At 71.2% G+C, this 57,671-nt stretch carries 40 protein-coding genes and 3 pseudogenes (2 of these 43 cut by a window edge); 27 read left to right on the plus strand and 16 right to left on the minus strand.

Annotated elements, in window-relative coordinates; genetic code table 11:
- Positions 1-109 carry the final stretch of a hypothetical protein gene (locus tag WME97_RS40345; protein WP_437545690.1) on the plus strand. It extends 1,184 nt beyond the left edge of the window, so the window shows 109 of its 1,293 coding nt (coding positions 1,185-1,293); its start codon lies beyond the left edge, outside the window; it ends in the stop codon at positions 107-109.
- A gap of 121 nt (positions 110-230) precedes the next feature.
- Positions 231-800, plus strand: coding sequence for a hypothetical protein (locus WME97_RS40350; protein ID WP_437545692.1), 570 nt, complete (start codon positions 231-233; stop codon positions 798-800).
- A gap of 15 nt (positions 801-815) precedes the next feature.
- Here the strand turns inward: WME97_RS40350 and WME97_RS40355 are convergent, their stop codons facing one another.
- Entirely contained in the window at positions 816-2,642 is a 1,827-nt protein-coding gene (locus WME97_RS40355) for a cytochrome-c peroxidase (RefSeq protein ID WP_437545693.1), read from the minus strand.
- Between the two features lie 372 nt (positions 2,643-3,014).
- Between WME97_RS40355 and WME97_RS40360 the strand changes: the two genes are divergently transcribed.
- The 6 genes from WME97_RS40360 to WME97_RS40385 all read left to right on the plus strand — a co-directional run bounded on the left by WME97_RS40360 (position 3,015) and on the right by WME97_RS40385 (position 7,025).
- On the plus strand, positions 3,015-3,857 hold the full coding sequence (locus WME97_RS40360; protein WP_437545695.1) for a hypothetical protein: 843 nt from the start codon (positions 3,015-3,017) through the stop codon (positions 3,855-3,857).
- A gap of 23 nt (positions 3,858-3,880) precedes the next feature.
- Positions 3,881-4,336, plus strand: a complete 456-nt coding sequence (locus WME97_RS40365) for a hypothetical protein (protein ID WP_437545697.1) — start codon at positions 3,881-3,883, stop codon at positions 4,334-4,336.
- A 260-nt stretch (positions 4,337-4,596) separates the two neighbouring features.
- Positions 4,597-4,833 (plus strand): hypothetical protein, encoded by a 237-nt coding sequence (locus WME97_RS40370; RefSeq protein ID WP_437545698.1) that lies wholly within the window; start codon positions 4,597-4,599, stop codon positions 4,831-4,833.
- Entirely contained in the window at positions 4,823-5,689 is an 867-nt protein-coding gene (locus WME97_RS40375; RefSeq protein ID WP_437545700.1) for an alpha/beta fold hydrolase, read from the plus strand. The genes WME97_RS40370 and WME97_RS40375 overlap by 11 nt, the downstream gene beginning before the upstream one ends.
- A 215-nt stretch (positions 5,690-5,904) precedes the next feature.
- Positions 5,905-6,513, plus strand: a complete 609-nt coding sequence (locus tag WME97_RS40380; RefSeq protein ID WP_437545702.1) for a GyrI-like domain-containing protein — start codon at positions 5,905-5,907, stop codon at positions 6,511-6,513.
- 53 nt (positions 6,514-6,566) lie between these two features.
- Positions 6,567-7,025: an N-acetyltransferase family protein gene (locus WME97_RS40385; protein WP_437545705.1), complete on the plus strand. Its 459-nt coding sequence runs from the start codon at positions 6,567-6,569 to the stop codon at positions 7,023-7,025.
- 79 nt (positions 7,026-7,104) lie between these two features.
- Here WME97_RS40385 and WME97_RS40390 read toward each other — a convergent pair whose 3' ends face one another.
- Complete coding sequence (locus tag WME97_RS40390; protein ID WP_437545707.1) at positions 7,105-7,617, minus strand: NADPH-dependent F420 reductase; 513 nt, start codon at positions 7,615-7,617, stop codon at positions 7,105-7,107.
- Between WME97_RS40390 and WME97_RS40395 the strand changes: the two genes are divergently transcribed.
- Positions 7,594-7,791: a hypothetical protein gene (locus WME97_RS40395; RefSeq protein ID WP_437545708.1), complete on the plus strand. Its 198-nt coding sequence runs from the start codon at positions 7,594-7,596 to the stop codon at positions 7,789-7,791. The genes WME97_RS40390 and WME97_RS40395 overlap by 24 nt on opposite strands.
- A 6-nt stretch (positions 7,792-7,797) precedes the next feature.
- Here WME97_RS40395 and WME97_RS40400 read toward each other — a convergent pair whose 3' ends face one another.
- Positions 7,798-8,106: a hypothetical protein gene (locus WME97_RS40400; protein ID WP_437545710.1), complete on the minus strand. Its 309-nt coding sequence runs from the start codon at positions 8,104-8,106 to the stop codon at positions 7,798-7,800.
- 289 nt (positions 8,107-8,395) lie between these two features.
- Between WME97_RS40400 and WME97_RS40405 the strand changes: the two genes are divergently transcribed.
- The 3 genes from WME97_RS40405 to WME97_RS40415 all read left to right on the plus strand — a co-directional run bounded on the left by WME97_RS40405 (position 8,396) and on the right by WME97_RS40415 (position 12,320).
- A complete protein-coding gene (locus WME97_RS40405; protein WP_437545712.1) occupies positions 8,396-10,360 on the plus strand; it encodes a S9 family peptidase in 1,965 nt (654 codons plus the stop codon).
- Between the two features lie 75 nt (positions 10,361-10,435).
- Complete coding sequence (locus tag WME97_RS40410) at positions 10,436-10,831, plus strand: hypothetical protein (protein ID WP_437545714.1); 396 nt, start codon at positions 10,436-10,438, stop codon at positions 10,829-10,831.
- Positions 10,832-11,087: 256 nt separating this feature from the next.
- Positions 11,088-12,320 carry a flavin-dependent oxidoreductase gene (locus WME97_RS40415; protein ID WP_437545716.1) on the plus strand — a complete coding sequence of 411 codons (1,233 nt, stop codon included), beginning with the start codon at positions 11,088-11,090 and terminating at the stop codon, positions 12,318-12,320.
- 16 nt (positions 12,321-12,336) lie between these two features.
- Here WME97_RS40415 and WME97_RS40420 read toward each other — a convergent pair.
- Positions 12,337-12,438, minus strand: a pseudogene (locus WME97_RS40420) (SDR family oxidoreductase); the annotation flags it as partial.
- 5 nt (positions 12,439-12,443) lie between these two features.
- Here WME97_RS40420 and WME97_RS40425 point away from each other — a divergent pair.
- The 7 genes and pseudogenes from WME97_RS40425 to WME97_RS40455 form a co-directional block, all read left to right on the plus strand.
- A pseudogene (locus WME97_RS40425) lies at positions 12,444-12,737 on the plus strand (LysR substrate-binding domain-containing protein); the annotation flags it as partial.
- A gap of 118 nt (positions 12,738-12,855) precedes the next feature.
- A complete protein-coding gene (locus WME97_RS40430; protein WP_437545718.1) occupies positions 12,856-13,134 on the plus strand; it encodes a MoaD/ThiS family protein in 279 nt (92 codons plus the stop codon).
- 1 nt (position 13,135) lies between these two features.
- Entirely contained in the window at positions 13,136-14,311 is a 1,176-nt protein-coding gene (locus WME97_RS40435; RefSeq protein ID WP_437545720.1) for a WD40/YVTN/BNR-like repeat-containing protein, read from the plus strand.
- A 208-nt stretch (positions 14,312-14,519) separates the two neighbouring features.
- Positions 14,520-15,161, plus strand: coding sequence for a glutathione S-transferase family protein (locus WME97_RS40440; RefSeq protein ID WP_437545722.1), 642 nt, complete (start codon positions 14,520-14,522; stop codon positions 15,159-15,161).
- On the plus strand, positions 15,151-16,140 hold the full coding sequence (locus WME97_RS40445) for an RNA polymerase subunit sigma-70 (RefSeq protein ID WP_437545724.1): 990 nt from the start codon (positions 15,151-15,153) through the stop codon (positions 16,138-16,140). Before WME97_RS40440 ends, WME97_RS40445 begins: the two co-directional genes overlap by 11 nt.
- A 190-nt stretch (positions 16,141-16,330) precedes the next feature.
- On the plus strand, positions 16,331-18,241 hold the full coding sequence (locus WME97_RS40450; protein WP_437545726.1) for an aldo/keto reductase: 1,911 nt from the start codon (positions 16,331-16,333) through the stop codon (positions 18,239-18,241).
- A 178-nt stretch (positions 18,242-18,419) separates the two neighbouring features.
- Positions 18,420-18,872: a nuclear transport factor 2 family protein gene (locus WME97_RS40455; protein ID WP_437545728.1), complete on the plus strand. Its 453-nt coding sequence runs from the start codon at positions 18,420-18,422 to the stop codon at positions 18,870-18,872.
- Between the two features lie 8 nt (positions 18,873-18,880).
- Here the strand turns inward: WME97_RS40455 and WME97_RS40460 are convergent, their stop codons facing one another.
- The gene (locus WME97_RS40460; RefSeq protein WP_437545729.1) at positions 18,881-19,051 is read right to left on the minus strand and encodes a hypothetical protein; all 171 of its coding nucleotides are present in this window, start codon (positions 19,049-19,051) and stop codon (positions 18,881-18,883) included.
- Positions 19,052-19,351: 300 nt separating this feature from the next.
- On the minus strand, positions 19,352-24,763 hold the full coding sequence (locus tag WME97_RS40465; RefSeq protein ID WP_437545731.1) for a hypothetical protein: 5,412 nt from the start codon (positions 24,761-24,763) through the stop codon (positions 19,352-19,354).
- A gap of 369 nt (positions 24,764-25,132) precedes the next feature.
- Between WME97_RS40465 and WME97_RS40470 the strand changes: the two genes are divergently transcribed.
- Positions 25,133-26,374: an AAA family ATPase gene (locus tag WME97_RS40470; RefSeq protein ID WP_437545733.1), complete on the plus strand. Its 1,242-nt coding sequence runs from the start codon at positions 25,133-25,135 to the stop codon at positions 26,372-26,374.
- Positions 26,371-27,027 carry an HNH endonuclease gene (locus tag WME97_RS40475; RefSeq protein WP_437545735.1) on the plus strand — a complete coding sequence of 219 codons (657 nt, stop codon included), beginning with the start codon at positions 26,371-26,373 and terminating at the stop codon, positions 27,025-27,027. The genes WME97_RS40470 and WME97_RS40475 overlap by 4 nt, the downstream gene beginning before the upstream one ends.
- A 120-nt stretch (positions 27,028-27,147) precedes the next feature.
- Here WME97_RS40475 and WME97_RS40480 read toward each other — a convergent pair whose 3' ends face one another.
- Together WME97_RS40480 and WME97_RS40485 are read right to left on the minus strand one after the other, a co-directional pair.
- Entirely contained in the window at positions 27,148-27,996 is an 849-nt protein-coding gene (locus tag WME97_RS40480; protein WP_437545737.1) for a formylglycine-generating enzyme family protein, read from the minus strand.
- Positions 27,997-28,022: 26 nt separating this feature from the next.
- A complete protein-coding gene (locus WME97_RS40485) occupies positions 28,023-29,111 on the minus strand; it encodes a PEGA domain-containing protein (protein ID WP_437545738.1) in 1,089 nt (362 codons plus the stop codon).
- Positions 29,112-29,788: 677 nt separating this feature from the next.
- Between WME97_RS40485 and WME97_RS40490 the strand changes: the two genes are divergently transcribed.
- From WME97_RS40490 to WME97_RS40500, 3 genes are read left to right on the plus strand one after another with little or no spacing between them, the layout of a single operon-like run.
- Positions 29,789-31,036, plus strand: coding sequence for a hypothetical protein (locus WME97_RS40490; protein ID WP_437545740.1), 1,248 nt, complete (start codon positions 29,789-29,791; stop codon positions 31,034-31,036).
- Entirely contained in the window at positions 31,033-31,752 is a 720-nt protein-coding gene (locus WME97_RS40495) for a hypothetical protein (RefSeq protein ID WP_437545742.1), read from the plus strand. The genes WME97_RS40490 and WME97_RS40495 overlap by 4 nt, the downstream gene beginning before the upstream one ends.
- A 2-nt stretch (positions 31,753-31,754) precedes the next feature.
- On the plus strand, positions 31,755-32,282 hold the full coding sequence (locus WME97_RS40500) for a hypothetical protein (protein ID WP_437545744.1): 528 nt from the start codon (positions 31,755-31,757) through the stop codon (positions 32,280-32,282).
- Positions 32,283-32,328: 46 nt separating this feature from the next.
- Here the strand turns inward: WME97_RS40500 and WME97_RS40505 are convergent, their stop codons facing one another.
- The 3 genes from WME97_RS40505 to WME97_RS40515 all read right to left on the minus strand — a co-directional run bounded on the left by WME97_RS40505 (position 32,329) and on the right by WME97_RS40515 (position 40,335).
- On the minus strand, positions 32,329-35,079 hold the full coding sequence (locus WME97_RS40505; RefSeq protein WP_437545745.1) for a hypothetical protein: 2,751 nt from the start codon (positions 35,077-35,079) through the stop codon (positions 32,329-32,331).
- Positions 35,076-38,522, minus strand: coding sequence for a poly-gamma-glutamate biosynthesis protein PgsC/CapC (locus WME97_RS40510; protein WP_437545747.1), 3,447 nt, complete (start codon positions 38,520-38,522; stop codon positions 35,076-35,078). The genes WME97_RS40505 and WME97_RS40510 overlap by 4 nt, the downstream gene beginning before the upstream one ends.
- Positions 38,523-38,592: 70 nt before the next feature.
- Positions 38,593-40,335, minus strand: a complete 1,743-nt coding sequence (locus WME97_RS40515; RefSeq protein ID WP_437545749.1) for a S53 family peptidase — start codon at positions 40,333-40,335, stop codon at positions 38,593-38,595.
- Positions 40,336-40,858: 523 nt separating this feature from the next.
- Here WME97_RS40515 and WME97_RS40520 point away from each other — a divergent pair.
- The 3 genes from WME97_RS40520 to WME97_RS40530 all read left to right on the plus strand — a co-directional run bounded on the left by WME97_RS40520 (position 40,859) and on the right by WME97_RS40530 (position 52,063).
- On the plus strand, positions 40,859-43,354 hold the full coding sequence (locus WME97_RS40520) for a hypothetical protein (protein WP_437545751.1): 2,496 nt from the start codon (positions 40,859-40,861) through the stop codon (positions 43,352-43,354).
- Between the two features lie 406 nt (positions 43,355-43,760).
- A complete protein-coding gene (locus tag WME97_RS40525) occupies positions 43,761-50,045 on the plus strand; it encodes an AAA family ATPase (protein ID WP_437545753.1) in 6,285 nt (2,094 codons plus the stop codon).
- Complete coding sequence (locus WME97_RS40530) at positions 50,042-52,063, plus strand: ATP-binding protein (RefSeq protein ID WP_437545755.1); 2,022 nt, start codon at positions 50,042-50,044, stop codon at positions 52,061-52,063. Before WME97_RS40525 ends, WME97_RS40530 begins: the two co-directional genes overlap by 4 nt.
- An 85-nt stretch (positions 52,064-52,148) precedes the next feature.
- On the opposite strand, the pseudogene WME97_RS40535 reads toward WME97_RS40530, so the two are convergent.
- The 5 genes and pseudogenes from WME97_RS40535 to WME97_RS40555 form a co-directional block, all read right to left on the minus strand.
- A pseudogene (locus WME97_RS40535) lies at positions 52,149-52,322 on the minus strand (PAS domain-containing protein); the annotation flags it as partial.
- A 77-nt stretch (positions 52,323-52,399) separates the two neighbouring features.
- Positions 52,400-55,057: a DEAD/DEAH box helicase gene (locus WME97_RS40540; RefSeq protein ID WP_437545757.1), complete on the minus strand. Its 2,658-nt coding sequence runs from the start codon at positions 55,055-55,057 to the stop codon at positions 52,400-52,402.
- On the minus strand, positions 55,054-55,551 hold the full coding sequence (locus WME97_RS40545; RefSeq protein ID WP_437555588.1) for a HipA domain-containing protein: 498 nt from the start codon (positions 55,549-55,551) through the stop codon (positions 55,054-55,056). The genes WME97_RS40540 and WME97_RS40545 overlap by 4 nt, the downstream gene beginning before the upstream one ends.
- 702 nt (positions 55,552-56,253) lie before the next feature.
- The gene (locus WME97_RS40550) at positions 56,254-56,955 is read right to left on the minus strand and encodes a hypothetical protein (RefSeq protein ID WP_437545759.1); all 702 of its coding nucleotides are present in this window, start codon (positions 56,953-56,955) and stop codon (positions 56,254-56,256) included.
- A gap of 299 nt (positions 56,956-57,254) precedes the next feature.
- Positions 57,255-57,671: the 3' portion of a PspA/IM30 family protein gene (locus WME97_RS40555; RefSeq protein ID WP_437545761.1), read on the minus strand. The gene runs 315 nt beyond the window's last position; 417 of the gene's 732 nt are visible here — the last part of the coding sequence; its start codon lies off the right edge, out of view; the stop codon is at positions 57,255-57,257.

Raw genomic sequence — 57,671 nt, forward strand, 5'->3', positions numbered from 1 at the left:
GCTCAAGGAGGCGAACATGATCTCGACGATCGACGTGGCCTACGGCGAGGGGAATACGTTCGACGAGATGTGCGTCGCCGGGCTCTCGCTCGTGTACCGGATGCCCTAGCCCGCAGCCCCGGCGGGCTTGGGACGGCGCACAAGAAGACTCACTCTGGCACAGGCACATCCGCATCCCGCAGAAATCCTCGCGATTGACGCTGGCCCGCCACGTGCTTCAGGGGCGCGGCATGAAGACCTCGATTCGATGGCTCATCCCCGTTGCGCTGCTCCAGGTGCTCGCCTGCTCCGATTCCGTCGAGCAGCCCGCTGAAACCGGCTCGGGGGGCAACTCGTCCGGAGAAGCCACGTCGTCGAGCGCGTCGAACGGCACCGGCGGCCCCCCCGAGGCGACCGGCGGCACCCCCGAGGCGTCGTCGAGCGCGTCGACCGGCGGCGGCCCCGAGACGTCGTCGAGCGCGTCGGGCGATACCGGCGGCGGCCCCGTGGAGTGCGACGTCGAGGGAATCGGCGCTCCGCCCGGAACGGCCTGCACGAACGAGGGCGAGATATGCGACAACCCCTGCTCGGGGTGCTGGAGCAGATGCATCGATGGCGTGTGGGTCGAGGAGTGCAATCCGTGCCCCGATGCGCTGCCCGAGAACGGGACGAGCTGCGAGGGCCATTACGGCGCGACGCGGTGCAGCTACCGCGCCGACTGCGGCACAGCGAGCGCCGACTGCGACGGAGCGACCGGGTTGTGGGTCGTCGAGGGGGACGGCGACTGCGACGACGAGGAGTACTGGCTCAGCTGCGGCTGAGCGTCTTCCGTGGCGTCAGAGCGACTCGAGGTACGCCACGAGATCGTCGAGCTGCGCCGGCGCGAGCGCGGAGACGTCGCCGTGGCGGTCGCCGCCGCAGGCCGGGTCGAACCGGTCGCGGAGCGTCTTCGCGCAGCCGTCGTGCATGAACGGCGCTCGCGCGGAGAGGCCGATCAGCGAGGGCACCTGGAATGCCTCGCCGAACCCGACATCCTCGTTGAGGTTGTTCGTGAGCATCGGCCCAGCGTGGCATTTCGCGCAGCCTACCTGCGGGTCATGGAACAGGGTCTCTCCTCGCCGGACGGCGGCCAGATCGTCGGGGGGCGAGGCAGGGAACGCCGGCACGCTGTCGAGGAAGCGCCCGAGGAGCTCGATATCCCGAGCTCCGGGCAGTACTAAGCCGCGCATGCGCGAGACGAAGACCTCCTGCATGAGGTGGGTGAGGTCGATCTGGTCGCCGCTCCAGTGGAAGGGAGCTGTCTTGAGCACGCCGCCCGCGACCGTCTGGGTGCGCCGGAGGCCGAGCTCGTCGAAGCGCCACGTGTGACCGTCCTCGTGCGCTTCCGGATGGCAGGAGGCGCACGCGACGCCGCGGGCGCCGTTCGGCGGCTCGTGGAACAGCGCGTGTCCCGGGTCCGCCACGCTGTCGCCGGGGAGGTCGATGCTCACGCCATGAAACGAGTCGATGCGATCGAGCGCGTCGATATGGACCACCTCGATCCGCGCCGGCTCGCGGAACTGGACGACCGCAGCGCCCCGCGCCGTGAAGGCGACTGCGATCGGCTGGCTCGAGCGCTGCACCTGCTTGTTGATACGGCACGTGCCCGAGGCCTCCTCGCTCGTGATGGTGTCGAGGTCGATGAACTCGATGATGTAGGTGCCAGCGCTCACGACCGCGGCGCGCTTTCCGTCCGGCGCGACCGCGATGTCGACCGGGAGCGGCATCTTCCAGAGGGCCGGCGTCGGGAGCTCGGCTCCGTCCCCTGGAGCGGCCGAGGCCGGGGGCAGGACGCTGACGGCGCCGTGCAGGATGTCGCTATCGCAGTAGTCGCCCCCGTAGTAGCCCGTGGGGGCGAGCACGAGGGGCGAGGTCAACGCGCGCTGGTGGACCATCGCCGCGCCGCCGCCGGGGAGGGCGACCATGCGCCAGGCGACCGAGGAGCGGTACTCGGGGGCGACGCCGGCCTTCGCGGTGAACGACGGGAGCGACCGCCGCGAGAGCACCTCTCCGTCCGGGCCGACGACGAGCGTCTCCGCGGATCTGAACCGGCTGACGAGCAGGCGATCGCCCTCGACGATCACGTCGCGCAGGTCGGCGTCGAGCCGTAGCTTCCGGAGCGCGGCGCCGCCCTGGGCCGGGAGCGTCACGAGCTCGCCGCCGGCGCAGGCCACATGGATCGCGTCGAGCGACGCGTCGTAGGCGAGGCCACGTGGCGCGGGGCAGACGGCGCGCCGGTCGAGCACCTTCGCCGTCCCGACATCGATCGTCGCGAGCTCGCCTGCGCGGCGCAGGGCGACGTGGACGCGGCCGGCCCCGTCTTCGACGACGCGCCCGGGCTCGTCGCCGCGCGCGAGGGGGATCGCTCGGGGCTCGCCGCCGTCGGTGTCGACCACCCAGACGCCGTCGCGATCGGGGTCGGCCGCCACGGCGGTGTGCCCGTCGCGGGCGATCAGCAGCGTGCCGCCGCTGATGGGCGGCGGGGGCGCGTCGATCGCGGGGCCCGACGGCAACCGATTTCCGGAGTCGTCGGGGTGAGAGGAGCAGGCCGCGACGCCGGCGGCGATCGCGCTCAAGGCCGCGAGGGCCAGGTGGGTTGTCGTGCAGGAGAGGTTGCGATGCATGAGGCCTCCGGAGGTGGCGGGCTGCTCGGCGAGCGCGAGCAACAGCAAACCCAGAACGCTGTCGGGGAGTCGACGGCGCGCGGCCGAGCAAGAGCAAGGCGCGTGCGCGGGGGCGCGGGGGCGCGAGGGCGCGCGGCGCGCCCGGGAGGAGCCGTGTTCGGAGGTGCGGGGAGCGATGGGCGGCGGCAAGGTGGGTGTGGTCGCCTGGCATCAGTGTTCTGGCATCAGTGTTACGGACAGCCACACGGGGGCAGCGCGGAGCGGGAGGGAGCTCCGGCGCGAGGGCGTGAGGCGGTGCCTCGCGCGCCGTAGATCCCGTAGTTAAATCGCGCGCATGAACGCACGCGTGCAGATCTCGGGTATACCTCCCCCATGAGCAACCTGTCCGCGATCGGCTTCGCTGTTTCCTCCGAGGACGATTTGCGGCGTACGGTCGGCGCCGCGCTCGAGCGCGCCGCTCCGCCGCCGGACCTCGGCGCGTCCGCGGCGCACTACCTCTGGTTCCGCGACGCGAGCGGCGCCGCGCTCGCTGTCCGGCTTGACGACCAAAAGGCGATCGATTGCATCACCCCCTTCTTCGCCGCGCCCGACGGCGGCACGCGCTGGCGAGTGCACACGAGCGCGCCGCACCTCGATCGCGAGTGCCTGCATTGTAGCGGCGCGGACTGCGACGTGCTCGACCCTTCTTCCGGCGTGACGTGCACGCGGACCGCGCTGCAATTCCTGTTCTTCGAGCCCTATCAGGCCTGGCTCGCGGACGAGCGGACGTTCGAGGTCGTCATCGTCGGCTTCGCCTCGTCCCTTTCACTCTGCACCACGCCCGACGACCTCGAGCGCGCGCAGGCGGCGCTCTTCGGCGAGGCAGAGCCCGGTGTCCCGCGCGAGCTTGGCAAGCCCATGCGCCTCGCGGACCAGGCATTCCTGCCGCACGGCATGTTCGGCGCCGAGGGCGAGCTCGGCGCGCGCGCCCGCGCCCTCCTCACGGGGAACGTCGAGTCGGTCACCCTTGCACGCAACGAGATCACCGGGAGCAGGTTCGTACACACGCGCGTCCGTACGCTCGGCGGTCCCATCGACATCGTCGCGCCGGCGGACGCCGTGGAGGTCCCGGAGCGCGCGACGCTCGCGGTCGCCGACTGCTGGCTGGTCGGGCGACCCGTCGAGGCGCCGCCCCCGAAGACCGGTTTCTTCCGCCGCATCCTCGGCAGCGCCTGAGGACGGCGGGCGGAGACGAATGCATGACGACCCGATGGGACATCGAAGGCACTCTGGCGCGCTGGTTCGCCGTCGATGCGGACTCCCAGCTTGGTGTCTTCACAGGACCGTACGCGGCGTGGCCTGCGTCGGTGTTCGATGACTACCAAGCGGTCGAAGCGGCCGACGAGCTCCTCGCGTCCGCTCCCCTCATCACGGAGGCCGTCGTCAGTGCTCGGTTGCGCGCATCAGGGGCGTCTCCAGCACTCCCGTTGCTCGAAGCCTCCTGCGGCCTCTACTCCTTTGATGCAGACATCGGTTACGGGGGACAGACGGTCTACTATCTCGACGCCGCACCCGTACGCCCTCTGCTGGAGCCCGAGGCGCCCCCCATCCTTCGTCGCGCCGCACGCCTTGTCTTCCTCCCAAGCATCCGGTTTGCCACCGTCGAGCAGATCGACCTCTCCGACCTCGTCCCAATCGTCGTCGGCGGTGGTTGAGCGTGTGCCCATCCCGGCGGATTTCTCGCGGCACAGTGCCGCTCAACTCGCCGGCAGAACCGCAGTCGTTGGGCGGATAAAGACCGGGGTACGGTCTTTCAGGCACGGTTTCCGGCACATCCGCCGGGTCGAGCCGGCGCCTGCCGGACGTGTCCGTCGGGGCCGCGCGCCCCCGGCGGCCCGCCTCGGGCATCGCGCGTGACGCCGGGTAACTCTGACGCTAGACTGAGTCCGCCGGTAAGGGAGCAGGAGGAAGCAGCGTGCAAGCCGCCAAGATCCCCATCGTCATCCCCGCAGACCGTCGGGTAGAGCTGCAGGTGCCCGCAGACCTTCCAGAAGGTCCAGCGGAGGTGATCGTCCTCATCACCGCCCCGCAGAAGGCTGCGCCACGCGACAAGCGCGCAGCGCTTGGCATGGATCGGGGTACGGTCCAGATCGCCGATGACTTCGACGCGCCGCTGCCGGAGGACCTACAGCGAGCGTTCAATGGCGAGTAAACCGGAGCTGGTGAGGTTCGAGATCGAAGGTGCCGAAATAGCCGCCCGCCTGGCGGGCGATCGGGAGAAGCCGGTGCTTCTCCTCATCCACGGCTTTCCAAGCTCCTCGGAATCGTTCCGGAACGTAATCGACACCCTCGCGCGGGATTGCTTCGTGATCACCCCGGACCTTCCCGGGTTCGGCGGCTCCGAGCCGGTCGAGCGCCCCTCATTCTCGCGTTTCGCGGACCTGATCGACGCGCTGCTCGCGCGGCTCGGAGCCGGGTCCTTCCACCTCTACCTCCACGATTTTGGAACCGCGGTAGGGCTTCATCTCGCCACGCGCGCGCCGCGCAGGATACGCAGCCTCATCGTCCAGAATGCCAATGCTCATGAGAGCGGGATGGGGCCGCAATGGTCGGCGACCAGGGCGTATTGGGGCGATCCCACGCCGGAGCGGCAAGCCGAGGCGACCGCGCACCTGACCTTCGAGGGGACGCGCGACCAATATCTGGGCGGCGTGCCCCGGGACATCGCCGAGCGCATCGATCCCCGGCTGTGGGAGGAGGACTGGCGGATCATGTCGCTCCCCGGCCGGCTCGAGACGCAGCGTGCGCTGGTGCTCGACTACCGCAGCCATGTCGCGCGATTCGGGGAGATCGCCGATTATCTCGATCGCTGGCAACCGCCGGCGCTGATGCTGTGGGGGCGGCACGATATCTTCTTCGATCTCGAGGAGACCCTCTCCTGGATGAAGGCGCTCCCGCGCATGGAGGCGCACATCCTCGACGGCCCGCATTTCCTGCTGGAGACCCATCCGGCCGAATGCGCCGCGTTGATGAGCGCCTTCGTCAGGCGCGTGGAGGGGCCGCGTTAGGACGCGCGCACCGTGAGCCCGACGCTCGGCAGCTGGGTTCCGGGCGCGTGACGCGGATGCCGTCCCGTGGACGAGCCGGGCGCATCCTGCGTCGACGTACCCCGCTCTGGAGAAGCCTTGCCGGTCAGCAAGAGGCGCCTGACCGCCGCTTGCAGCAGACGGCGCTGACGCTCCCTAGCTGAAGCGCAACACGTTGGCTATCATCAGGTGCATTCATGTCGAAAGTCGATCTCAAGCGGGAACTCAAACATCTCTACCAGGCATCCGCGAAGGAGGTGGTTCAGGTTGACGTGCCGACATTTCAGTACCTCATGGTCGACGGCAAGGGCGATCCCAACACATCGAGGGAGTATGCCGAGGCCGTGGAAGCGCTGTTCTCCGTTGCCTACACGACGAAGTTCATGGTCAAGAAGGGGGCGCGAGGGATCGACTACGCGGTCATGCCTCTCGAAGGCCTTTGGTGGTCGGATGACATGTCCGTCTTCACCTCCAACGACAGGTCAAGGTGGAAATGGACGATGATGATCATGCAGCCTCATTTCGTTGGGGAGGCGGTGATTCAGGCGGCCATGGTGGAAGTGAAGCGAAAGAAGGCGCTCCCCGCGCTGGACGCGCTCAGACTGGAGAGCTTCACCGAAGGGTCGTGCGCCCAGATACTTCACATTGGCCCCTTTACCGAAGAAGGGCCGACCATTCAGCGAGTCCACAATTTTATCGGCGCGCGCTCGGTGCTTGCAGGAAAGCACCACGAGGTGTATCTGAGCGACATCCGCCGCGCCGATCCAGCCAAGTGGAAGACCATCATCCGCCAACCCATGGAGTGATGGCCTCGAACGTTCGGCTCGGGCAGTTCGCCACCAGCACATGAGGGATTCACGTGATCGACTTGCGGGCCTTGACGTCTGAAGATTGGGCCGCATGGCGCGACGTCAGGCTGCGCGCGCTCGCGGACGCTCCCCATGCTTTCGGCTCGACGCTCGAGGAATGGGAAAACGCATCCGAGGCGCGCTGGCGCGCGCGCCTGGAGCTGCCTGGTTCCCGCAACCTCGTGGCCTACATCGACGGCGAGCCGGTCGGCATGGCTACAGGCGCGCCCTTCGAAGGCACCTACGGGCTGATCAGCATGTGGGTAGCGCCGGAGGTGCGCGGCCGCGGCGTCGGAGACGCACTGGTCGAGGAGATCCTGCGGTGGGCACGCGAGCAGGGCGCAAGTGAGCTCCGCCTCGACGTGAAGGAGGACAATCTCAGCGCCATCTCGTTGTACCTCCGCCACGGTTTCATCGACGTTGGTCCGTCTCGCGAATCGGGCGAACGAGCCATGATGAAGCGTGTGTGAGTCGACGTTCGAGCTGGCGGTCGCGTCCAGCGACGGCCGCACAATGCGCAGGTGAACCGCGGATCCGCTGGGCGATCCGCTACTTTGCGAGCTTGCCGATCACCTTGAAGCCGATGTTCGCGCCGTACTTCGTCGCGCCGTAGCCCAGCTGGATGTTGAGAAAGCCCAGCGCTTCCAGGTAACGGGCATTCGCCAGCGGGCCTGCATCGACGCTCTCGAAGCCGAGCGCCTTGCCGAGCTCGAGCACCTGTTTCTTTGCATCGTCGTGGTCACCCGCGACGAGCAGGCTCAAGGGCTCGCCGTCGACCTTCCCGCTGGCCATGTTCTGCGCGAACACGGTGTTGAAGGCCTTGACGACGCGCGCGCCCCGGGCCCACTCCTGGACCTGCTCGGCGCCGCTCTTGTTCAGGTTGCCCGCATAGCTCCAGTCGGCGTTCAGCAGGTTGGTCGGGTCGACGAGGGTCTTGCCCTCGACGTCGCCGAGCTTCTCGATCGCGTCGGCGCGCGCCGGGGCCGGGACGGCCAGGACGATGATGTCGCCCCAGCTGCCGGCGGCCCGGACCTCGCCATGCTGCCCGGCTACCTGGCACACGAGGACGTGCTCGCGGGGCGGCTGGTACGGCTGGTTCCGAGCTGGAAGCAAACCGTCGGAACGCTCTTCTTCGTCTACCCGCCGGCTCAGCACGTGCCGCGCAAAGTGACGGCCCTGCGCGACGACCTCGTCGACGTCATCGCCCAGCGGCCTCTCGCGCTCGCCGATGGATGAGCGCCGTCAGTACCGCTCAGGCGACCACGAGCCCGGCGCCCACCAGCCGACGAGGGCCGCGAGGATCCGGCCCAACGCGGCCCCGAGGCCAGGCGAAGGCTCGTCGCACAGCGTCGGTGCGACCGAGAGTCCCAGCCGGTCCTTGAGGATCTCCTGGGCGCGGCGAATGGATCGTGGATCCCGGCGGTCGAACCAGATGGCTTCGCCAGACGACTCGCTTGCCTCGGGGCCCTCGTCCTCCGCCGGCCCGAGGTACAGGGTCACGGTGTTTCGTCCCAGCGTGGCAGGTGGGTCGATCCGCATGTTCCACAGCATGCTCCGCGCTCGTGACAGATCGGTGGCGCAGGCGAAGACTCTCCGTTGCAGCGCGGCGCTCACCCAGCTGCGGCGGCGCCCCTGGACGAGGCCGAGCGCCTGAAGACGAGCCCGTCACCCTCGCCGTGGACCGCGACGAGCGCATGAGCCTGTCGGCGCTCCTGTCGGGGGAGATGCGCAGTTCCCTGAGTGCCATTCCGTCCACCGTACACGGCGCATGGTCTCGTGAGATCCTCGCCGCTCCGAGGAGGTCTTGACATCGGCCCCCCTCGGCTCGCCTCTCTGTACCATGCGACACCCCCACGCTCGCCGCTTCGAGGCGGACGACCTGCTGTCGTTCAAGCTTGTCGCCGAGATGGTCCTCTCGCCCGACGGCCGCTGGATCGTTTATGTCCTCGAGGAGATCGACGCCGAGGCAGACACCTACGTCTCCAACCTGTGGCTGATCCCCGCGAGCGGAGGCGCTCCCCGGCAGATCACGTTCGGCTCGGACACGAACGAGAGCCCCCGCTTCTCTCCCGACTCCTCGCGGATCGCCTTCCTCTCGGATCGGGACGGCGGCCCGGCGCAGCTCTATGTGATCCGGATCGACGGCGGCGAGGCGAGGCGGCTGACCGACCTCAAGTCGGGCGCCGGTCTCCCCGCCTGGTCGCCTGACGGCGCTGCCCTGGTCCTCTCGGCGAAGGTCGCCTCCGATGCGCCGCCGGGGGCTCCGCGGGTGGTGACGAGGGCCCTGTACAAGAGCGATGGGGTGGGGTTCGTGCTGGACCGCCGGACACACCTCTTCATCGTCCCTGCCGACGGGGGCGAGGCGCGGCAGATCACGCGCGGTGACGCGAACGAGAGCGACCCGGCGTGGTCTCCCGACGGGCGCCTCATCGCGTTCAGCCGGACGCGGTCGGGCCCCCGTGACGCCCACTGCAGCGATCTCTGGGTGATGACGCCGTCGGGCGAAGGGCTCCGGCAGGTGACGCGCAGCTGCCCGCTCGCCACGATGCCCTCCTGGTCGCCGGACGGGCGCACCCTCGCCTTCTACGGCCCGCGCGAGGACGGCGCCTCGCGGCTGCACGTCTGGGTCGCCGACGCGCGCGGCGAGGCGGAGCCGCGCATGATCACCTCGGAGGAAACGGAGGTCGCGAGCTTCCCGCTCGGCAAGCTGATGCCCCCGGCGTGGTCCGCGGACGGGCGCGAGATCGCCGTGGTGCTCGCGACCGAGAGCACCTCGGAGGTCACGCTGGTCTCGGTCGAGCAGGGCGCGCTCCGCAAGGCCATCTCGGATGATCGTCAGATCACCCAGATCAGCGCGGCGCCCGGCGCCGGAGCCATCGCGTTCCTGTGGAGCACCATGCGCCTCTGCGGCCTGCTCGGGAGCGCGCGCTGGGACGGCTCGGACGCGCGGCTCCTCATCGACGTCAACGAGGCGTGGGGCGAGGATCGCGCGTGGCCCGACGTCTCTCTGCGGGAGTTCTCTGGCGCGTCGGGGATGAAGAACGTCGGCCTCCTGATGCTGCCGCCGGGAGGCGGCGGGGGACCCGTACCGCTGCTCGTCCACGTGCACGGGGGCCCGCACGCCTCTGTCGAGTTCGGCTTCACGTACCGGCCGTACTGGTATGTGCTGGTGTCCCGCGGGTGGGCCGTGCTGTCCTTGAACCCGGTCGGCTCGACCGGACAAGGAAAGGAGTTCGCCGATCGCCTGCGGGGGCGCTGGGGCGAGCGCGACCTGCCGGAGCACCTCGCCGCCATCGACGAGCTGGTCGCCGAGGGCACGGTCGACGGCGATCGCGTCGCCATCGCGGGCAAGTCCTACGGCGGCTTCATGGCGGCGTGGGCGATCGGCAAGACGAAGCGCTTCCGCGCCGCCGTCTCGGGCGCGCCGGTGGCGAACCTCGAGTCCCATTTCGGGACGTCCGACACCGGCTACTACGTCGATCCCCACGACATGCGAGGAGAGCCGTTCGACAAGCGAGAGCTCTACCGCAAGCTCTCGCCGGTGTCCTCGGTCGGCGAGGCCACGACGCCCACCCTGATCCTGTGCGGCGAGGAGGACCACCGCTGCCCCATCGGCCAGTCGGAGGAGCTCTTCGCGGCGCTCGCGCGCTCGGGCAAGGCGCCCGTCGAGTTCATCCGCTTTCCGGGCGGCGACCACCACCTCGCCGAGCACGGCAAGCCGAGCCACCGCGTGTTCTATAGCCGCCGCATCGTCGAGTGGATCGAGCGCTACTGCGCGAGAGACCGCGCTCCGGACGCGGCCTGACCGCGACGCGCGCGGCCATCAAGCGGAGGAGGGCGGCTCCTGGACGCAGGTTGGACACCTGGATACGCTCATCGAATGAACGACTTGTTCGACGGTGACTCGAACGATCTGTTCCCGCCCGCCGACCGGGCGAAGATCGAGGCGCTCACGGAGGATCCGGACGCGAGGGTCGGCTACGAGCTGACCAAGGGGATGCTGACCTGGTCGGATGAGAAACCGCGCGACATCGAGCTGTCCACGTTCACGAAGATCATGATGCTCCAGTCCTATCGATCCATGATGTACCGGCCGGAAGCGTTCCGAGATAGCCAGGACGAGTTCATTCGTGAATGGTTCGCGGCATGCCGCGCGACATGGGAGAGGGCGATGGCCAGCGGCCTCCGGTGGATCGGCTTCGCGCCGTCGCGCACCGATCCCGCGAACCTCGCGCTGCTCCTCGAAGCCGAGAGGATCGAGTTCTCGGACATGTAGCCTGCGGGTGATCCCGAAAGCCTCCTGCTCGACGACGTTCAGGACCTGATGGGGAGGAGACTCCCAGCGGCTCGGATCGGGCACGGCGCTGGACGCCAGGTACGTGCTGTGATCGCGCGGCGGCGAGGCCATCGTGGTAAGGAGCTGTGGACCGCTCGGCGCGCCCGTTTCAATGCACGGCGGCCGCCGTGCCGGCTATCGAGAGCGGCGGCTTCAACACGGGGCGGCGTCGAGCCGCATGTCTACGGGAGGACTTATGCAAGTGATCGTCGCGGGCGGTGGGATCGGCGGCCTGGCCGCGGCGCTGGCGCTGCACGCCGCGGGTCATGAGGTGACGGTGTTCGAGGCGGCGCCCACCATCCTGCCGCTCGGGGTCGGCATCAACCTCCTGCCCCACGCCGCCGAGGTGCTGGGCGAGCTGGGTCTTCTCGAGGCCCTGCTGGCCCAGAGCGTGGCGACCCGCGAGCTCATCTATTTCAACCGCTTCGGCCAGCGCATCTGGGCCGAGCCCCGCGGCCGCTTCGCGGGTCATGCCACGCCGCAGCTCTCCCTCCACCGCGGCGCCCTCCAAGGCGTGCTGTTCGACGCCGCCGTCGAGCGGCTGGGCCCCGACCGGGTGCTCTGCGATCGGCGCCTCGCGGGCCACGAAGAGGGCAACGGCCGCATCGTGGCGCGCTTCCTCAACCGCGAGGGCGCGGCCTGGAAGGTTCCAGCCGATCTCCTGATCTGCGCCGACGGCATCCACTCGGCGGCGCGCGCCGGCCTCTATCCGGACGAGGGGCCGCCGATCTACGGCGGTCACATCCTCTGGCGGGGGACCAGCCTGGCGATGCCCTTCCTCACCGGCGCCAGCATGATCATTGCCGGGCATCAGGACCAGAAGTTCGTCGTCTATCCGATTTCCCCACCGGGGCCGGACGGCCGCCAGAGGATCAACTGGGCCGCCGATCTCGCGTTCGCCAGGAGCCTGCGACGGGAGGACTGGAACCGGCGGGGCGACCCCGCCGACTTCCTGCCCAGGTTCGAGGACTGGCGCTTCGGCTGGCTGGATGTGCCCGACCTGATCCAGAGCGCCGAGGCGATCTACGAGTTCCCGCTGGTCGACCGCGATCCGCTGCCGCGCTGGAGCCATGGGCGCATGACGCTGCTGGGCGACGCCGCCCATCCCATGTATCCGAACGGCTCCAACGGGGCGAGCCAGGCCATCCTGGACGCCCGCGCCCTGGTCCGCGCGCTCGCCGCCCACGCCGATCCGGTGGAAGCGCTGGCCGCCTACGAGGCCGAGCGCCTGCCCGCCACCGCCGCCATCGTCGCGGCCAATCGCCGCAGCGGTCCGGAGCAGTGCTTGCAGATCGCCTATGAGCGCGCGCCCGACGGCTTCGACCGCATCGAGGACGTCTTCGCCCCCGGCGAGCTGGAGGCGATCGCCGCCCGCTACAGGGTGCTGACCGGCCTGAAGCGCGCCTCGGAGCCCCTCGCGCCGGCGTGAACCAGGCGCCCAGCGCTCAGACCTGCGCCATGCCGCCGTCGACGAAGAGCTCGGTTCCGTTGATGAAGCTGCTGTCCTCGGAGGCGAGGAAGACGGCGGCCTTGGCCACCTCTTCCGGCAAGCGCCGCCCTGCGAGAGGCGGCGATCGCAGGGCTGGGCGTGGCGTTGTTGCCCGATCACATCGCCGCGGCGGACTTGAGGGCTGGCAAGCTCGTCCGCGTCTTCCCCGAGTGGTACGTGACCGAGGGCATCGTCCACATCGTGTTCACCTCGCGCCGCGGCTTACCGCCCGCGGTCCGGGCGCTGATCGAGCACCTCGCGAGCCACATCCATGACGACGTGATGAAGGACGGTATCGACCGAGGAGGCTGTCGCCCTGAGCTTCAGTCTTCGCTCGACAGAAGCCTCAGAAGGTGAATGTCTGGGCCCTGAGAACATCGGGGCTCTGCGTGTGGCTGCGTGTGGCTGCGTCTCGCCTGCCGGCCTGGCAGAACCAATTGACCCGCGGCAAGCTCGGGAGTAGGATGAGCCCACCATGCCGTCTGTCCACCTGACGCGCCATCTCTTCACCTTCTTCCCGCACCTCGAAGGTCAACACCTCCTCGTCGAGGCGTCGACGGCAGGCGAGGTCGTGGCGGCCCTGGAGAGGCTCGCGCCCGGCATCGGCTTCTACATCTGCGACGAGCGCGGCCGCTTGCGGACGCACGTCAACATCTTCGTCGGCAAGCAGATGATCCGCGACCGCAAGGGACTCACAGACGCGGTCGCTGCCGACGACGAGGTCCACATTCTGCAAGCGTTGAGCGGAGGGTGAAATGGCAAGCCGTATCCTGGTAGGCACGCGAAAAGGCACGTTCATCGTCGAAAAAAAGAACGGCTCGTGGAAGCCGCGCCTCGCGGGCCACGCCGGCGGCGGCGTCAACTATGTCGCGCGCGATCCCTACACGGGCAAGCTCTGGGCGCTGCTCGGCTTCGGCCACTGGGGGGCCAAGCTGTCCGTCTCGACGGATGAAGGCGAGACCTGGAACGACAACCCCGCCCAGATCAAGTATCCCGAGGGCGCCCGCTACATCGGCCAGGACATGTACGAAGACGCCGGCAGCGACTTCGGCGTCGGCATCAAGATCGTCACGCGCCCGGCCACGGTACAGAAGCTCTGGATCATCGGCTTCGGCCCGGGCGGCGCGGTCTACGTGGGCACCATTCCGGGTGGCCTGTTCGTCAGCCGCGACGGCGGCGGCTCCTTCGAGCTCAACCGGCCGCTCTGGAACCACGAGTCACGCGGCGGCGACCTGTTCACAGGCGAGGGCAAAGGCGAGACGAAATGGTTTGGCACGCCGGCCTCCGAAGGTGGCGAGTTCGCCCCCGGCATTCACTCCATCGTGGTGGACCCGCGTGACCCGAAGCGGATGCTCATCGCCGTGTCCACGGCGGGCGTCATCGAAACAGCGGACGGTGGAGAGACCTGGCAACCGCGCAACAGCGGCATGCGGCTCGATCACACGCCCGAACCGGACGCCGAGTGGGGCCACGATACGCATTACATCGAGCAATGCGAGGGCGATCCCGACCATGTCTGGCAGCAGAATCACGTCGGGATCTACTACAGCAGCGACGGCGCAAAGAGCTGGCGCAAGGTGAGCCGCCCGGAGCAAGGCGTGCATTTCGGCTTCCCCATCACGGCGGACGCGAAGGACGGACGCACGGCGTGGGTCGTCCCCGGGAAATCGGACATGCAGCGAATCACCGTCGACGGCGCGCTCTTCGTGGCTCGCACGAAGGACGGCGGTGAGACCTGGGAGCAGCTCCGCAGGGGTTTGCCCCAGGAGCAAGCCTACGACGTCATCTACCGCCACGCGCTCGCCAACAAAGACGGCACGGTGGCGTTCGGCACCACCACGGGCAACCTCTACGTCAGCGATGACGGCGGAGAGGGCTGGACGACCGTCTCCAATAACCTGCCGCCGATCTATTCGGTACGCATGGCGTGATAGGTTGGTTGGCCAGGGAAAGCGGTATACAGATAGCTCCGCGCAGAAGGCGGAGCTGTCCGCACTGCTGGAGCTGACCGGGGCGTCCGACCTGGCCCGACCGGGCGCGGGCGCGGGCGCGCCGGCCGGCCGCGGTTGAAAAAACTTCGCGGCCCCCGAACAGTTTCGGCCCCGGCGGCAGTCTTGGAGGGGAGAGGCCAAGACTGCCATGAAACTTTACGATTTCGCGTTTTCTCCCAACTGCCGCAAGGTCCGTGCCGTCGCCTACGAGCTCGGCGTCTCGTTCGAGCCGGTCCACGTCGACCTGTTTCAACGAGCCTCGCGCGCGCCCCAATTTCTCGAGCTGAACCCGAACGGGCGCGTCCCGGTGCTGGTGGACGACGACCTGGTGCTCTGGGAGTCGACCGCCATCATGCGTTACCTGGCCGCAAAATGCGGCGGCGGCCTGGTGCCGGCCACGGCGCGCGCCCAGGCCGAGCTGGATCGCTGGCTGGCCTGGCAGCTCGCCCACCTCGGACCGGCCATGACCGCGGTCGCGTTCGAGCGCGTCGTGAAGCGCCTGACCGGCCAGGGGGCGCCCAACGAGGTGGTCATCGCCGCCAGCAGCGCCGACTTCGCGCACCTCAGCAAGGTGCTCGATGGGGCGCTGTCCGGGCGCGACTACCTGGCCGGATCGCTCTCGCTCGCCGATTTCGCGCTCGCGTCGCACTACAGCCTGGCGCCCCTGTGCGGGCTGTCGCTGGCCGGGTTTCCGCACCTCGAGTCGTGGCTCACGCGCGTGCTCGGCCGCGATAGCATGCGCCGCGCCCTCGCCGACGCCCAGGCCGCCATGAGGCCCCATGCCGCCTAAAGACGACGCCACGTTCTTGCGATCGGTCGAGCCCCTGCGCGGCGCGATCCGCCTGCATTGCTACCGCATGCTCGGCTCCGCGCACGACGGCGACGACGTGCTGCAGGAGACCTGGCTGCGCGCCTGGCGCGCCAAGGACTCGCTGGAGGACGAGGCGCAGGTCAAGCCGTGGCTCTACCGCATCGCGACCAACGTCTGCCTGGACGAGCTGAAGCGCCGGCCGCGGCGCCTGTTTCCGACGGACGCGTTCCCTGCGACGGAGGACGCCCAGCCCCCGCTGCCGCGCATCGAAGAGCCCGTCTGGCTGGAGCCGATGCCCAGCGCCTGGCTGGAAGGCGTCGAGGAGCGCGACCCCCAGGCGCGCTACGCGCTCAAGGAGAGCGTGGCCTTGGCCTTCGTGGCGGCCCTGCAATGCCTGTCCCCGCTGCAGCGCGCGACGCTGCTGCTCCGCGACGTTGTCGGGCTGTCGGCGGCGGAGACGGCGCAGGCGCTCGCCACGAGCGTGGAGGCCGCGAACAGCGCGTTGTTCCGCGCCCGCAGCGCGATCGGCAGCAAGCTCGGCGGGGCGGAGCCGGTCGACATCGCGACGACCACGCAGGTGGATCCGCGTTTGCTCGAACAGTACGTGCGCGCCTTCGAGGAGGCGAACCTGGACGCCCTGGTCGCGTTGTTCCACGAAGACATGCGCACCACCATGCCGCCGGCGCCGACCTGGGTCTCCGGGCGCGCCGCCAACGAGCGCTTCTACCGGCGGATGTTCGGCAGCATCGTCCCTCGGCAATTCCTGCACTTGCGCATCGCCGCGAACGGACAACCGGCGTTGGCCTTCTATCGTCCCCGAGCCGCCGGCGCGCCACACACCCTGTCGGCGATTCAGCTCGTCACCACGCGCGACGGCGCGATCGCGACCGTCGACCATTTCATGCTGCCCGAGGTGTACCCGCTGTTCGGCGTGCCGTCAGAGCTGCCCCGCTCGTGAGCGAGCCCATGCTGCTACCAGGCGCCGCGCGCTTGCCGGCGAGCACGAGCGCCACGAACTCGGCCATCGCGGCGCGCAGCGCGGGCCCGTCGAGGGCCGCTCGCTGCGCGCGCCGCCGAGCCCTCGCGACATCACGACATCAGCGCTGGCGCTTGCATCGATCCGCGGACCTGGCTACGTCATCGTCTCTGTGACTCCCGCCCCCTCGCCCTACGGTGTCCTAGGCCACCTCGACGTCCCCCTCGGCCTCGGCCTGCTCCGGCTGGCCACGGAGGGGCGCCCCTCCGAAGAGGACGCGACCGCCGTCATCCACGTTGCCCTCGATCGAGGCATACGCCTCCTCGACACCGCCGATTCTTACTGCCTCACCGACCGCGAGGCCCACTATGGAGAGCGCCTCGTCCGCAAGGCGCTCGACGCGTGGTCCGGCCCGCGCGACGACGTGCGCGTCATCACCAAGGCGGGCCTCACCCGACCCAAAGGGCGATGGGCCCCGAACGGCAGCCGCGACCACCTGCGCCGCACGGTCGAGGGCAGCCTGAAGGCGCTCGGCGTCTCGCGGATATTCATGCTCCTCCTCCACGTGACCGACCCCAGGACCCCCCTCGAAGAGAGCCTCGCCGCGCTGGCCGAGCTCCAGAAAGAGGGCCTCATCGAGCACCTCGGCCTCAGCAACACCTCCATCGCAGAGGTCCGCCAGGCCCAGCGGCACTTTCCGGTGCGGGCCCTCCAGGAGGAGCTGAGCGTCCTCGATCGCGGCAGCGCAGCCCGAGGCCTCTTCGAGCTCGCCAGGCAAATGGGTATCCCGTTCCTCGCCCACCGGCCGCTCGGCGGTCACGCCAAGGTCGATGGCCTCCTCAAGAACCGCGCGATCAAGCCCATCGCCGCGCGGCACAGCGTCACGTCCCAGGAGGCGGCCCTCGCGGCCCTGCTCGATCTCGGCCCCCCGGTCCTTCCCCTGTTCGGGGCGACCAAGCGGGAGAGCGTCGAGTCCTGCTTGCGCGCGCTCCGGGTCCCCTTTGGCGCGCGCGATCGAGCCGACCTCTCGAAGACCAGCTTTGCGCCCACGGCCGATGTGCTGGCCTCGGTCGCTCCACCCGTGATCCCCGCCGGCCTGCGCAAGCTCGAGCCCGGAGAGGGCCCCGGCGATGCGCCCGAGGTGGTCGTGGTCATGGGAATTCAAGGGGCAGGCAAATCGTCGGAGGTCGCCCGCTACACGGCCAACGGGTACGCGCGCCTGAACCGCGATGAGCTCGGCGGCACGCTCGACGGCGTGGTCAAGAAGCTCGGAGAGCTGCTCTCCTCGGGGCAGACGCGGGTGGTCCTCGACAATACGTACGGCACGCGCGCGTCGCGCTATGCGGTGCTCCGGATGGCGCACGCGCACGGCGTGCCGGTCCGGTGCCGGTACCTGGCCACGCCCATCAACGAGGCCTACGCGAACGTCGTCCTCCGCGTCCTCGAGCGCTACGGTAAGCTGCTCGGGCCGGAGGACATGAAAGCGCTCGGCAAAGAGGATCCCAACCTGCCGCCGCCGCAGGCGCTCTCGCGGTGGGCTGCGAATTTCGAGGCGCCGCACGTGGATGAGGGCTTCTCGGTGGTCGAGGAGATCCCGTTTGCCCGGCGCGTCGATCCGCTCTTCACGGGCAAGGGCCTGCTCCTCGACGTGGACGGTACGCTGCGAACGACAAAGAGCGGCGAAATCTACCCGCGCGACCCCGACGACGTCGAGCTCCTGCCCGGTCGGCGCGCGGCCCTGGAGCGCTGGGTCAACGACGGATACACGCTCTTCTTCGTGTCGAACCAGAGCGGCATCTCGAAAGGATCGGTGACCGAAGAGGCTGTCCTGGCCGCGTTCTCGCGGACGATCGAGCTCCTCGGCCTGCCGGTGGCCGAGGTCGTGTACTGCCCGCACCCGGCGTTTCCGGTCGGCTGCTTCTGCCGCAAGCCCCTGCCGGGGCTCGGGATATCGCTGATCCAGCGCCACAAGCTCGCGCGCGAGCACCTGGTCATGGTCGGCGATATGGAAAGCGACCGGGAGTTCGCGCAAGCGCTCGGGGCGAAGTACATGACGGCCGAGGAGCTCTTCCCAGGCGAGTGAGCGCCCGCGATGGCGTCCTGCTGCGGGCGCCCCGCGGAGGAAGACCAGCCGGTACGCATGGCGTGATAGGTTCCCTGGAGGTCACGGGGCGCAAGCGAGCGGCGCCCCGGCCCGCGCCCGCACCGCCTTCCCCCCGTGAACGGCCGCCGGGAATATCTATTGATACCAGCTCTCGACGATGGCAATGTCGACGGCATCCATGAAAGCAGCGTTCATTCCCCTGGCGCTCGCCGGAACGTTGTCCGCTTGTCAGCCGAATCGACCCGATGGTCCCGAAAAGCTGAAGGCAGTCGTCGTGTCGTATTTCGACTGCGTCACCCGGAGGGACTTCGCACGAATGAAGGCCTTGACGACGCCCGACTTTGTCATCTACGAAAACGGAAAGATCATCGACAACGACGGACTGATCGCGATCATCAATGGATCCCCGATAGCCAAAGCCACTTTTTCATTGGACGATGTCAAGATCGACGTCGACAACAACTCAGGGAGCATGATCTACATCAACCATGGCAAGTTCACGCAGAACGACGCGAGCACCATGACACGCGACTTTCTGGAGAGCGCGATCTTCAAGAAGGTTGGGAATGAATGGAAGCTGCACTTCGTGCATTCAACGGTGAAGAAATAGACGCGAGCTCAATCGGCGCACATGAGCCGATCGATGATCTCGAAGGTATCGACGATCGTGGTGTAGCTGGCCTCGACGTCGTTGGAGGATCCGCCGATCGCCGTCGAGCACCTCCGCGTGCACGGCGACGATCCCGCCAGCGCGGATCTTGTCCACCCCTTCCTGGAGCAGCTCGTCATAGGTGGTGTCGCTCTCCTCGGGAGAGCTGCTCGGACAACCCAGGAGGAGCGACGCCATGCAGAAGAGCGGAATCGAGAGCTTGCTGAGTGTCATGCTCGTGCGTTCCCGCTCGACTTGTTCACGTTCAATGGTTCTTGCGATCTGGTCGATGTCGCACGATCGCGCAGATCTGCGGCTCGTTGGGTATCACTGCAGCCGCCTGTGGCGGCCTGCGCTACGAGCCGGTCAATCCGCGGGGGACGCGGCGCACGCGTGCTGCGGCGAGAGGGCGCGCGCCCGGGCCGGCAGGGCAACCTGCTTCACGGCTCTTCCCACGAGGGCTCGACGGCGGGTCGCTCGCGCTCGATGATGCGCCCACTCCCCTCCTCCTGCCGGTCGCGGAACGGCGTCGACGCCGGCGGGAAGTCGCGGAGGCCGCGGCGGGCGGTGTAGTCGTAGCGGAGGAAGACCAACCCTGAGACGCGCGGCGAGGCGCGCGGCGAGGCCTCGGCCGGGCTCGGGAGGTCGAACAGGAACGTCCCCTCCGCGCCGAGCGAGACCCGGTGCCCGCGCGCGAGCCAGCTCCAGAACGTGAGCCCCGCGGTGAACGCGTCGCGCAGGAAGGCCTCGTCGCGCGTCTCGTTCACCGGCCGGTAGCTCGCAAGCCAGCCGAGCTGGATCCATGGCCACAGCCCCCGGCCGGGGAGCAGGTCGAGGTCGAGCGTCGCGTCGATGCGGTCGAGCTCCGACGGCACCGGGCTCAGGCGCAGCGACGTGCCCGCCGTGACGAGCGCGTCGACGAACGGCCGGTACCGCAGGCGCGCCCCGAGCGAGGCCTGCGTGTCGTGCGTGGCGCCGTAGGGCGTGTAGACGTCCTTGTCGGCGCCGACGAAGCCCCTCAGCGACTCGTCCACCATGAGCCACGTGAAGCCCGCCCACGGCGAGAGCGTGAGCTCGCCGAGCGGGATGGACCAGAACGCGCTCGCGCTCGCCCTGGCACCCATGGCGTCGCTGGCGTCCGGCTGGAACACAACGCGGCCGCTCAGCGAACCGCCGGGAACCCAGCCGCTCGAGCTCAGGTCGAAGCGCGCCTCCGCGCCGAAGCTCTCCGGCCCGTCGCGCAGGCGCCCGAACCCCGCGGCCGCGATCCAGGCGCGCCGCTCGATCAGCTCGCGGTGCACGTCGAGGCCCAGCTCGAGGAAGCGGACCGGAAGACGGGCGTCCTCCTCGGCGAGCTCGCTGTCGACGAGGCGCGCGTAGCCGCCGACGGAGAGCGGCCCCGGATCCGGGTCCTCTCCCACCGGGGGCGCCGGACGAAGCAGCTCGTCCGCGGGCGCGACCGGCGCGGGCAGCGGCGGCGGCGCGGGCGGCGGCACGCGGGGGCGGGGCGCGCCGTTCGCGACGGCGAGCTCGACGCGGAGCAGCGCCCGGCCGCCGGGCGAGGCGACGCGCAGCACATGCGCGCCCTCGGGGAGGACGGCGACGCGGGACTCGACCTCGCCGCCGAGCCAGAAGAACGGCTCGCGCGTGACGCCGAGGCGGCGCGCGGCGCGGTCCTCGGAGGCGTCGAGCGCGAGGGTCCCCTCCTCCACCGCGCCGCCGCCGGACTCGCCGCCGACGCCGTCGAGCGGCGCCACCGAGAAGCGCAGCTGGCCGGAGGGCGCGGCCACGGCGACCTCGGGACGGCAAGCCGGATCCCCGCCGTCCGCGGGCGCGGCGCGCGCGCGGGGCGACGCGCACTCGTAGGCGGCCCGGGCGCGGATGCGCACGACGGTCGGGCCGACGAACGCGAGCTCCAGGGGGCGCGCGGGGTCGATGTCGTTCCATGTCGACAGGACGCGGCCCGAGAAGGGCTGCGCCGCGCCGGCCGCGGTCGCGCGGATCCAGCCGAGGACGCTCCGGTCCGCCGGAGGCCGCGCCTCGATGCGGTGGCTGCCCCGCGGCACCTGCACGACGCAGCGGTCGGCCATCGGCGCAGACGCCGCGGAGCACGCGACCGGCTCGCCGTCGAGCGCGATCGAGAACGCGCACGGGGTCTCCTCGCGGTCGAGCGCCCGGCAGACGCCATCGAGCACGACCGCGCCCGGCGCGGCGCGGTCGAGCCGGAACTCGGCGCGCGCGCCGTCGGTGATGAGGAGCGACGCCTCCGGCGCATCGACGAGCGCGCGCCGCACCCGCACGCGGAGCGGCAGATCGCGATCGGCCCTGGCCCGGATCTCGAGCGTGGCCGTGCCGGCCGTGGCGTCGGCGCGCGGCGGCACGGCCCAGCCGGTCACCGGGGCCAGCCGCGCGAGGGCGGCCGGCGGGAGCTGGACAGGCGGCGGCGCGGCGCCGGCGGGAGGAGCGGCGGCGGGGCCCTGCGCGGCGTTCCCCGAGGCTGAAGGCGCGGCGCCTTGCTGACCGGCGGAGGCCTCGCGGGCGGCCTCCTGCACGGCGAGCTCGGCGAGCACGAGGGCGCGCAGCGTGAGCCGTCGATCGGGCGCCGGGGCGGCGGAAGCCACGTCGGTGGCCAGGTTCGCGGCCCGGGCGAGCGCTGCCGCGGACCGGTGGGCGAGCCCGATCCGGGTGAAGGCGTCGGCGGCGAGCTGCACCTCGCCGGAGCGCTCGGCGAGGAGGCCGAGCAGCAGCGCGTCCGCGCCCGAGCTGTCGCCCGCAGGGCCCGCGAGCAGCGCGACGCCGCGCCGCGGGTCGACGCTGAGGCGCGCGGCGCGCGCGGCCGCGAGGGGCGCGCGGTCGTCGGGCAGCGGGAGCGGCGGCACGCGCGCGGGCAGGCCGAGCGGGACCGCCACCGGGCTGCCCGGCGGCAGGGTGAAGACGGTGCTCGGCGGCGCGCCCGCGGTCGACGCGCCGGGCAGGTGCGCCGCGTCCCAGGGATCCTCCTCGGCGGGGCGGTCGAGCGCGGCGAGCGCCGGGAAGCCGAGGGCGTCGAGCGCCGCGGCGCGCTGCGCGTGGAGCGCGGCGCGGGCAGGCGAGGGCGCGGCGCGGAGGGCGCGTGTGGCGCCGCGGATCTGCTCGAGCGTGCCGTCGACGGGCGCGCCGTCCGGCGGGCGCACCGGCGTGACGGCGCGGGGGGCGCCGGGCGCGGCGGGGTGCAGGCGCACCGAGGCGCGGAGCAGCGTCGGCGCATCGGTCTCGACGCGCAGCTCATGCGCGCCGGCGGGGACCGGGACCTCGATCGAGCCCGTGGCGCCGGCGCGCACCCAGGCCTCGTGGACGGCGGCGCCAGCGCGCACGCGGAGCACGCGCGCGGGGCCGTCCGCCGGGGGCGGCGCGCCTCGCGCTCCGGGCGCCGGCGCCGCTGCTCCGGACCCGGGCGCTGCCGCGCCCTGCGCTCCAGGCGCCGGCGCAGCGACGCCTTGCGCTCCCGACGCCAGCGCCGCCTCGCCCACCACGGCGGGCGGCGCGAGGACGACGCGGGCCAGCGTGGCGCGCTCCGGGTCGGGGAGCGCGAAGGTCGCGGAGCCATCGACCCAGGCCCACTGCACGATCTCGCGCAGGGACGCGCACGGCGCGCGCCCGCTGCGCGGGATGCGCGCGAGCACCGGCGGAGCGCCCGCCGGCCGCTGGAACGTGCGCGCCCCGGGCGCCACGGCGACGACCGACGTGAGCCCGGCGCCGCCGTGCACCGCGGCCGGCGCGCCGTCGATGAGCACCGGCGACTCGGGGACCACCTGGCTCGAGGCGCTCCGCAGGAGCACCCGCGCGTGGGCCCCCGGCGGCGCTTCGACGTCGATCTGCGCGCGCGCGGCGTCGAGGAGCGTCCAGCGGAGCCCGGACTCCGCGTCCACCTCGCAGAGGCCGTCCGCGGCGGCGCGCCCCGGTGTGCCGCCTCCGGCCGGCGGCAGCACGTCGCGAGGCGGCGCGATCGCGCTCCACGCGGCCACGCCGTCGGGGATGTCGAGCGCGTCCCACGGGGCCTCGCGCGCCCAGGCGGTGCGCGCGAGCGGCGCCGCGCTCTCGACGTCGCCATGGCCGAGCGCGTAACGCTCCGCGAGCGGCGCCCCCGCTGGCCGGCGGCCATCGCGCGGCGGCGACATCGCCGCGCCCAGCGCGGACACGGCCGCGACGTCGTCCGGGTGCGCGCGGCCTCCGGCGGGCTCGCGCGGCGCCGCGGCCCCGGGCTGAGCGGGCACGGGTCCAGCAGGCCAGGACCAGGGCGCGTCCGCGGCGCCCGGCTCCGCGTGCGCCGCGGCGAGCCGCGCGAGGATGGCGCGCTGGAGCGACGTGGCGCCCGCCGCCGCGCGGCCCTGCGCCGCCGCATCACCTCGCGCCGCGACCAGCGCCTGCGCCGCCGTGTAGGCTTGCGCCGCGCGCGCGAACGCCGCGCCGGAGGAGGGCGCCCACCGCACCGACTCGGCGAGGAGGAGCGCCCGGAGCGGCGGCGGCACGGCCGGCCGCGCGGCGAGGTCGAGCGCGGCCTTCGCGGCGTCCGGCGCGGCGGCCCGGTCTGCGGCGGCGAGGAGCCGCGGCGCCTCGGCGTGGACCGGCGCGCGATCGCCGTCGCCGGCCTGATCGCGTCGCGCCGCGCGACCGAGCAGGCCGGCGCGGTCGCGCTGCGGCGCGAGGAGCTCGGCGACGCTGGTGCGTTGCTGGTAGCCGCTGGCAGCGACGGCGAGCTCCCCCTCGACGACGTCGACGGTCGCCGCGCGCGCATCGACCGGCAGCGGCACCCGGATCCACCGCGGCTCGCTCCAGCGCGCGGCGTCCGCGAGGCGCGACCCGGTGCGAACGACGAGCTCCCGGACGACGGCGCCGCCGGCGCGCACCACGACGCGCGTGGTCCCGTAGGTGCGCGCCCGGAGCGCGATGCGCAGCACGTCCGCGCCGGGCGCGCGGAGCTCGAGCCGCGCCCCGGCGCCGAGCGAGCGCCATGGCGTGGCGCGCTCGACGGCCGGGAGGTCGGGGCCTTCGCGGCCTCCGCGCAGCTCGACGCCGCGCGCCCCGAAGTACGGCTCGACGAGCGGCCGGAGGAGCAGCGACTCCTCGAGATAGCGCGCGGTAAGCCATGCGGCCGCGGCCGGGGCGAGGCGCGCGGCGGCCGGGTCGAGGCGCGCGGAGGGCGCGCCCGCCGCGGCCGGGGCGGTGAGCGCCGCGCGCGCGGCGTCGACCCAGCGGAGCAGCGCGCCCGCCTCGCCCGGCGCGGTGGTCGGCGCGGGCGCGCGGCCGCCGAGCCATGCGGCGACGTCCTCGTCGAGGCGGTACCAGGCCAGCGGCGCGCGCTCCCGTGCGGCGACCCGCACGGCGACCGGCGTGCCCCCGGCGCCGCGCGCGGCGGCCGCACGCACGACGACGAAGCGCGCGCTCGACCACGTCGGCACTGCGACGTCGCGCGCGCCGGCCCTGGCGGGAGGCAGCGGCATCCAGGTGATCACATCGGGCACGCTCCCGACGCCGGAGCCGAGGCCGATCCCCACGACGTCGCCGCGCACCTCCAGCCGGTCGCCTGGCTCCACGGGCACGAGGAGCAGCTGCCCCGCGGCGAGCGCGACGGGCGCGGTGGGGTCGACCGCGGCGGGCGCGGCGCGCGCCTCGTCCGGAGCGGGGGCACCCTGCTGCGGGCCGTTGCTCCACGGCACGACGCCGGCGCTGCCGGGCGCCACCCAGACGAGCGGCTCAGCGGCGGCGGCTTCGCGTGCCCCCGGGACGCCTTGGGCGACGCCGAAGGCGAGCACGAGCGCCGCGGCGAGCAGCGCGCGGCGGGCGGCGGCCCCGGGGAAGGCGTCGAGATCCACGGCGATTACCCTTGCACCATGCCCACTTACACCCCGCGCCGTGACCTACCGGGCTACCCGATTTCCGGGTTCGAGCGCAAGCACGCGATCGGCGAGGGGGAGCCGCGGCTCTCGCCGGGGCGGTGTGCGCCGTGGCTGCCGCTGGCGGGCGGCGCTCCGAAGCCTATGGCAGGGAGCAGCGCCGCTCGCGCTTCAGCGCTCCGGCAGGGCGGCGAGCCCTGCCCCATCGAGTTACCGCTCGGGACACCTGCCTGCCAGGCCGCCGAGCAGCCTCGATGCACTGAGCTCTTCGGCGTCGTACTCGGCGAGGCGGACCGCTAGAGCTGTCCGATGCGCCGGGAGGAGTGCTAGGGTGCACATGGGTCTCCCATGCGACTGCTCGATCTGTCCATCCAGAACATCGGTCCGTTCGATGAGGCACGTCTAGAGTTCCTGTCGGCGCACGACGACCCGGTACCGGTGGCGATCATCACCGGCGAGAACGGGACCGGAAAAACGATTCTGCTTGATGCGATCCGGGGATTGTTCGGCCAGTACTACGGACGCCTCGAGCGCGCACTCTGGCGAAACGGGACACCATTCCAGATAGAAGCAGCCCTGTTCATCGACGGACACCTGGAACGATTCCTGTCGAACCAAAAGCAATATTCACAAGGAGCATTCGACTTTCTTCCGCACAATACGAAGGTCGCGCGCCTTCCCACCACCGTAGAAGCGGGGCAGCCGTGTCCCGATTGGGTGGTGGATTTCTGGCGCTCTTCACTTCCCGCCGATGCTTACACGATCAGTCAGCTCACGCGTCAGGAGCCCAAGCTCTTCCTGAAAGATGCTCTCAAAGGCATCCAGCGCAACGCCGCGGTAACCGAGCTCATTTGCACTTTCGACTACCTTCGCGGCAGCGACGATCCTCGCGATCGCCGGGACGGTGAGGTCCTCTACGAAACGATACGCCGCATCGTCGAGCTCAGCGTGCTCGACGGAGAGCTGAGCCACGTGGACCGTCGCGCCTTCATGCCGATGGTGCGGCAGAGCGGCCAGCTCGTGCCGCTCTCCAACCTGAGCAGCGGCAACGCGTACCTCATCCAGCACATGATCGGATTGCTCGGCAAGATGTACGCCGTGCACGTCCTGCGCGAGAAGGAAGCCTCCGAGCTCTGCCAGACGCCTGGGCTGCTGCTCATCGACGAGGCCGAGAACCACCTGCATCCCCGCTGGCAGAAGCGCTTTCTGGGCGACGTGCTCAGCATTTTCCCGAATCTTCAGATCATCGCCACAACGCACTCTCCCTTCATTGTCGGCTCGGTTCCAGGCGCCCGGGTGTTCGTCTGTCGCTACGACCGGGAGCGGAAGACCTGCGTGGTCGATGACGCCACAGACGTCTACGCGAACAAGCCGGTGGAGGAGATCCTGCTCTCCCCCGCGTTCGATGGCACGCACCCGTTTGGCGAGGAGATCTCGCGCCTGATGGAGGAAAGGAAGGCCGCCTTCGAGGCGGGGGACTCCGTCCGGCGGAAGGAGATCGAGAAGCAGCTCAAGGACAAGAACCCCGAGTACTTCTCGTACATCGATATCGAAGAGCGGCTGAAGACGCTACATGGAGACGGGAAATGATCCCGATCAAGCGGCTGCCAGCGCCTGATGTGCTCTCGCGGAATGAAGAGCGCTGGCGGACCGCATTCCTGGAGGAACGCGCGAGGGACCCACAGAAGCGACCCAGCTCCAAGCAGTATGCGCATCCGGACATCGTCTCCACGTTGGAGGCAATGAGCCATCACAAATGCTTCTACTGCGAACAGAGCACGAAACAGACGCAACGCGAGGTCGACCACTACATTGATGTCGCTGAGGATCCGACGCGCGCGTTCACATGGGAGAACCTTTACCTGTCCTGCTGGGAGTGCAATCATCGAAAGCAGCCTCACAGGGCCATCCCGGCGACCTGCTGCGTGGACCCTTGCGCCCCGGATGCTCAGCCTTCCGCTCACCTGATGTTCGAGAAGGAGCTCATTCGAGCTCGAGAAGGCTCGGCCCAAGGACTCGCGACCATCAAGAAGTACAAGCTCGACCGGAAGGATCTGGACCACAAACGGCTGAAGCAGCTTCAACTCTTCAACGAAGCGCTCGTCCGCATCAAGGATGCCCAGATCGCTGACGGCCGGAAAGACATGAACGAAAACGAGAAGGCAGTGCTGCGGAGCTTCTGCCAGCCCGACTTTCCATTCTCGCTCATGTTCAAGGTACACCTCGAGCAGCACCGCCTATGACACCTCCATCGAGGTGTCCTCCGCTACCGCTCGCCGCCCTCGTGCGCACCGCACAGCGCGAGGCAACCCGACTGGTTGACATGTCGAGGAGCACGGCCGCGCCAGGACGCGGTCTGCCCCCTACTCGCCCCGCGCGCAGCGGAACCCGTAGAAAGACAGCGTCCTCTCCGGCAGCTCGCCGATACGGTACGTCGGGCTGAGCGTCTCCTCCGTGTGCGAGAACGCCCCTCCGCGGGAGCCCCTTCCGAAGCCTCCGTCGGTCAGTGTCGCGCAGTTGATGCACGTCGCCGTCAGATCGGCGTGGTAATCGAGGACCCACTCGAACAAGCTGCCCGCCAGGTCGCCGTGTCCCCATTTCCCGTCGCCCGCAGGGGATTTCGACCCGACCGACGGGATCGGGCACACCGTCATCGTGGAGTCGCAGCCGAACACCGCCAGATCCTGGCTCGGGGCCTCGTCTCCCCACGGATAGGCGCGCTGCTCGTTCCCCCCGACCGCGGCGTAGTTCCACTCCGCCTCCGTGGGCAGCCGGCCCTCGTCCCATGCGCAGAACGCGAACGCGAGATACCAGCTCGCGCAGTTGATCGGCGCCGCCTCGTTACCGGCGGGCTCATCGGTCCACGTCCGGAAGTTGGCGTCGCATTGCAGCGAGGCCCGCAATTCGTCCTGCCCCGCGGGCAAGCTCGCGTCCCACGCCGCGTCCCAGCCGCTGCCCTCGATGAGCGGATGAGCGCCCGCCCCCGCCTTCGGCTTTGTCGCCGGGTACCCCGCGACGAACTGCCGGAACCGGCCCACCGTCGCCTCGAAGCGATCGAGCTGGAAATCGGCGACCGTGGCCGGATAACGCGCGTCGTTCAGGCGGTTGAACTGGCCGCCCACCACCACGCCCTCCGTGGGCTCCACGTCAGGGATGCACGCGCCCGCCGCGACCAGCGGGATCGCCATCGCGGAGAGAGCCCTGAAGAACACCACGCGTCTTGTCTCGCCCGTTCGCATCAGAAGCTCCCGGAGATGCTGGCGCCAGCGCCGGACGGCGCGATCCACGGGAGCGCGACGGCCGCCGGCGCCTCTTCGCCGCCCGACCGGACGATCCCATAGGCCGCCACCCCCACCGCGACGAGCCCCGCGGCGCCCAGGCCGACGAAGAGGCCGAAATCGCGGTTCTTGCGCGCATTGTCGGCCGCGAAGTCATAGCCGGGGTCGCAGTACGTCCCGCCGGCGACATCGCGGCAGTTCTCGCGCAATGCGCTGATCGCGGAGAGGTCGTCGATCAGGAACCCGACCGACGCGCCGGCAAGGGCGATCCCGGCGGCTCCGGAGATCCAGGCCCAGGTCGGGGTGCCCCCGCCTCGCGCTTCGTCCGCCTTGGTGGGCGGCGTCGCGGCGCTGACCGCGGCCGCGGCCGCGGGTCGCAGCGTGAGCTCGACCGTCGTCGTCTCGCCCTCCGCGAGCGTGATCGAGCGGGTCTCTGCCTGGTGCCCGGGGGCGCTCGCGCGGATCTCGTGCGGGCCAGGATCGACCGGCAGGGGCTCTCCGAGCGCGGCCGCCGGGAGCGCCGTGCCGTCGCGCAGCACCTCCATGCCGGCGGGCGCGCCCTTGACGACGATGACGAGCTTCGGCACGCGCGGCTCGAGGGCCGCGATCCCCTTGTTCGCGACCTCCTCCAGGCTTCGCCGCCGCTGCTCCCCGGCCGTCTCGCGGTTCAGGACGAGGGCCCGGTGGTAATCGTGCCAGGCCGTCGCGAGCTTGCCCTCGCGCTCGCGGCAACGCGCGATGTTGATCTGGGTGCTCGCCGAGGGGTTGAGCGCGAGGCTCGCCTCGAACTTCGGGCACCCCGCCGCGTCGTCCCCCTTGTCGACGAGCGCGCGCGCGGCCTTGAAGAGCGCCTCCGCGGCCACCGGGTCGCGCGCCGGCCCCTGCGCGTGCGCCGCCGCGCCGCCGAGCGCGACCGCGGCCGCAGACGCGAGGCCGGCGAAGGCGCGCGCGCCTCGCGCGCGGCTGGCACCACGATGGGTCTCCGGGCGGCGAAGGAGCGCCACCGCAACAAGGCATTTCCCGAGCGGGCTCGTCGTCGTTTCCGCCATGTGTGATCGTTCCGCTGCAGCGCACCGCGTGGGCGCGCGGGGAGACCCTACAACAAAAAAAGGCGCACGACCAACCCGTCAATGAGCGAGCGCATGGTTCGGCTTGACGAGGAGAGCCCCTTCCCATGCCATCCGCACCGCTCGACGCAGCTCCCACGTGGCTGTGCGGCGCGCAGCGCGGCAAGCCGCTCGTGAAGATGACAGCGACCCATCGAGTCGATCCGCGACATAAGCGCTCACGAGGAGCAGAGTTCAGCGGCGCGCCATGTACGAGGCGCTTCGACGACGCTCTGCCCTCCCAACCGATCCGGCGCTCCACCCCGGCTCCACATCATGGATCGTCCTCTACTCACCGCCGCGGCCCGTCGTCCCTCCCCGGCGCCTTTGCCCGACCAGCACCGCCCCCACCCAGACCGCCTTCGCCGGCTCACCCGTATCGGCCCCAGCAGCGACCACCTCGGCCGGTCGGCGCGGATGGGAAGCGCGTCAGGAGATCGTCACGGTCGAACGCGGCGGCGGGGTTGGCGCTGGTCTCCATCGGCGTGCTTGCAGGCGGTGGTGCGGCCGTGGCATGCGTCAAGGCAGCGTACAGGGGAGCACGTCCGCGTCCGTGCCCCTCGCGGGCTCACGCGCCACGCATGTGGACGTGCTCGGGAGCAAGCTGCCATACTCCCCAGGTGACCACGCGGCTCGAAAAATTCCGTGAGTACATGGCGCGGTTCAACCCCGCCGGAGATCCGCGCGGCGCGGTCCGCGACGGCCTCTACATACCGCGACCGGGGCGGTCCACGGCCGACGAGGTCGCTGCGCGGCTGGAGATCGACCCCACCTCGTCGCACCTGATTGTCGGCGGCATCGGCTCGGGCAAGACCACGCAGCTCCTGGTCGCGTGCGACCGCTTGAATCAACTCGCGGATACACGCGCCGAGTACATCGACCTGAGCCTCATCCATGATCTCCAGAGCATGGTACCTGGAACGCTGATCATCGCGGCCGGGCTTGCCGCCCGCCGGCACCTGGAACCCGGGGATGACAAGGTGGCGCTCGAGGCCGGCGAGCAGTTCCGGCGCTGGGCCTACGGTCATGATCGTCACGTATGGATCCCCTTCGACGAACCCGGAGAGCCCTATGAGCATAGTGAGCCCGATGATGAGCCGGAGGGCGGCTACCACGACATCATTGAAGAGAAGCCGCTCCTGTCCTCGCCGGAGAAGCCGCTCGATTCGTCTGTGGCGGACAAGGCTCAGCGGCTCGCCCAGATCCGCAGCGGCCTGCGCAGGCGCTTCCCGTACCTCGTGCTCCTGTTCGACTCACTCGACCGGCTGCCGGATCCGGCGGCGTTCGCGACCGTGGTCGAGCAGGACGTCCGCGCGATCCAGAAGGCCGGCATCGGTCTCGTCCTCGTGGGGCCGCTCCGATCCATGTTCGGTCCGCACCGCACGGTCACCGACTACTTTCAGCACTTCTACCCGCAGCACGCGGTCGATGTTCAGCAGGACGAGCAAGGGCGCGCCTTCCTGGTCGACGTCCTTCAAAAGCGAGCGCCATCGGAGTTGCTCCCCGAACCCGTGTGTCGAAAGCTCGCCGAGCGCTCCGGCGGCGTACTCCGCGATCTCATTTCTCTGGCGCGTTCGGCGGGAGAGGAGGCGTATATGCGCGGCGCGGATCGTGTCGAGGAAGAGCACATCGACGTGATCGCCGACGCCTTCGGGCGTCAGCTGATCTTCGGGCTCAAGCCCGCCGAGATCGAGATCCTGCAGCGCGTACGGCAGACGGGGACCTTCGTCCCGACGTCGGACGACGACATGGTGCTCCTCATGACCCGCCGCGTGCTGGAGTATCGGAACGGGAGCTCGCGGTTCGTCGTTCAGCCCACACTGGAACCTCTCCTCGAACAGATGGCCAATCGCCAGGGGGCGGCATGAGCGCTGTTGGGCTCCCGTCGATTCGCCTTGACGAGCTGTGCCGCAGGAACGACGCGGAGCTCGCTCCTGGCGGAATCCGCGCGGTCGTCGTCTCCGAGGGAGATACGCTGTCCCTAGCGCGGCGCATCGCTCACCGTTCCAGGGGGCAGCATCTGGAGGCTCCCCCGGAGGCGTCCGCGCTCGCGAGGCGCCTGCGCGCGGGCGGAGGCGCGCTGTTCGTCGTCTCCGGGCTGGAGGCGTTCTCGGGTGACGAGTGGAAGCGCCTCGATCTGTTGAGGAGCCGCCTCTCGCGCGAAGGGTCCACCGTCCTTGTCCTCTCGCCGAGATCCCTGGATCTGCTGGCCAGAGCCGCGCCCAACCTGTCGAGCTTCATCAGCCCACCGCTATGGAACCTGGAACGCGACCCTGACGATACGGCTGAAGAGGGCATAGAGGCGGCCCAGCGGTCGTCAACTCATGTCAATGACTCGCCGTCACATGCACGGCGGCGCTTGATCCGGCGCCAGTATGAGGAAGCGAGCAAGTTCCCTGGCGAGTTCGTCGTCATGATCGGGACGCGAGTGTTCTTTCATTCCACCGATCGGGAGGAGGCGATCCACTGCTATGAGTCGGCGTTCAAGGAGGTCCCCGACGGCACGCCAGTCTTCATCGAGCCTGGGGTTCGGCTACCCGAACGCGATCCGGTAGTCCGTGGTCGCTCGCTGCGCGGCGCCTGAGCATGGTGATCGTCCAGCGGCAGCCGTTCGGCGTCTCTCGGTTCTTTACGGAGCACCAGGGCCAGCCTCAGGAACATGAGCTGGGTCTGGTCGTCCCGGTCAAGATCCAGTTCGAGCGGTGGCTCGGGGGCACGCTGCTCGAGGCTGATGTCTTCATCGACTCTGGAGCGGACTGCACGCTGCTGAGCCATCGCTGGCTCGAAGCGTGCTGGAGGACTGCGTTGCCTCGCGAAACGCTCCGCTTGCCGCTCATCGGACCTGGGGGCTGGATTCGCGAGAAGGTCTCGATGAGCATCGGCGGCTGCGTGCTCGAGCTCCCACCCTCCCCCCAGCTCGCATGGCAGGTCGGTGGGGCCGAGCGGCCGGAGCTCCGAGAAATGTCAGGCTATGAAGATCTGTTGCTCGGCCGAGATTTCCTCCGGCACCACGGGATACTCCTCGTGATCGACAGTGAAAGCTTCTCGCTCCTGTTACCTGACGACGAGGACAATCAGCGACGGCGCGATCAGGTTCGTCGGGCGCTCGAATAACTCGGGGGAGGAAGTGCTCATCGGGCTGGCTCGATCGCCTTCCTCCTCACGGATCGTCCTCCACCCACAGCCTCGGCCCGTCGTCCCGCCCCGGCGCCTTCTGCCCGACCAGCACCGCCCCGACCCAGACCGCCTTCGCCGGCTCCCCCGTGTCGCCCGGCTGCGCCCCCAGCAGCGACAGCCGCACCGCCCGCTCCCCGGGCTCCAGATCGTCGCCCAGCCGGATCACCGCGCGCCCCACCCCGTCCGTGCCGCGCTTCTCCGTCGCCGCCTCCCACAGCGTCGCGCGCGTCAGGTCGCCGCCGCGGCCCGCCAGCACGCCGTCCGGGATCGTCACCCGCCGGAAGAACGCCGCCTCCCGCGACGCCGGCTTCGCCCCCTCGAGCCGGTACCGGATCCGGTAGTCCGCGTTCTCCCCGGGCGTCACCACGAACAGCACCAGGTGCAGCGTCTCGCCCGCCTCCTGCTCGAACTCGTACGTCATCGGCCGGCCGCGCGTCAGCTCGAACACGTCGCGCCGGCGCACGATCGCCCCGCCGTTCGCCGGCGGCGCGTCCGTGTACGCCACCCCCGTCTCGCCCAGCCCCTCGACCTCGACCCGCCGCGCGCCCGCCGGCGCCGCCACCCGCAGCGACCCCGACAGCGCGACGATCGGCTCCTTCAGCGCCACCTCGCCGTCGACGCGCACCGCCACCTCCTTGCCGAGCGACGCGCGCGCGGCCCGGTAGATCACCGACAGCCGCCCGGCCCGCGCCCCCGCCCCGTCCACCCGCACGTCCTTCGCCACGAGCAGCGGCGTCCACGCGTCGCCCGGCGACGGCTCCCCCGCCGACTGCCACGCCGGCATCAGCAGCCGCCGGCGCACCGGCGCGTGCTCCGGGACGAGCACCCGCTCCGGCCGATCCGCGTTCGACCTCCCGCCCTCCCCCGCCCGCTCGATCCGCACCTGCTCGCGCAGATCCGAGAAGCGCTCCTTCCGCTCCAGATCGTCGAGGTTGAACGCGCGGACGTCCGTCCACGTGCTCACGTCGAACGGCGCGTAGCGCCACGTCTCGTCCTCGGCCAGCGTGACCCGGTACGGCAGCCGGTACAGCGTCTCGTTCACGCCCGGCTCGATCGCGCGCAGCCGCAGGCGCGTCCTCGCGTCGCCCGTGATCTCGATCCGCTCCACCCCCGCCGGCGGCCGGAGGATCGCGAGCCGCGGCTCGGACGCGTCGAACCCCTCGTTCCACCACTCGAACCGCGATCGCGGGAGCGTCACCTTGAGCTCGGCCCGCTCCGACGGCCCAGGACCCCACCGCGCCACCACCGTCGCGTCGCCCTGGTTCGCGCCCCCGCTCGCGTCGATCTCGGTCCGGATCAGCAGCCCGAGGAGCTCTTGACCGGGCGCCATCCGCGCGATCACCGGGTCGCTCGGATCCAGCGCCAGGTAGCGCACGATCCGCACGTCCGGCGGCGTCTGCAGCCGCGCCGGAGCCGCCTCCGCCGGCGCCGCGACGGGAGCGGACGGCTCCGCGGCGGCCCCCGGCGGGAGCGCCCCCGGCGCGGCGCCGGGGCCGCCCTCGCCCGCGGGCGAGGGCATCGCCGGGTGGACGATCTCGCCGATCTGCTGCATCGCCTGCGCCTCCGGCGCGCCGAACCGCACGCCGAAATCCGGGCCGACGCCGTCGATCACCACCGTCCGGATGTCCTCCCGCAGGAGCCGCACCGTGGCCCTCCCGAGCGGGCCGAGCTCGACGCTCGCGGACCCGCTCGCGCCGTCGGCGACCCGCACCGTGCGGCCCGGCGGGCCCTCGATGTCGAGCGACAGCGGGCCCCGGAAGTTCAGCGCGGCCGCGCGGCGCTCGCCGATCACGAACTCGGACGCGCCGCGCCCCTCGGCGCGCGGGTACGGCATCCGGAACCGCCGCAAGAGCAGGCGCGACATCTCGTAGTCGATCCCCTCGCGGCCCCCCGCCTCGAGCCGCCGCGCCCAGCCCCGGAGCAGCTCCTTCCGCGCCGGCTCCGGCAGGTCGGCGAAGCCGAGCGCCGACGCCCGGAGCCCGAGCTGCCGCCGCTCCTCCGCGTCGAGGCTCTGCTCGTAGACCGCGCGCGACGCCTCGCTGCGCTGGTAGCGCCCCTCGAGTCGGGACAGGATCGTCAGCTCGCTCGGCGCGCGCGCGCCGTCGCCGCCGTCGCTCCCCACCGCGGGCTTCGCCCGGAGCCGCACCTGCCCGCCCTGCGGGAGCACGTCGTGCGTGATGAGCAGCGTCGAGCGCGGATCCGTCACCGCGCCCCCGCCGCTCGCCAGCCGCGCCGCGTACTCGCCCTCGCCGAGCGGACGATCCGGATCGCAGCTGACCCGGCTCTCCAGATCGATCGCGTGCCGCGCGACCTCCTCCCCGCGCTCGTTCACGAACGCCGCGACGAACCCGTACGGGTAGCGCCGCGCCGAGTCGCAGGCGTCGGCCCTCACGCTCCCCCAGGTCGTCACCTCCACCGCGTCGATCTCGGCCGGGACCTTGATCACGAGGTCCCGCTCCGGCTCGATGTGGTAGGCGAGGATCTCGTCCTCGGCCGGCAGCGCGCTGCCCAGCGGCGGCGCGCTCGACAGCTGGGAGAGCGCGAACGCCGTCACCCCGAGCAGCGCCATCGCGATCAGCCACCGCGGGTTCAGCGCCCTGCGCGGCGCGCCGTCACGGGCGCGGAACCCCGCCGTCGCCAGGCGCGCCCGCGACGGCGGCCGCGCCGCGTGGGAGCGCGGCGGCGCGGGCGCCTCGTGGCCCGCCGGCGCGCGGCGCTTCGCCGGGGCGGTCACGGGGCCCCCCGCTGCGGCGCCGCCCCGGGCACGGCCGCATCGACCCGGAGCGCGCTCGTGCCCACGGTGACCGCGCGCCGCAGCCGCGAACCGCCGGGCACGGCCGCGCCCGGCACCGCGACGAGCGCGCCGTCGATCGGCAGCAGCTGCGCCTCCCCCGGCCGCGCCGCGATGACCCACGGGCGCCCCGTGATCACGTCGCGCCCGATCTCGACATGGCATTGCGCCTCGCGCCGCGGCGCGGCCGGCGCGCTCCCACGCAGCGCGGCCGCCGCCGCGGCGCGCGCCGCGGCCGCCAGCCCTGCCCGAGGCGCCACCGCTGCCCGCGACGCGTCCGACCCGGCCCGCGGCGCGTCCGCCACCGCTGCCCGCGTCGCGTCCGCCTTCGCCGGCCCGGCCGTCGGCGCCGCCTGCGTCGCGAAGTGCGCCCTCAGGTAATACGGGTTCCGCTCGGTCGTGTAGCGCCGGAAGGGCTCTATCGCAGCGGAGAGATCACACGCTGCGGTCACCGCCCGGGTCGGGCAGAGCTCGTCCCCGCTCGCGCCTGCGCCGGCGCTCCCCGCGCACGACGCGAGCGCCTGAGCCCGCGCGGCCACGTCGATCGGCTCGGGCGTCACGCCGAGCCGCGCGAGCCGCGCCTCGAGGCGCGTCTCCCCCTGCCCCGGCTCCACGAAGCGCCGGAGCTCGAAGAAGCGCCGGATCGCGCTGCCCAGGTACACGATCGCGAACCGCCCCTCGGCGAACCGCTTCGCGTACGCCATCGCCATGTCCGTCGCGCCGCTGAACGGCACCTGCTCGCGCGAGCCGTCGAAGATCCCCACGCGCAGCTCGAGATCGCGCAGCGTCTCCAGCAGCGGCCCCGCGAACGTCGGCACGTGCCCCGGCCGCACGACCTCGTACCCGAACGAGATCACCGCATCCCGCTCGTACGTCCGATCCGCCTCGATCGCCTGCACCGACAGCGCGTTGCCGCCGTCCCCGACCCAGACCTCGTGCGCCCGCTGGAAGTAGCTGCGCAGCCCCTCGGCGCGCCGCACGTCGGCGGCCCCGCTCGGCTCCGCCGTGGGCACCGCCCCGGCGAGCAGCAGCGACTGCGCCGAGAGCGCGTCGGCGAGCGCGAGCCCCGCGCCGAACGCCCCGATCTGCCACCGCGGCGCGGGCACCTCGACGAGCATCGCGCCCGTCAGCGGCGACCTCACCGCCTCCGTCGAGGGCGCCGCGGGCAAGATGGCGCTCGTCGACGCCGCCGGCGGCGACGCCGACGCATGCGCCAGCACGAGCCACGCCGGGTTCCCGCGCCGCTCCGGGCCGCCCTCGGCCGGCCCGGGCTCCGCGATGCCCCACGCCGCCGGCGCCGCGTCGGTGCCGCCGATGCGCACCTCGCGGAAGCCGAGGCGCCCGAGGATCGCCCGCTCCCACGCGGTCGGCGGCGCCGCGCCGGACGCGCCGTCGGGGCGCGTCGCCGCCGCGATCAGCCGCGGCGCCACCACGGCGTCGAACAGCCTGAGCTCCTCGAGCGACGGCGGGCGGAAGCGGCCCGGCTGGACCTCCGTCAAGGACACCATCCGCTTCGCGAGCTCCTCCTCCAGCGTCCCGGTCCAGCGCACGGCCTCCGGCGCGCCGAGCGAGCGCGCGCCGACCGCCTCGGCGACCTCGCGTGGCACGTGCAAGCGCGGCGCGTCGCCGAGGGGCGTGGACGGCTCCGCCGCCGGGCGGAACGTCATCGCCGTCTCGGCGCCGAGCCCCAGGCCGATCGACACGACGGGCAGCCCCGCCGGCGAGCCGACCACGCTGAGCTCCGGCCCGTCGCCGCCGCCCGGCTCGACGAGGAGCACCTGGGGGTTCTCCAGGGCGTCGATCATGGCGGCCACGAACGCCTCGTCGTGGCGCCGGATCGCCCCGTGGCGCGACAGCAGCACGACCCCCGCCGCGTCGAGCAGCTCCGCGACCCGGAGCGCCACCGCCGGCAGCGCCGAGCCGAGCTCTGTGGGCGCGGCCAGCACCAGCCACTCGGGCGCGGACGTCGGGCTCCGGCCGACGCGCTTGCGGATCGCCGCCCGCGGCGCGCTCGGCGTGTCGTCCGGATCGTCGAACCGCGGGCTCAGCACGTACCACGGCCGCTCGCCGTCGCCCTCCCGCGCCACCGACACCCGCGCGCGCTCCGCCGCGCCGAGCAGCTCGTCCGCCGGCCGCCCGTCGCGCAGCACGCCGCGCGCGAGCCGGTGGGCGATCCGCCGCGACTCGATGTCGGCGGCGATCGCGGCCGCCCTCGGGCGCGGGCCGGGCCGGGGCGCCGTGTCCGCCAGCACGAGCGACAGCGCGGCGCTCTCGATGCGCGGCAGCGGCCTCGCCGCGGCCGCGGGCGGCGGCGGCGCGCCGCCCCAGCCGAGCGCCACGAGCGCGTAGCCGACGCCGTTGCCGACGAGGAACGCGGTGAGCGACACCTGGATCGTCGGCATGATCACGATGCCGACGTGCTCCTTGTTCCACATCTTCACGGCGAGCAGGCTCGGGAGCAGGTAACCGAAGCCGAAGTAGTCGACCATCTGCAGCCCCGGCGCGTACCGCACCATGGCGAAGCCGATCGCCATCTTCAGGACGAAGCCGAGCACGTACACGAAGATCATCCGCCGCGGCCCCACGAGCAGCATCCGCGAGAACGGGCGGACCGAGGTGATCCAGCGCGAGAGGTAGAAGACGACGAGCGCCTCGATCGTCGTCGTGAGCAGCTTCGTCGGCTCGTACCACGCCACGGCGAGCAGGCCGGGCACGAGGATGCCGTTGTAGTCCCACCCGTAGCGGACGTTGTTGCGCGCGCCGAGCAGCGCGCCGATGACCAGGATGATGTGGGCCTTCGGCAGCTCGAGGAACTCGAGCGACAGGCTCTCGTTGAGCACCTGGAAGCGCGAGACCGAGAGGTTCGTCGTCCGGAGCAGCACGCCGAGCACGAGCGCCGTCAGCGCCGTGACGAGCGCGAGCCGCGGCGCCGCGCGCAGGAGGCCGCTGTTCCAGAAGGCGTTCGCGATGAGCGGCACCAGCACGAGCCCGATGCTGTAGAGCTCCCGCGAGTGCACGAAGTCGTAGCGCGCCGAGACCTCGGGCACGACGAAGCCCTCGACGAAGAGCCGCACGATCACCGCGCCGACGATGAACAGGTAGAAGCGCTCGCGCCCGAACGCCGTGGACCACGCGCCCGTCCGGGTGATCCAGCGGCCGATCAGCGCGACGAACAGGTACGTCACGATCGACTCCGCGACGATGAACACCGCGGTGACCGGGGCCGCGAAGAACACCGTCGCGAGGTAGCCGGGCACGACGAGCCCCGCGTACGTCCAGCCGAGCGTCTCGGTGAAGAACGTCCCGAAGACGAGGCCGATCAGGACCGCGGTGTGGAGGCTCCGATCGAGCCCGTTCGGGGGAAAGAGCGGCAGGTTCTCGAGCATGCGGCGGGACGGCGGCGGCGGGGCGGGTCGGCGCGCGCCGGCGCCCGGCGCGGTTGCCGGCGCGGGCGCGCTACGGCAGCGTGGTGGCCAGGCCGATCGCGCTCGGCGCGCCCCAGCCCGTCGGGTAGTCCCAGCCGGGCCCCGCGGCAAAGAACTCCGTCTCGCCGCGCACGACGTCGCGGAACGTCGCCTGCACCGCGGGGGTCGTGTAGAGGATCGAGTTGAGGAACCCGACGCGCGGCAGGCCCTGCGCGGCGCGGTAGCTGTTCACCACGGCGATGAGCCCCGCGAACGCGGGCGCCGAGAACGACGTCCCCCCGTACGTCCGCCACTCGCCGAGGTAGTAGACCCAGTGCGGCCTCGGCGAGGTCGCGGCGTGCATGGCGACGTCCGCGACCGCCCGCTTGCCGCCGGATCCCTCGACGACCCCGACCTGCCAGGGAGGGATGGGGAACGAGAGCGTCGGACCGGAGCCGGAGCCGGACCAGGCGATCTCGTCCTCGACCTCGCCGTCCTCGTCGAGCGAGAGCGACGTCCCGCCGACCCCGGTCACGTACGGGCTCGCCGAGGGCGTGTCGGTCTGCGCCGAGTCGCCGGTCGCCGCGACCACGGTGATCCCGAGCGCCGCGGCCATCTGCGCCGAGCGATGGTACTGGAGCCGCACGGCCGGCGGCTCGGAGTCCTCGCGGTGGGCGAACGAGTCCGTGATGACCGACACCTCGCCGCGGCCGATGGCCTCGTTGAACGTGTAGACCATCGACGTGTTGCGCGCGTCGGGGCCCTGGTACACCACGAGGTCCGCGCCCGGCGCGAGGCCGCCCGACCATGACACGTCGAGCGTCGACTCCACATAGCGCGTCGCGACCGGCTCCATGGTCTGGACGACCTCCGGGTTCGCCCGCTCCACGCCGAGCGCCCGCCAGAACGACTGCAGGTCCTTGTACTTGAAGGTCGCGCCGATCGTGACCCCGAGCTTCACGCCCTCGCCGGTGAACCCGAGCTCGTAGAGATCATCGACGTCGTACGCGCCCGCGATCAGCGCCGGGGTCAGCCCCCTCTCGACGCCGGCCGGCGGATCCGGCTCGATCTCCCCGGCCTCGCCCGGGAGCGCCCGGGTGCTCGCCGCGAGATCCGCGGTGATGATGCCGGTCGTGCGAGCGGACACCCACGTCGGCACGGTGAGCTGGCCGAGGGAGCCGAAGACGTCGAAGGGCGGATTCCCCGCCTGAGGGTTCTCCCGCTCGAAGACCCGGAGCTCCGTGTCGAAGGTCTCGTTGAACTGGCTCACCGTGCCGGTGAACTGGATCAGCAGCCGGTTCGTGGCCGTGAAGTTCACCTGCATCCCCTGCTCCTCGAGCCAGAGCTTCACGAGGTGCACGTCGCGCTCCCGCGGCGCGTACGCCGCGATCCACTCGTCCCGGGTGAGGTACTGGCGGAACCGCGGGCTCGCCGGGTCGTAGATCTCGGCGATCCGCTGCTCGAGCAGCCCCGAGTTGCGGATGGGGAAGCCCATCAGCGCGCGGACCACCTCGTCGCCCCCGGCCACGCCCTTGTCGGTGTACACGCCCGGCAGCGGGCTCGGGATGCCGTCCGTGGCCTCGGTGGGCTCACGCTCCTCCTCGGTGAAGTCGGGCAGCTCGTCCGGCAGCTCCTCCCCACCGGCGCCGCCGGCCCCACCGCCGCCGACCTCGGCCGCGCCGCCGCCGCCGCTCCCGGCCGCGCCGCCGCCGCCGCTCCCGGTCGCGCCGCCGGCTCCCCCGCCCCCTGCGCCGCCGCCCGCGCCCCCGCTGCCCGAAGAATCTGCGATCTGCACATCCGACTCGCAGCCACAGCCAGAGGCCGAGAAGGCCACGCTGCTGACCAAGCTGAGCAGACCAAGGACGGGCGCGGCATGAAGCACAGGTGAAGCACGGCGCATAGGCACCAAGGATTCAAACCGCTTCCGACAGGCCGATCCAGCCGAATCGTCACAGCGCGCTGACGTCGCATCACACGTGCGCCGCCCGCAACACAACGCGCGTCGGCGGAGCGTTGGGAGCACCACGTCGCACCCTGTCGCGAACCGCTTCGCCCCGGCCCGGGATTCACGGCGGCGCCGCGGCCCAGAACACACCGCGGCGCCGCGGCCAGGTCGGAGATCGCGGCGCACCGGAGGACGTTAGAGGCGGGCGCGACGGCTGCGCCTGGTGCCCTGGGGAGCGACCGTCTCGTCGCACAGCCGATGTTTTTGGCGCGGCGGACCCGGGTGGACAATTGTATTGATTCGACCACGATGCGACGCTCAGGCTGCCCGGGGCGTCCCGCGCCCCCCTCGAGGGCCGCGGCCTTCAGCGATTATGGCGAAGACTTACCGTCCGCGGATCCCCAAGCCCTTTCGCATCCCGCGCCGGATGGCCGCGCGGGCGGAGGCGACGCGCTTCGGGTGGCTCACGCCTGACGTGCTCTCGATCGTCGCGGGGGCGCTGATCGCCGCCGTGGCGCCGCTCGATCGGCTCGACTACGTGGCGCGCGGCCTCACCGCGTCCGCGCTCGCCGACGCCGCGCCGTCCGCGCAGGTGCTGCTCGTCACGGCCTCGCCCGAGGCGCTGCGCGAAGGGCTCTGCGAGCGCTCGCTCCCGGGGCTCCTCGAGCGCGGGCGCGCGCGCGGCGCGCTGCTGATCCCCCCGGCCGACGCGTTCTGCGGCGGCGGCGCCGCGAGCCGCGCGGGCGCCGCGAACGCCACGAGCGCCGCGAGCGCCGCGCCGGTCGTCCGGATGCCGCCCGAGCTGCTCCGCCTGAGCGCCGGCGATGTCGTCGGCTTCTTCCCGCTCCCGGCGGGGGAGCGCGCGCCGGAGCTCGGCGCGCTCGGCGTCTCGGCGGCGCCCTGGGTGCTCAAGAAGGCGCCGCAGAGCGTCCCGGCGGTCAGCCTGCGCGATCTCGCGGACGGCCAGGTCCCCGCGAGCGCGCTCGAGGGCCGCGTCGCCGTGGTCGCGGTGGGCGCCGGCGGCGTTGCTCCCCAGGCGGTCGCGACGTCGGCGCTGCCCCCGGCGAGGGGCGTCGCCGCGGTGCTCGGCGGGCTGCTCGACGGCGGCCGGCGCGCCTCGGCGCCGGCGTGGGTGCCGGCGCTGTTCGTGCTGCTCGCGGGCGGGCTCGTGAGGACCGCGCGCCGCCGCTACGGGAGCCTGGTCGCCACGGCCGCGCTGTTCCTCGGCGTGTTCGCGCTCGCGGCGGGGCAGGGCGTGCTCGCCGCGCGGGCCGAGGCGAGCCTCATCGCGCTGCCGAGCGCGCTGTTCGGCCTCGCTGTCGCGTTCGCGGGGGTCATGATCGTGCGCGGGCTCGTCGTCCAGCGCTCCGTCGATCGCGCCGCGGAGCTCATCCAGCGCGCCGCGCTGTTCCGCATGCAGGGCGTCCACACGCTGCCGGACGAGGAGTTCTGGCCGCGCGTGGCGCGCCTCGCGGAGCAGGCGCACCCGGCCGATCTCGTGCTCGTCGCGGAGCTGCCCGCGGGGAGCTGGCACCTCCGGTTCTGGAACGACAGGCAGGGCGGCGGCGAGAGCTTCGTCGCCGAGCTCCGCCGCGACGTCCGCCGCCCCCCGTACAGCAGCGAGCAGGGCGTGCCGGCGATCCGCCTCTCGCGCCGGTTCCTGGCGAAGCAGGACATGCCGGCGGTCGTGGTCCCGCTCATCGCGTTCGGCGAGATCGAGGGGTACGTGTTCTTCTGCGGCCCGGTCGCCGAGCAGACGTTCTCGCGCGAGCCGGAGCGCGCCGAGCACGTCGGCCGCGAGCTCGCGCTGCTCCTGCGCAGGAAGCGCCTCGCGCGCACGGCGCAGGCCGGCGCGGGCGAGGCGCGCGGCGGCGGCTCGCCGGAGGACGATCTGGTCGAGGGCGCGCGCGTCGCGCTCGACGACCTCCAGCTCTTCGGCTCGATGCTGCGCAGCGCGCCGGTCGGGCTGCTGTACGCGGACGCCTTCGGCGACGTCCGCTTCGTCGCGCCCGAGTTCGCGAAGTGGCTGCGGGCGCGCGACGTCACGGTGCCCGCGGAGAGCGCGAGCGCGGCGCTCCCGCCCGGCTCGCTCACGCTGGGCGACGTCCTCGGCGCCACGGCCGCGAGCGACGCCGCCGTGTCGCTCTCCAGCGTGATGGCGAGCGACGACGGCATCGAGCTGAGCGTCAGCGCGCCCGAGCCGGCCGTGCTCTCGGTGCGCCCGCTGCGGCGCGAGTCCGACGGCTCCTCGTGGATCGCGGGCTACGTCGCCGCGCTCATCCCCGTCCAGCAGGCGGCCCCCGTGTCCGACAACGTGCGGCCGCTCGCGGTGCGCGACGCCGCCGATCCGCTCTGCGCCTTCCAGCTCGGCGACGTCGTGGCCGATGCCGTCGCCAGCGCCTCCCGCGCGACGGGCCGGGCCGTGCGGCTCGAGCCCATCCGCGGCGCCACGCACGCCCTCGGGCACCGCGGCGAGCTCGAGCAGGTGCTCGAGGCGTTCCTCACCGACGTCGCGGGCCGCGGGCTCCCCGGCCACGGCCCCGTGGTGTCGGTGCGCGAGGCGCCCCAGGGCGTGCAGCTGTCGATCCTGGACGTCGGCTTCGGCCTGGGGCTGCCGGAGTCGGCGCTCCAGCGCGTGCTCACCGCCCCTGGCTCCGCCCCGGCCGGTCTAGAGCCGCTCGGCCGGCTGATCCTGGCGGTCGAGGACAGCCACGGTCACGCCGAGCTCAAGACGAACGACGGCTGGGGCATCACGCTCACGGTGACGCTCCTCAGGGCGCACCCGCGCGCGTTCGTGTCAGCGAACGAGGGCGGCAAGCCGGCGGCGCAGCAGAACGTCATCGCGATCGGCAGGGCCGGGCCGAAGTAGCGCCGAGGAGCGGGGGACGACCCGATTCCCGAGGTCGACCGGCGGCTCGCCTCGGGACGCCCCTGGTTGGCCCGGTTCTGCTGATTGCGCATCAGTACACCGCAGTTCAGACATACATCGCGCTCCCCTCCTTCGTCCGTCCTGGGTCGATTCGACGGACTTCGATCTCCCCCAGGGCGGCGCGCAGGCGGTTGTTGTTGGTGTCGTCCGCCGATCCGCACCTGGCTCTGGGGAGCTCGTTCCGCCGCTCGTACTCGTCATCGAACGTTCGCTATGATGCTGGCGGGCTGGGGGGCGTGGGCAGCGCCAACCCCCCTGGCGGCACAGCTCGGTGCCAGATCTCCGCCTCCGGAGATATAACTGGTTGAATGCGCCGCCTTTCACGGGCAGGCGAGCAAGGCTATTGATGATCGTCGAAAGAGGGTATGCGCGCCTCGAGAAGATCGAGGAACACGCTGATTTCAGCTTGTTCCGCGCGTGCCGCGAGGACGACGGTGTCCCGGTCTTGCTGAAAGTCCTGCGCGCCGAGAGAGCGACTCGCGCCGAGGTCGCGCGCTTCAAGCATCAGTGCGAGCGCATCGCGCAGCTCGCCTCACCCCGCCTCGTCGCCCTGCACGCCGTCGAGGAGCTCGCCGGCGCCCTGATGGTCGTTCTCGAGGACTTCCCGGGCCGCGATCTCGCGCGGATCCTCGCCGCGCGCCCGTCGCTCAGAATGCCGCTCTGCGAGGCGCTCGATCTCGCGGCCGCGCTCGCCGAAGGCCTCGCCCCCGTGCACGCGGCGGGGCTCATCCACCGCGATCTGCGCCCGCACAACGTGCTCGTCGGCGCATGCGGCGCGGTCAAGATCACGAGCTTCGGCGTCGACGCCGAGATCACCCGCGCGCACGAACGGCTCTACGCACCGGCGGTGATCGCCGACGTGCTGCCCTACGTCTCCCCCGAGCAGACAGGCCGCATGAACCGCGGCGTCGACTACCGGACGGACCTCTACGCGCTCGGCGTCATCCTTTACCAGGTGCTCACGGGTCAGCGCCCCTTCGAGGCCCTGGACCCGATGGAGCTCATCCACGCGCACCTCGCCCTCGCGCCCGCGCCGCCGTCCCGCGTCGACCCGACGATCCCCGAGGCCATCTCCGGCGTCGTGCTCAAGCTGCTCGCGAAGAACGCCGAGGACCGCTACCAGAGCGCCGAGGGCCTGCTCGCCGACCTCGACCGCTGTCGCGAGGCCCTGCGCGGCACGGGGACGATCGAGCCCTTCGTCGCGGGCCAGCACGATCGCCAGGACCTGTTCCGGATCCACCAGAAGCTCTATGGCCGCGAGCAGGACATCGAGGCGCTGACCGCCGCGTTCGAGCGCGCGCTCGAGGGCAGCCGCGAGAGCGTCCTCGTCTCCGGCTACTCGGGCATCGGCAAGTCCTCGCTCGTGCAGGAGATCCTGCGGCCGCTCGCGCGGCAGAAAGGCTATTTCACGAGCGGCAAGTACGACCAGTACAACCGCGACGCGCCCTACAGCGCGGTGATCCTGGCGTTCGACGGCCTGGTGCGGCAGATCCTCACCGAGAGCGAGGCGCGCATCGAGCGCTGGCGCAGCGCGATCCTCGAGGCGCTCGGGCCGAACGCGCAGGTCGTCTGCGACGTCATCCCCTCGCTCGGCCATGTGGTCGGCGCGCAGCCGCCCGTGCCGGCGCTCGCCCCGCTCGAGGCGCAGAACCGCCTGAACCGCTGCTTCTTGCTGTTCGTCTCGGTGTTCGCACGGCACGCGCACCCGCTCGTCCTGTTCCTCGACGATCTCCAGTGGATCGACGCCGCGAGCCTGGGGCTGCTCCGCTCTCTGCTGGCCGACGACTCGCTCGCGGCGCTCTTCTTCTGCGGCGCCTACCGCGACAACGAGGTGTCGCCCGGGCACCCGTTCGTCCGGGCCATCGAGGAGCTAAAGAATGCCGGGCTCGTCGTGCGCGACATCGTCCTCGCCCCGCTCGCGCGCTCGCACCTCCTCGAGATGCTCTCGGACAGCCTGGAGCGCGACGACTGCGGGCCGCTCGTCGATGCGGTGCAGAAGAAGACAGGTGGCAACCCGTTCTTCGTCAAGGAGTTCGTCCGGTCGCTGCACGACCACGGCGTGCTCACGTTCGCAGCCGGGTCAGGCTGGCGCTGGGACCTCGCCCGGATCGAGGCGCTCGCGTACACGGACAATGTCGTCGACCTCATGGTGCGCACCATCGCGCGCCTGCCGCCGGAGGCGGTGGAGGCGCTCAAGCTCGCCGCGGCCATCGGCAACCGGTTCGAGCTCGACATGCTCGCCACGGTGAGCGAGTGCTCGCCGGAAGAGGTGTACGGCCGCCTCGATCCCGCCGTCGGCGAGGGGCTCGTGCTGGCCGGGCGCGAGGGCTACCGCTTCGCCCATGACAAGGTCCAGGAGGGCGCCTACGCGATGATCCCGGAGGCGGACCGGCCCGCCTTCCACCTCCGGATCGGCCGGCTGCTCGCGGGCAAGCTGGACCTCTCCGAGAGCCAGAGCCTCTTCGACGTCGTCGGCCACCTGAACAGCGCTGGCGACCTCGTGTCGGACCCCGCGGAGCGCCTTTCCCTCGCCCGCATGAGCCTCGATGCCGCCTGCCGCGCCGAGGACTCGGCCGCCTTCGGCGCCGCCCTGCGCTACCTTGAGCTCGGCCTGCTGCGCCTCCCGGAGGACGCGTGGACGTCGCAGTACCCGCTCCGCCTCGCATACGCGATGAAGACCGGCCTCATGCTCTCGCTCTCGGGCCAGCACGACGACGCCCTGGCGCTCCTCTCCGATTGCCTGGAGCGGACCGCGAGCCGGCTCGATCGCACCGAGGTGCTGCGGCTCAAGATGAACGTGCAGGTGCTGAGAAACGACCTTTCGGCCGCCCTCGCCGAGGGGCTCGAGGCCCTCAGGGGGTTCGGGATCGACCTGCCTCTCATGCCCGACGACGAGACGCTCGACGCCCACATTCGCACGACGATGGCCATCGTCCGCGAGCGCTCGCTCGAGGCGCTCTTGGACCTGCCCCCGCTCGTGGACCGGGAGATCGCGGCACTGCAGAACGTGCTCCAGGAGCTCTTCTCCCCCACCTACCACATCAGTCCGAACAACTACGGCATCATGTTCGCGAAGATCTTGGAGATCTCCTACCTCCACGGCCTGTCACCAAACTCGATCTACGGCTGCGTGAACTTCGGGTCTTTCCTCTGTGCCCGGGGCGACGTCGAGCTCGGCTACCAGTTCGGCCGCGCCGCCCTCGCGCTCGCCGAGCGATACCCGGACAAAAAATCCGAAGCGATGTTGTGCAACATGTGGGCCGCCCACATCCAGCACTGCAAAGATAGCTTCGACGCCTGCAGGGAGCCGCTGCTCACCGGCATTCACGCCGGGGTCGAGACCGGCCAGTACATCTGGGCTTTCTACAACACGGCCAACCTCAGCACGAATAGCCTCATCCGCGGTCTGCCGATCCCTGACCTCCTCGCCGAGGCGAGGAGCCTCGTGCCGATGTTCAAGCTCGACCGGTTCAGCGCCATCACCTGGATATCCAGCTCGGTCGGGCAGATCGCGCACAACCTCTCGATCGCGACCGAGCGCCCCGCCGTGCTCGTGGGGGAGTGGATCAACATCGAGAACATCTTCGACGAGGCGCGCCGGCACAACTACCAAGCTTGGCATTACTTCGCGAGCTTCTACGTCGTGTTCCTGCTCGTCTTCCAGGGTGAGTTCGAGGAGGGGGCGCGCGCGACCCTCCAGGTTAACTTCGGGTTCGAGCCCAATCGGGCCTGGCTCGGAACCCCGTCTTTCCACTTCTACAGCGGTATCGCGCTCGCGCGGGCCTCGGACGTCGTTTCGCCGGACGAGCGTGCGCTCTTCATCACCCGCGCCGAGCAGTTCGCCGCCAAGGTCTCCCGCTGGGCCGACCTCGGCCCGGAGAACTTCGCCCACCGCCGCGCCCTGCTCCTTGCCGAGCTCGAGCGCGTCCGCGGCGATGCGCACGCAGCGAGCGATCACTACGACGAGGGGATCGCCCTCGCGAAACAGAACCGCTTCCTCCAGGATGAGGCCCTCGGCAACGAGCTCTGCGCGCGCCACTGGCTCGTCCTCGGCAAGACCACCATTGCCCGCGCTTACATGACCGAGGCGCAAAGGGCCTACGGCCGCTGGGGCGCGACGGAGGCGATGCGGCGCCTCGAACGCGCGCACCCCGACCTCGTCCCGAGCGAGCTCCTCCGCGGCGCGACGTGCCCGGAGGCCGCCGCGCCCGCCGGCGCCGCGCTCGACCTCGGCTCGGTGCTCAAGGCCTCCCAGGCCATCTCGGGCGAGATCGTCCTCGACCGCCTGCTCGACGCGCTCATGCGCATCCTGGTCGAGAACGCCGGCGCGAGGCGGGGCTGCCTGCTCCTCGCCCGCGGCGAGACCCTGTTCTTGACGGCCGAGGCGAGGGCGGAGGGGCCCGAGATCGAGGTGCGTATTCCTCACGAGCCCGAAGCCCTCCCTCCGGATCTGCCGGCGTCCCTGCTCAACTACGTCCGGCGCAGCCGGGAGAAGGTGATCCTGGACGACGGGACGGCACGGAACCCCATCATCGCCGGCGACGACCTCTATCGGTACGCCAGATCCGCCCTCTGCCTGCCCATCCTGCGGCAGGCGGAGCTCGTGGGGTTGCTCTACCTGGAAAACGACCTCATCGCCGGCGCGTTCACCCCGGACCGGCTCTCGGTGCTGGAGCTGCTCTCCGCCCAGGCCGCCATCTCGATCGCCAATGCCACGCTCTACGCCGACCTGCTCCAGGAGAACAGCGAACGCCGGCGAGCCGAGCAGGCCGTGCGGGACAGCAAAGAGCTCCTCCAGTCGATCGTCGACAACTCGACAGCGGTCATCTCCCTCAAGAACCTCGAGGGTCGTTACCTGATGATCAACCGGCGCTACGCTGAGCTGTTCCACGTCAGTGAGCAAGCGATCGTCGGCCGGACCGACTACGATATATTTCCCAGGGAGAGGGCCGATGCCTACCGCGCCGTCGACCAGGAGGTGCTGGCCACCGGAACCGCGCTTCAAGCCGAGGAAGAGGCCCTCCAGGACGATGGGCTGCACACCTACATCTCTCTGAAGTATCCCCTGTGCAACGCGGCGGGGCAGCCTTATGCCGTCTGCGGCATTTCCACCGACATCACCGAGCGCAAGCAGGCCGAGGCGGAGCGCCAGGCCCGCAAGACGGCCGAAGCCGAGAGCCGAGCGAAGACCGAGTTCCTGAGGAACATGAGCCACGAGCTGCGCACGCCGCTCAACGCCATCCTCGGCTACGCACAGATCCTCAAGCGCTCATCCGGTCTCGAAGACCGCCAGGCGGTGGGACTGAATACCATCCAGCAGAGCGGCCAGCACCTCTTGACCCTCATCAACGACCTTCTGGACCTGGCCAAGATCGAGGCGAGCAAGCTGGAGCTCTACCCCGAACCGATCGATCTCTCTGCCTTCCTGACGGTCGTCGCCGACATCATCCGCGTCAGGGCGGAGCAGAAGAGCCTTCACTTCGTCTACGACGTCACGCCGCACCTGCCCCGGGCGGCGCTGGCCGACGAGAAGCGCCTGCGTCAGGTGCTGCTCAACCTCCTGGGCAACGCGGTGAAATTCACCGATCGGGGGCGGGTGCGCTTCGGGGTGCAGGTGCTGGCGCAGGACGAGACCGACGAGACCGGGGCGCGCCTGCGCTTCGAGGTGGAGGATACCGGCGTCGGAATGACGCCGGAGCAGCTGGCCAAGCTCTTCCAGCCTTTCGGGCGGGTAGGTGATGTGCGGCGCCGTCCGGGTACCGGCCTCGGGCTCATGATAAGCCGCCAGCTGGTGCACCTCATGGGCAGCGAGATCCACGTGGAGAGCCGGCCCGACGAAGGCAGCCGCTTCTGGTTCGATGCGACCTTGCCGGTGACCGAGATCGCCGCGCCCCTCCGGCCTTCCGAGCGGGTCGCCGTCGGCTACGAGGGGCCGCGCCGGAAGGTGCTGGTCGCCGACGACGTGGTGGGCAATCGGGCGGTGCTCTCGGACCTGCTGAGCAGCCGGGGCTTCGAGGTCCGCGAGGCGGCCAATGGCCAGGAGGCCATCGAGCAGGCCATGGCCGCCTCGCCGGATCTGGTGGTGATGGATCTGGTCATGCCGGTGATGGGCGGCCTGGAGACCATCCATTGCATTCGCCGCGATCGCGAGGCTCGGGGGCTCGCGCGGCTGCCGCTCATCGTCGTCTCCGCGAGCGCCAACGAGGAGGACCGGGCCGAGAGCGTCGCCGCCGGCGCGGACGCCTTCCTCACCAAGCCGGTCGATCAGCAGAGCCTGCTGCGGGTCATCGGCGCCCAGCTCGGGCTCACCTGGGTCTATGCCAGACCGGCCGAGGAGCAAGCCGGGGACAGGGGCGCCGCGGAGCTCGTGGCGCCTCCCCGGGAGGAGATGGAAGTCCTCCATGCCCTGGCCCTGGAGGGCAACATGCGTGACATCCGAAAGCGGGCCGCCTACCTGATCACCCTGGGCGACCGCTACCGCCCCTTCGCCGACCGCCTCGATCGCCTCGCGCAGGACTACCAGTCCCACGCGCTCCTCACCCTGGTCGAGGAACGCCTGCAGGGGGTCGAGCCGATGGCGATGGTGGGGCCGGAGCTGCCGCGGTGCATGGAGGGCGGTCAGCGACCATGAGCAGCGCCACGGCCCCCGATCCGCGCACCCGCGTTATCCTGATCGTGGATGACGTGCCCGCCAATCTCGGCGTGCTGGTGGATAGCCTGGAATGCATGGGTCATCGCGTGCTCGTCGCTCAGGGCGGTGAAGAGGCCTTGAAGCGGGCCAGCCTCACGAGGCCCGACCTGATCCTGCTGGACGTGTTGATGCCTGGCATCGACGGCTTCGAGACGTGCCGCCGCCTGAAAGCGGCTGAAAGTACTCGAGACATCCCGGTGCTTTTCATGACCTGTCTGACCGATGCGGCCGACAAGCTCGTGGGGTTCAGGGCGGGGGGCGTCGATTACATCACCAGACCGTTCGAGATCGGAGAGGTGATGGCACGGATCACGACGCACCTGAGCCTGCGCGAGGCGCACAAGGAGCTCGAAGAAAAGAACGCGGAGCTGCAGCGTGTCCATCAAGAGCTGGAGCAGCGGGTCCGAGAGCGCACGGCCGAGCTGGCCAGCTCGAACGCCGCTCTCCGCGAGAGCCAGCATCTGCTCCAGGCCATCGTCGACAACACCGCCGCCGTCGTCTTCGTCAAGGACATCGAGGGCCGCTACATGCTCGTCAACCGCGGGTGGGAAGAGCTCTTCCAGATGCGCCGCGAGCAGGTCATCGGCAAGACCGACCACGACCTCTTCCCGCGCGAGCAGGCCCATGAGTATCGCGCCAACGACGTGCTCGTCCTGCAGCAGAATCGGGCCATGGAGCTCGATGAGGTGGCCCCCCAGCGCGACGGCGCACGCACGTACATCTCTCTCAAGTTCCCACTCTGCGGCCCCGCCGGCGAACCTGATGGCGTCTGCGGTATCGCCACCGAGATCACGGGCCGCAAGCACGCCGAGGACGTGCTGCGCCATTCCTACTCGCTCCTCGAGGCCACGCTCGAATCGACGGCCGACGGCATCCTTGTCGTCGACGGCGCGAGGCGCGTCGTGCGCCATAACCACAGGCTCGCGCAGATGTGGAGCATTCCCACCGATGTCCTCGACGGCGGATCGGCCGATGTGCTCCTCGCGTTCGTCGGCGGCCAGCTCCGCGAGCCCGAGCTGTTCCTGCGAAGCGTCCGTGACCTCTATGCCGATCCCGAGGCGAGCGCCTTCGACACGTTCCCGCTTCGGAACGAGCGGGTCTTCGAGTGTTATACGCAGCCCCAGCGCCTCGGAGCGCGCGTGGCCGGGCGGGTCTGGAGCTTCCGCGACATCACCGCGCGCGTGCACGCCGAGCAGCAGCGCGATCGGCTCCTCCTGGACGAGCGCCGCGCGCGCGCGGCGGCGGAGGAGGCCACCCGTCTGAGGGACGAGTTCCTCCTCATCGCCTCGCACGAGCTCCGCACCCCGGTCACCTCCCTGCAGCTCTCCATTCAATCGCTCGGGCAAAGGCTCTCGCGGGGCATGGACGCCGAGCGCGTGCGTTCGGCGGTCGCCCTCTCCGGCCGCCAGATCAAGCGCCTCTCCAACCTCGTCGACATGCTCCTCGATGTCTCCCGCATCCAGGCGGGGAGGCTCGAGCTGGACCGGGCGCCCGTCGATCTGCGCGAGCTGGTCGCCGAGATCGTCGCCCAGCTCGGCGACCAGCTCGCGCAGTCGGGCAGCACGCTCGCCGTGCGCGCGGAGCAGCCGATCACCGGCTGGTGGGACCGGTACCGCCTCGAACAGGTCGTGACCAACCTCCTGACCAACGCCATCAAGTTCGGGGAACGCGCGCCGATCGAGATCACCATCACCGCGGAAGGCGGGGTCGCGCGGCTCTCGGTGGCGGACCACGGGCTCGGGATCCCGGCCGAGGTGCGGACGCAGCTCTTCGAGCGATTTCGCCGCGGCGTCTCGTCGCGGAATTATGGAGGGCTCGGGCTCGGCCTCTATATCGCGCGCACCATCGTCGAGGCGCACGGCGGACGAATTCACCTGTCGAGCGAGGTCGGCCAGGGCTCGACCTTCTGCGTCGAGCTGCCGCTCTCGACCGAGAGCGCAGCGAGCCACTCCACCTAGCCGGAGCCGGTCACCCGGTGGGCTCGCCGCTGAACGCCGGGGCGGGCGCGATCGCTCATGGGAGCACGGTGGGCCAGGTTCTTGGTCAACGCCGATGCGGTCCTGTCCTCTGCGCCGGCTCGACCTCTTTTTGACGGGTCACGTCCCGCACGAGGCCCACGATGTAAATGGGCTTGTCGTCCCTGTCGCGGACAGGCACCTTCGTCGTCTGAAAGCTCCGCATCCGCTTGTCCTCGAGCGGCAGCTCCTCCTCGAAGAAGGCCCGCTCGTGCTGGAGGCGGTACGGCGCCCGGCTCGCGCGCCGAAGTCCCGGCGAGACGCGATGTCCGGATCAGGCTACCGCTCGGCCGCGCGCTCGAGCGACGCCCCCCCCAGCCGCGCGACCCAGCTCGTCGCCTCGTCGACGGCCGACCTGGCGAGCGCCGCGTCGAGCGGCACGCCCGCGCGCGCGAGGGCGCCGAGGTCGTGGAGCCGCGCGAGCACGGCGTGGGCCTCGATGGGCAGCCCGCCGGCCGGCACGAGGTCGCGGTACACGCCCGCGATGAGGGCCGCGTGCGACTCGGGCGCTGGCCCCTCCAGCATGCCCGCGATGGTCCCGGCGAGCGCCTCGTAGGCTGCGCGAGCGGCGTCCGCGGCGAAGCCGGCGTCCAGCACCACCCGCGCGAGCCGAAGCCTGTCCGCTGCCGCGTTCCGGGCGGTCTCCGCCGGAGGGCGAGGGCCCGCCGACGGCCAGCGCGCCTGTCCGTCGCCCTTCTCGTGCGTCGCCTCTCCCCTCGTCCCCGGCGCGCCCTGGCCTCCCTCGCCGCTCGCCGCAGGCAGGACGTCGCCGCCCCCCTCCTCGGTCGCGCCCGCATCCGTCGCTTCGGCTCCCTCCGCCACCGCCAGCACCTCCCGCATCTCGCGCAGCACCACCGAGAAGCTCGGCGCCGAGAGCTCCTCCACCGTGGAGTCGGCGCGGAGCGATGCCACCAGCACCTTGCGCTTGTCGCTCAGGATGCCCTCGATGCCTCGCTCGATGCCCTCCTCGGCGCACAGGTAGGTCACGCTCACGCGGTGCGCCTGGCCCAGGCGGTGCGCGCGCGCCGTGCGCTGGTCGAGGCGCGCCGGGTTCCACGGCAGATCCAGGTGCACGACGTAGCTCGCCGCCTGCAGGTTGAGCCCTACCCCGCCGGCGTCCGTGCTCAGGAGCACCCGCACCGCCGGGTCGTCCCGGAACCGGTCGAGCAGCGCCGGGCGGCGCTCTGTCGGCACGTCGCCGTGGAGCATCGCGTGCCCGACGCGCAGCCGGTCGAGCCGCTCGCTGGCCAGCTCCAGCATCCCCACCCACTCGGAGAACACGATGACCTTGTTCCGGGGCTGCGCCGTCACCTCGGCGATCAGCGCCTCCAGCTCGTCGAGCTTCGGCGATGCCTTCTTGCGGCGCCTCGGATCGCACAGCTCGAGCGCGTTGCACGCCTGCCGCGCCTTCATGAGCATCATCATGAGCCGGTCCAGCTCCTCCTTGCGCAGCGCCCGGCGCTCCGCGATCGCGATCAGCCGGGCCGCTTGCGCGCGGTAGTCCGCCTCGAGCTCGCGCTGCTCCCGCGTGAGCGGCGTGTACCGCGTCTGCTCGAGGAGCGGCGGCAGATCGAGCAGCACCTCGGCCCGCTCGCGCCGGAGCGCGACCGGCGCGACGCGCTGCCGCAGCTCCCCGAGGTTCCGGTAGCCGACGATCCTTCCCCGCTCGTCCTGGCGGTGGAAGTCGGCGTTGAACCGCCAGAGCGGCCCGAGCAGCGTGGGGTCGACGAGCTGCAGCAGCGCGTACAGGTCGTCGAGGCGGTTCTCGACCGGCGTCCCCGTGAGGACGAACAGGAAGCGCGACGGGATCGCGCGCAGCGTCGCGGCCGTCTTGGTGCGGAAGTTCTTCGCGCGCTGCGCCTCGTCGAGCACCAGCACGTCCGCCGCGAGCGCCTGGAGCCGCGAGAGCTCGCGCCAGGTGAGCTCGTAGCTCAGCACCGTGTACGCCGCCTCGAGCGCGAGCGCCCCCGTACGCTGCGCGGGAGAGCCGCCGAGCACCGCGGCGCGCTCGCCCGTCCACCGCGCGATCTCCTGCGCCCACTGGTGCTTGAGCGAAGCCGCCGTGACGATGAGGACCCGCCGCGCCTCGCCGCGGCGCCGCAAGAGCTCGCACGCGGCGATCGCCTGGAGGGTCTTGCCGAGGCCCATGTCGTCGGCGAGCAGCGCCCGCCCGTTGCGGAAGAGGTGGAGCACACCCTCGCGCTGGTACGGGAAGAGCGGCAGCCCGAGGGCCTCCAGCGCATCGTGCTCGCGGCCCGCCCGCGCCTGGAGTGAGCGCCGGCGGCGCTTGTGCCAGATCCCCCCCGCGAGCCGCTCCGCCGCCGGCAGCGCCGCGTGGACGATCCGGGCCGCGGGCGCGTGATTCCCGAGAGTTCCCTCCGACGCCATCCTCAGCAGGCCGCCCGCCTGGACGAGGCGCGCGCGCTCCTCGCGGAGCGACGCGGGCCACGCGCCGACCGCGAGCAGGCGCAGGCCGTCCTGCGCGTCGACCGTGAGCGTGGGCCGCGCCGGCGCGTCGATCCGGGCGAGCGCGCGGCGCCACGCCGGGCGCTCCGCGACCGCGCGGCGCACGGCCTCGAGGTGCTTGCACGTGCCGAGCTGATTGCCCAGGAAATCAGGGCAAGAGCAGGTGTCGTGGCGCGCGCTGGCGTCCACGAGATCGACGACGTACCGCCCCCCGCTCCCGCTCGCCACGGCGTAGTCGCCGTCGACTCGATCGCTGAGCGGCGTGACGGAGAAGGGCTCGCTGTGCGCTCGATAGACGCGCACCTCGCGCTCGTACCGGCGGACCGCGTCGATATCCTCGTAGTCATCGCATCGCGGGGAATCCCAGCGGGTCGGCTCGATCGAGGCAGGGCGCACGGCGCAGCTTTGCCGCAGCCGCCGGATGTTCGCAACAGCCCAGAGGAGCGAGCCGAGCATTGCATTTGGAGTCATCCATTTATCATCAAATCGACCGCCATGCGGCGTAGCCCCCTCGCGCAGCGCGGAGGACGTGCGATCTCGAGCGTGCACGAAGCTACCGGGTCGCTCGATCCCGCTCGAGCACCGGCGAGCGAGCCTGGCAAGCGGCGGCCTCGTGCGCGGCCCCCTCCCCAGGATCTCGCTGCCTGCCCGGGGCTACGCCCGCGTGCGGTTAGAGCGGGCTCGTGTTCAGGTGCTGATCCAGCGCGTTCCGCGCGCCGGGGGCGATAGGCAACGATCCGCGTAGCGTGGACCACGCGTCGCGCGCGCGCGACGAAGTCTCGGACACGATGTCTCTCGTGAGCTCGGGTGATGCGGGAGAAGTCCTTCTCCCCGGAGAGCCGCAAGGCGAGGCGGTCCAGACCGGGGCCACAGGCGATCGTGGAGACGAGATCGTAGGCAGGCGAAAGCCGCGCACGACGGCCGTCGGGGTACACGAGCGACCAGTTCTTCAGGTGCTGCCTCATCCCCACGGTGGCTCCGGTCAGGCGGGCGCCGAGCGCTCCGCGCCACAACCAACGGCGCAGCAGCAGGCGACTGCGATCTCGAGGCGTTGGAAATTCGTAAAAGAACTTTGACAGGACCACAATGGGCAAGGTGTAGGGCAGCAACTCGACGTGCGCGAAACCGGCATCCCGCCGGAGAAACACGATCGTCTCCCGCAGGGCGGCTTCGGTGGACCGGAGCGCGGCAGGTACCTCGTCGCGATGCAGCGCGTCTGTAAACTCACGATCGAGCGGAAGCCCTTTCACAGCTAGAGCACCGATCGGATTGGCAACCACAAGAATGAGACGCCAGAAGACGCCAAAAGACGTCTAAAGACGCCAAGAGAACAATAAAATTCTGGCGTCTTTTGGCATCTTGACGTCTTCTGGCGTCCCAACTTCTCGCTGTTGGGGTGCGGCTTCAACCCGTTTGTCGCTCTAGCACAGCGTCCGGCGAGGTCGCGCGGCCGCCGCGGCGTGCGACCTCGCCCGCGGCGGCCCGCGCGCGGGACTCCTCACGCGGTCGCGAGCGGTTTATGAGGAGTCGAGACGAGCGAGGCCGACCAGCGCAACCGCACCGCGCGCACGCGAGCAGCCTTGCCTGGTCGCGCCCTTTACGTTCTTCCTCTCCGTCAGGTACGGCCACCGTCGGGCGGCGGCGTGCCGCTTGATCTGCGGCGTGCTCTACTCGATGGAGAGAGTGACGGCCTCGTCGGTCACGTCCGCCACCTCGATACTTCCGGTGAAGATCTCCTCGAACGTGAAGTTGCGGAGGACGATCGAATAACTCCCCTCGTCGATCGCCGCCGCCGCGGTCGAGAACGAGTGCTCCAGGCTGTCGAGATCGATGTCCCCTTCGAACTCACCCGACGTGATCCAGTAGGGACTCCCCTCGACCAGCACGGGCACCAGGGCGCAATCGTCGTTCGTGGGCTCACCGTCGATGAAGTCGGTCTCCCCGACACCCCAGGCCCCGTCCACGAACGTCGCGCAACCCGCCGTGGCGGCTTCATCGTAAGCGATCGCGAGCTCCGTCGTATCGAGGCTGCTGCCGCCCGCGCCGCCGCCCCCTTCCGCATCGCCGCCCGTGCCCGCGCCGCCGCCGCCTTCGGCGCTGCCGCCCGTGCCCGCGCCGCCGCCGCCTTCGGCGCTGCCGCCCGTCCCTGCGCCGCCGCCGCCTTCGGCGCTGCCGCCCGTGCCCGCGCCGCCGCCGCCTTCGGCGCTGCCGCCCGTGCCCGCGCCGCCTCCGCCTTCCGCCTTGCCGCCGGTGCCCGCGCCGCCCCCACCTTCGGCACGACCGCCCGCGCCGCCGCTGCCAAAGCTGATCTCATCATCCCCGCAGGCCACCAGCAAGCACCCAAGAAAGACGATCGAACTCCACTTCATGCGCACCTCGGCTTTCTGTGACGCGCGAAAGCGTAACATGAGCTACAGGTACGCCCCAAAGTTCGGTCCATACGGCTGAACCCGCAATCTCGCGACGCGCCCCCGGCGGTCGCTCCGAGGTGCGGGAGGTCGCCTCCACCGCTCCGTGATGTGGAGCCTTCGTCACCTGTCGAAGGAAGGATGCTCGCCGAGGCGGAATGTCACTCGATGCGGCGCCGGCGCCGGCGCCGGCGCCGCCACAGCGCGTCCGGCGAGGACGGCCGCCGCTCCCCGCCCTCCGCCGCTCTTCTTTCAGCCCCTCAGGACCCGATCCGGATCCGCTTCTTCAGCGCGGCGAGCTCGTCGTCGACCGCCGCCCCGCCCGGCTTGTCCGCGCTGCCGGCGCCGGCGCTGCCGCGGCCGTGCTCGAGCTGGGCGAACTTCGCCTCCAGCTCGGCCGCCGACAGCCCGCCGCCGGAGATCGCCTCCTCGATCTCGCGCGACGCCGCGACCTGCGCCACCTGCCCCTCGACCTGCTCCTCCATGCGCCGGAACTCGGAGAAGGCGCTCTGGCCGCCCCTCGCCCCGAGCCCCTCGGCGCCGCCGCCGGCGCGCTGCTGCTGGATCTGCGCCGCGAGCGTGCCCTTCCGCGCCTGGAACTCCTCCTGCTTGGCCTCCATGCGCTCGAGCTCGGTCTTCATCGAGAGCACCGCCGAGCGCTGCTCCGCGCGCATCGC

Source organism: Sorangium sp. So ce367, from assembly GCF_051520455.1.
GTDB classification, from domain to species: Bacteria; Myxococcota_A; Polyangia; order Polyangiales; family Polyangiaceae; genus Sorangium; species Sorangium cellulosum_B.

Excerpts from the sequence above, each read along its gene's own strand:
- WME97_RS40395 (WP_437545708.1), top strand. The coding sequence starts at position 7,594 with ATGCTGCCCGGCTACCTGGCACACGAGGACGTGCTCGCGGGGCGGCTG.
- WME97_RS40375 (WP_437545700.1), top strand. The coding sequence starts at position 4,823 with ATGGCGAGTAAACCGGAGCTGGTGAGGTTCGAGATCGAAGGTGCCGAA.
- WME97_RS40545 (WP_437555588.1), bottom strand. The coding sequence starts at position 55,551 with ATGAGGCAGCACCTGAAGAACTGGTCGCTCGTGTACCCCGACGGCCGT.
- WME97_RS40365 (WP_437545697.1), top strand. The coding sequence starts at position 3,881 with ATGACGACCCGATGGGACATCGAAGGCACTCTGGCGCGCTGGTTCGCC.
- WME97_RS40510 (WP_437545747.1), bottom strand. The coding sequence starts at position 38,522 with ATGCTCGAGAACCTGCCGCTCTTTCCCCCGAACGGGCTCGATCGGAGC.
- WME97_RS40350 (WP_437545692.1), top strand. The coding sequence starts at position 231 with ATGAAGACCTCGATTCGATGGCTCATCCCCGTTGCGCTGCTCCAGGTG.
- WME97_RS40495 (WP_437545742.1), top strand. The coding sequence starts at position 31,033 with ATGAGCGCTGTTGGGCTCCCGTCGATTCGCCTTGACGAGCTGTGCCGC.
- WME97_RS40360 (WP_437545695.1), top strand. The coding sequence starts at position 3,015 with ATGAGCAACCTGTCCGCGATCGGCTTCGCTGTTTCCTCCGAGGACGAT.
- WME97_RS40400 (WP_437545710.1), bottom strand. The coding sequence starts at position 8,106 with ATGCTGTGGAACATGCGGATCGACCCACCTGCCACGCTGGGACGAAAC.
- WME97_RS40470 (WP_437545733.1), top strand. The coding sequence starts at position 25,133 with ATGCGACTGCTCGATCTGTCCATCCAGAACATCGGTCCGTTCGATGAG.
- WME97_RS40540 (WP_437545757.1), bottom strand. The coding sequence starts at position 55,057 with ATGACTCCAAATGCAATGCTCGGCTCGCTCCTCTGGGCTGTTGCGAAC.
- WME97_RS40550 (WP_437545759.1), bottom strand. The coding sequence starts at position 56,955 with ATGAAGTGGAGTTCGATCGTCTTTCTTGGGTGCTTGCTGGTGGCCTGC.
- WME97_RS40460 (WP_437545729.1), bottom strand. The coding sequence starts at position 19,051 with ATGACGAGCTGCTCCAGGAAGGGGTGGACAAGATCCGCGCTGGCGGGA.
- WME97_RS40440 (WP_437545722.1), top strand. The coding sequence starts at position 14,520 with ATGAAACTTTACGATTTCGCGTTTTCTCCCAACTGCCGCAAGGTCCGT.
- WME97_RS40380 (WP_437545702.1), top strand. The coding sequence starts at position 5,905 with ATGTCGAAAGTCGATCTCAAGCGGGAACTCAAACATCTCTACCAGGCA.
- WME97_RS40475 (WP_437545735.1), top strand. The coding sequence starts at position 26,371 with ATGATCCCGATCAAGCGGCTGCCAGCGCCTGATGTGCTCTCGCGGAAT.
- WME97_RS40485 (WP_437545738.1), bottom strand. The coding sequence starts at position 29,111 with ATGGCGGAAACGACGACGAGCCCGCTCGGGAAATGCCTTGTTGCGGTG.
- WME97_RS40405 (WP_437545712.1), top strand. The coding sequence starts at position 8,396 with ATGCGACACCCCCACGCTCGCCGCTTCGAGGCGGACGACCTGCTGTCG.
- WME97_RS40355 (WP_437545693.1), bottom strand. The coding sequence starts at position 2,642 with ATGCATCGCAACCTCTCCTGCACGACAACCCACCTGGCCCTCGCGGCC.
- WME97_RS40445 (WP_437545724.1), top strand. The coding sequence starts at position 15,151 with ATGCCGCCTAAAGACGACGCCACGTTCTTGCGATCGGTCGAGCCCCTG.
- WME97_RS40415 (WP_437545716.1), top strand. The coding sequence starts at position 11,088 with ATGCAAGTGATCGTCGCGGGCGGTGGGATCGGCGGCCTGGCCGCGGCG.
- WME97_RS40410 (WP_437545714.1), top strand. The coding sequence starts at position 10,436 with ATGAACGACTTGTTCGACGGTGACTCGAACGATCTGTTCCCGCCCGCC.
- WME97_RS40500 (WP_437545744.1), top strand. The coding sequence starts at position 31,755 with ATGGTGATCGTCCAGCGGCAGCCGTTCGGCGTCTCTCGGTTCTTTACG.
- WME97_RS40525 (WP_437545753.1), top strand. The coding sequence starts at position 43,761 with ATGATCGTCGAAAGAGGGTATGCGCGCCTCGAGAAGATCGAGGAACAC.
- WME97_RS40455 (WP_437545728.1), top strand. The coding sequence starts at position 18,420 with ATGGCAATGTCGACGGCATCCATGAAAGCAGCGTTCATTCCCCTGGCG.
- WME97_RS40520 (WP_437545751.1), top strand. The coding sequence starts at position 40,859 with ATGGCGAAGACTTACCGTCCGCGGATCCCCAAGCCCTTTCGCATCCCG.
- WME97_RS40430 (WP_437545718.1), top strand. The coding sequence starts at position 12,856 with ATGCCGTCTGTCCACCTGACGCGCCATCTCTTCACCTTCTTCCCGCAC.
- WME97_RS40435 (WP_437545720.1), top strand. The coding sequence starts at position 13,136 with ATGGCAAGCCGTATCCTGGTAGGCACGCGAAAAGGCACGTTCATCGTC.
- WME97_RS40530 (WP_437545755.1), top strand. The coding sequence starts at position 50,042 with ATGAGCAGCGCCACGGCCCCCGATCCGCGCACCCGCGTTATCCTGATC.